The sequence below is a fragment of the Amycolatopsis sp. NPDC031561 genome (assembly GCF_055580625.1).
In genome coordinates, this window is the sequence record NZ_JBVILA010000010.1 from 106295 (window position 1) to 162160 (window position 55866).

Annotated in this window: 52 protein-coding genes and 1 pseudogene (2 of these 53 only partly in view); 19 read left to right on the forward strand and 34 right to left on the reverse strand. The window is 69.2% G+C overall.

The window, feature by feature from the left end; genetic code table 11:
• Both cobT and ACZ5IK_RS21580 read right to left on the reverse strand, forming a co-directional pair.
• Nucleotides 1-986, reverse strand: partial view of a nicotinate-nucleotide--dimethylbenzimidazole phosphoribosyltransferase gene (gene cobT / locus ACZ5IK_RS21575; protein WP_465489271.1) — the 5' portion only. Its footprint begins 28 nt before the window's first position; only the first 986 of its 1014 coding nucleotides appear in the window; its start codon is at nucleotides 984-986; its stop codon lies beyond the left edge, outside the window.
• Nucleotides 987-995: 9 nt separating this feature from the next.
• Nucleotides 996-1601, reverse strand: coding sequence for a bifunctional adenosylcobinamide kinase/adenosylcobinamide-phosphate guanylyltransferase (locus ACZ5IK_RS21580; RefSeq protein ID WP_101605747.1), 606 nt, complete (start codon nucleotides 1599-1601; stop codon nucleotides 996-998).
• Between the two features lie 36 nt (nucleotides 1602-1637).
• Here ACZ5IK_RS21580 and ACZ5IK_RS21585 point away from each other — a divergent pair, with 36 nt between their 5' ends.
• Both ACZ5IK_RS21585 and ACZ5IK_RS21590 read left to right on the forward strand, forming a co-directional pair.
• A complete protein-coding gene (locus tag ACZ5IK_RS21585) occupies nucleotides 1638-2570 on the forward strand; it encodes a cobalamin biosynthesis protein (protein WP_465489272.1) in 933 nt (310 codons plus the stop codon).
• Entirely contained in the window at nucleotides 2567-4024 is a 1458-nt protein-coding gene (locus ACZ5IK_RS21590; protein WP_465489273.1) for a cobyric acid synthase, read from the forward strand. Before ACZ5IK_RS21585 ends, ACZ5IK_RS21590 begins: the two co-directional genes overlap by 4 nt.
• Before the next feature lie 33 nt (nucleotides 4025-4057).
• Here the strand turns inward: ACZ5IK_RS21590 and ACZ5IK_RS21595 are convergent.
• Nucleotides 4058-4729, reverse strand: a pseudogene (locus ACZ5IK_RS21595) (TetR/AcrR family transcriptional regulator); the annotation flags it as partial.
• On the opposite strand from ACZ5IK_RS21595, the gene ACZ5IK_RS21600 reads away from it, so the two are divergent.
• The gene (locus ACZ5IK_RS21600; RefSeq protein WP_465489274.1) at nucleotides 4680-5489 is read left to right on the forward strand and encodes an SDR family NAD(P)-dependent oxidoreductase; all 810 of its coding nucleotides are present in this window, start codon (nucleotides 4680-4682) and stop codon (nucleotides 5487-5489) included. The pseudogene ACZ5IK_RS21595 and the gene ACZ5IK_RS21600 overlap by 50 nt on opposite strands.
• Here ACZ5IK_RS21600 and ACZ5IK_RS21605 read toward each other — a convergent pair.
• On the reverse strand, nucleotides 5470-6258 hold the full coding sequence (locus tag ACZ5IK_RS21605) for a CbtA family protein (RefSeq protein ID WP_465489275.1): 789 nt from the start codon (nucleotides 6256-6258) through the stop codon (nucleotides 5470-5472). The two genes, ACZ5IK_RS21600 and ACZ5IK_RS21605, sit on opposite strands and share 20 nt — an antisense overlap.
• 14 nt (nucleotides 6259-6272) lie before the next feature.
• Nucleotides 6273-6479 (reverse strand): CbtB domain-containing protein, encoded by a 207-nt coding sequence (locus tag ACZ5IK_RS21610; RefSeq protein WP_101605752.1) that lies wholly within the window; start codon nucleotides 6477-6479, stop codon nucleotides 6273-6275.
• Nucleotides 6480-6765: 286 nt separating this feature from the next.
• Here ACZ5IK_RS21610 and ACZ5IK_RS21615 point away from each other — a divergent pair, with 286 nt between their 5' ends.
• Nucleotides 6766-7659, forward strand: coding sequence for an ROK family protein (locus tag ACZ5IK_RS21615; protein WP_101605753.1), 894 nt, complete (start codon nucleotides 6766-6768; stop codon nucleotides 7657-7659).
• On the opposite strand, the gene ACZ5IK_RS21620 is transcribed toward ACZ5IK_RS21615, so the two are convergent.
• The 4 genes from ACZ5IK_RS21620 to gltB form a co-directional block, all read right to left on the reverse strand.
• A complete protein-coding gene (locus tag ACZ5IK_RS21620; RefSeq protein WP_101605754.1) occupies nucleotides 7649-8434 on the reverse strand; it encodes a DeoR/GlpR family DNA-binding transcription regulator in 786 nt (261 codons plus the stop codon). The genes ACZ5IK_RS21615 and ACZ5IK_RS21620 overlap by 11 nt on opposite strands.
• A 297-nt stretch (nucleotides 8435-8731) precedes the next feature.
• Complete coding sequence (locus ACZ5IK_RS21625; protein ID WP_465489276.1) at nucleotides 8732-10144, reverse strand: Dyp-type peroxidase; 1413 nt, start codon at nucleotides 10142-10144, stop codon at nucleotides 8732-8734.
• A 250-nt stretch (nucleotides 10145-10394) separates the two neighbouring features.
• Complete coding sequence (locus ACZ5IK_RS21630) at nucleotides 10395-11846, reverse strand: glutamate synthase subunit beta (RefSeq protein WP_465489277.1); 1452 nt, start codon at nucleotides 11844-11846, stop codon at nucleotides 10395-10397.
• A complete protein-coding gene (gltB, locus tag ACZ5IK_RS21635; RefSeq protein WP_465489278.1) occupies nucleotides 11839-16380 on the reverse strand; it encodes a glutamate synthase large subunit in 4542 nt (1513 codons plus the stop codon). Before gltB ends, ACZ5IK_RS21630 begins: the two co-directional genes overlap by 8 nt.
• A 559-nt stretch (nucleotides 16381-16939) precedes the next feature.
• Here gltB and ACZ5IK_RS21640 point away from each other — a divergent pair.
• Nucleotides 16940-17614 (forward strand): YigZ family protein, encoded by a 675-nt coding sequence (locus ACZ5IK_RS21640; RefSeq protein ID WP_465489279.1) that lies wholly within the window; start codon nucleotides 16940-16942, stop codon nucleotides 17612-17614.
• Between the two features lie 209 nt (nucleotides 17615-17823).
• Here the strand turns inward: ACZ5IK_RS21640 and ACZ5IK_RS21645 are convergent, their stop codons facing one another.
• From ACZ5IK_RS21645 to ACZ5IK_RS21655, 3 genes are all read right to left on the reverse strand, one after another.
• Nucleotides 17824-18396 carry a GNAT family N-acetyltransferase gene (locus tag ACZ5IK_RS21645; protein ID WP_465489280.1) on the reverse strand — a complete coding sequence of 191 codons (573 nt, stop codon included), beginning with the start codon at nucleotides 18394-18396 and terminating at the stop codon, nucleotides 17824-17826.
• A 41-nt stretch (nucleotides 18397-18437) separates the two neighbouring features.
• Nucleotides 18438-18707, reverse strand: a complete 270-nt coding sequence (locus ACZ5IK_RS21650) for a hypothetical protein (protein WP_465489281.1) — start codon at nucleotides 18705-18707, stop codon at nucleotides 18438-18440.
• Nucleotides 18708-18838: 131 nt separating this feature from the next.
• Entirely contained in the window at nucleotides 18839-19318 is a 480-nt protein-coding gene (locus ACZ5IK_RS21655; RefSeq protein WP_076164758.1) for an Lrp/AsnC family transcriptional regulator, read from the reverse strand.
• Nucleotides 19319-19429: 111 nt separating this feature from the next.
• Here ACZ5IK_RS21655 and ACZ5IK_RS21660 point away from each other — a divergent pair, with 111 nt between their 5' ends.
• A complete protein-coding gene (locus ACZ5IK_RS21660) occupies nucleotides 19430-20488 on the forward strand; it encodes a Glu/Leu/Phe/Val dehydrogenase dimerization domain-containing protein (protein WP_465489282.1) in 1059 nt (352 codons plus the stop codon).
• Here the strand turns inward: ACZ5IK_RS21660 and ACZ5IK_RS21665 are convergent.
• From ACZ5IK_RS21665 to ACZ5IK_RS21695, 7 genes are all read right to left on the reverse strand, one after another.
• On the reverse strand, nucleotides 20430-21680 hold the full coding sequence (locus ACZ5IK_RS21665; RefSeq protein ID WP_465489283.1) for an ABC transporter substrate-binding protein: 1251 nt from the start codon (nucleotides 21678-21680) through the stop codon (nucleotides 20430-20432). The genes ACZ5IK_RS21660 and ACZ5IK_RS21665 overlap by 59 nt on opposite strands.
• Nucleotides 21677-22834 carry a branched-chain amino acid ABC transporter permease gene (locus ACZ5IK_RS21670; RefSeq protein ID WP_465489284.1) on the reverse strand — a complete coding sequence of 386 codons (1158 nt, stop codon included), beginning with the start codon at nucleotides 22832-22834 and terminating at the stop codon, nucleotides 21677-21679. Before ACZ5IK_RS21670 ends, ACZ5IK_RS21665 begins: the two co-directional genes overlap by 4 nt.
• Entirely contained in the window at nucleotides 22827-23705 is an 879-nt protein-coding gene (locus tag ACZ5IK_RS21675) for a branched-chain amino acid ABC transporter permease (protein WP_101605764.1), read from the reverse strand. Before ACZ5IK_RS21675 ends, ACZ5IK_RS21670 begins: the two co-directional genes overlap by 8 nt.
• Nucleotides 23702-24478 (reverse strand): ABC transporter ATP-binding protein, encoded by a 777-nt coding sequence (locus ACZ5IK_RS21680; RefSeq protein WP_410603965.1) that lies wholly within the window; start codon nucleotides 24476-24478, stop codon nucleotides 23702-23704. The genes ACZ5IK_RS21675 and ACZ5IK_RS21680 overlap by 4 nt, the downstream gene beginning before the upstream one ends.
• Entirely contained in the window at nucleotides 24475-25284 is an 810-nt protein-coding gene (locus ACZ5IK_RS21685) for an ABC transporter ATP-binding protein (protein ID WP_465489285.1), read from the reverse strand. Before ACZ5IK_RS21685 ends, ACZ5IK_RS21680 begins: the two co-directional genes overlap by 4 nt.
• A 180-nt stretch (nucleotides 25285-25464) precedes the next feature.
• Nucleotides 25465-26106 (reverse strand): response regulator, encoded by a 642-nt coding sequence (locus tag ACZ5IK_RS21690; RefSeq protein ID WP_174720380.1) that lies wholly within the window; start codon nucleotides 26104-26106, stop codon nucleotides 25465-25467.
• Complete coding sequence (locus ACZ5IK_RS21695) at nucleotides 26076-27245, reverse strand: GAF domain-containing sensor histidine kinase (RefSeq protein WP_465489286.1); 1170 nt, start codon at nucleotides 27243-27245, stop codon at nucleotides 26076-26078. Before ACZ5IK_RS21695 ends, ACZ5IK_RS21690 begins: the two co-directional genes overlap by 31 nt.
• Before the next feature lie 86 nt (nucleotides 27246-27331).
• Here ACZ5IK_RS21695 and ACZ5IK_RS21700 point away from each other — a divergent pair, with 86 nt between their 5' ends.
• The gene (locus tag ACZ5IK_RS21700) at nucleotides 27332-30106 is read left to right on the forward strand and encodes an FAD-binding and (Fe-S)-binding domain-containing protein (RefSeq protein WP_465489287.1); all 2775 of its coding nucleotides are present in this window, start codon (nucleotides 27332-27334) and stop codon (nucleotides 30104-30106) included.
• On the opposite strand, the gene ACZ5IK_RS21705 is transcribed toward ACZ5IK_RS21700, so the two are convergent.
• Nucleotides 30086-30631 (reverse strand): SRPBCC family protein, encoded by a 546-nt coding sequence (locus tag ACZ5IK_RS21705; protein WP_465489288.1) that lies wholly within the window; start codon nucleotides 30629-30631, stop codon nucleotides 30086-30088. The genes ACZ5IK_RS21700 and ACZ5IK_RS21705 overlap by 21 nt on opposite strands.
• A gap of 51 nt (nucleotides 30632-30682) precedes the next feature.
• Here ACZ5IK_RS21705 and ACZ5IK_RS21710 point away from each other — a divergent pair, with 51 nt between their 5' ends.
• Both ACZ5IK_RS21710 and ACZ5IK_RS21715 read left to right on the forward strand, forming a co-directional pair.
• Nucleotides 30683-31243: a TetR/AcrR family transcriptional regulator gene (locus ACZ5IK_RS21710; RefSeq protein WP_465489289.1), complete on the forward strand. Its 561-nt coding sequence runs from the start codon at nucleotides 30683-30685 to the stop codon at nucleotides 31241-31243.
• A gap of 76 nt (nucleotides 31244-31319) precedes the next feature.
• On the forward strand, nucleotides 31320-32522 hold the full coding sequence (locus ACZ5IK_RS21715; RefSeq protein WP_465489290.1) for a cytochrome P450: 1203 nt from the start codon (nucleotides 31320-31322) through the stop codon (nucleotides 32520-32522).
• Here the strand turns inward: ACZ5IK_RS21715 and ACZ5IK_RS21720 are convergent.
• The gene (locus tag ACZ5IK_RS21720) at nucleotides 32503-33417 is read right to left on the reverse strand and encodes a phosphotransferase family protein (protein WP_465489291.1); all 915 of its coding nucleotides are present in this window, start codon (nucleotides 33415-33417) and stop codon (nucleotides 32503-32505) included. The genes ACZ5IK_RS21715 and ACZ5IK_RS21720 overlap by 20 nt on opposite strands.
• A 41-nt stretch (nucleotides 33418-33458) precedes the next feature.
• The gene (locus ACZ5IK_RS21725; RefSeq protein ID WP_465489292.1) at nucleotides 33459-34025 is read right to left on the reverse strand and encodes a TetR/AcrR family transcriptional regulator; all 567 of its coding nucleotides are present in this window, start codon (nucleotides 34023-34025) and stop codon (nucleotides 33459-33461) included.
• A gap of 113 nt (nucleotides 34026-34138) precedes the next feature.
• Between ACZ5IK_RS21725 and ACZ5IK_RS21730 the strand changes: the two genes are divergently transcribed.
• The 4 genes from ACZ5IK_RS21730 to ACZ5IK_RS21745 all read left to right on the forward strand — a co-directional run bounded on the left by ACZ5IK_RS21730 (nucleotide 34139) and on the right by ACZ5IK_RS21745 (nucleotide 37794).
• Nucleotides 34139-35329: a cytochrome P450 gene (locus ACZ5IK_RS21730; RefSeq protein ID WP_465489293.1), complete on the forward strand. Its 1191-nt coding sequence runs from the start codon at nucleotides 34139-34141 to the stop codon at nucleotides 35327-35329.
• Nucleotides 35330-35331: 2 nt separating this feature from the next.
• Entirely contained in the window at nucleotides 35332-35547 is a 216-nt protein-coding gene (locus ACZ5IK_RS21735; RefSeq protein WP_410603972.1) for a ferredoxin, read from the forward strand.
• Between the two features lie 53 nt (nucleotides 35548-35600).
• Complete coding sequence (locus ACZ5IK_RS21740) at nucleotides 35601-36821, forward strand: GNAT family N-acetyltransferase (protein WP_465489294.1); 1221 nt, start codon at nucleotides 35601-35603, stop codon at nucleotides 36819-36821.
• A 67-nt stretch (nucleotides 36822-36888) separates the two neighbouring features.
• A complete protein-coding gene (locus ACZ5IK_RS21745) occupies nucleotides 36889-37794 on the forward strand; it encodes a nuclear transport factor 2 family protein (protein ID WP_465489295.1) in 906 nt (301 codons plus the stop codon).
• On the opposite strand, the gene mtnA is transcribed toward ACZ5IK_RS21745, so the two are convergent.
• The gene (gene mtnA, locus ACZ5IK_RS21750) at nucleotides 37766-38731 is read right to left on the reverse strand and encodes an S-methyl-5-thioribose-1-phosphate isomerase (protein ID WP_465489296.1); all 966 of its coding nucleotides are present in this window, start codon (nucleotides 38729-38731) and stop codon (nucleotides 37766-37768) included. The genes ACZ5IK_RS21745 and mtnA overlap by 29 nt on opposite strands.
• A 56-nt stretch (nucleotides 38732-38787) precedes the next feature.
• Between mtnA and ACZ5IK_RS21755 the strand changes: the two genes are divergently transcribed.
• Entirely contained in the window at nucleotides 38788-39186 is a 399-nt protein-coding gene (locus tag ACZ5IK_RS21755) for a RidA family protein (protein WP_465489297.1), read from the forward strand.
• 94 nt (nucleotides 39187-39280) lie between these two features.
• Here the strand turns inward: ACZ5IK_RS21755 and ACZ5IK_RS21760 are convergent, their stop codons facing one another.
• From ACZ5IK_RS21760 to ACZ5IK_RS21775, 4 genes are all read right to left on the reverse strand, one after another.
• On the reverse strand, nucleotides 39281-39745 hold the full coding sequence (locus tag ACZ5IK_RS21760; RefSeq protein ID WP_465489298.1) for a YfbM family protein: 465 nt from the start codon (nucleotides 39743-39745) through the stop codon (nucleotides 39281-39283).
• 3 nt (nucleotides 39746-39748) lie between these two features.
• A complete protein-coding gene (locus tag ACZ5IK_RS21765) occupies nucleotides 39749-40543 on the reverse strand; it encodes a PIG-L family deacetylase (protein WP_101605779.1) in 795 nt (264 codons plus the stop codon).
• Between the two features lie 404 nt (nucleotides 40544-40947).
• A complete protein-coding gene (locus tag ACZ5IK_RS21770) occupies nucleotides 40948-41640 on the reverse strand; it encodes a dienelactone hydrolase family protein (RefSeq protein WP_465489299.1) in 693 nt (230 codons plus the stop codon).
• Nucleotides 41637-42521 carry an arginase family protein gene (locus tag ACZ5IK_RS21775; protein WP_465489300.1) on the reverse strand — a complete coding sequence of 295 codons (885 nt, stop codon included), beginning with the start codon at nucleotides 42519-42521 and terminating at the stop codon, nucleotides 41637-41639. The genes ACZ5IK_RS21770 and ACZ5IK_RS21775 overlap by 4 nt, the downstream gene beginning before the upstream one ends.
• A gap of 74 nt (nucleotides 42522-42595) precedes the next feature.
• Here ACZ5IK_RS21775 and ACZ5IK_RS21780 point away from each other — a divergent pair, with 74 nt between their 5' ends.
• Nucleotides 42596-43948 carry a TrpB-like pyridoxal phosphate-dependent enzyme gene (locus tag ACZ5IK_RS21780; RefSeq protein ID WP_410664750.1) on the forward strand — a complete coding sequence of 451 codons (1353 nt, stop codon included), beginning with the start codon at nucleotides 42596-42598 and terminating at the stop codon, nucleotides 43946-43948.
• Between the two features lie 80 nt (nucleotides 43949-44028).
• Here ACZ5IK_RS21780 and ACZ5IK_RS21785 read toward each other — a convergent pair whose 3' ends face one another.
• From ACZ5IK_RS21785 to ACZ5IK_RS21795, 3 genes are all read right to left on the reverse strand, one after another.
• Nucleotides 44029-45243: a GGDEF domain-containing protein gene (locus ACZ5IK_RS21785; RefSeq protein WP_465489301.1), complete on the reverse strand. Its 1215-nt coding sequence runs from the start codon at nucleotides 45241-45243 to the stop codon at nucleotides 44029-44031.
• 139 nt (nucleotides 45244-45382) lie between these two features.
• Nucleotides 45383-46594: an MFS transporter gene (locus ACZ5IK_RS21790; protein ID WP_465489302.1), complete on the reverse strand. Its 1212-nt coding sequence runs from the start codon at nucleotides 46592-46594 to the stop codon at nucleotides 45383-45385.
• 81 nt (nucleotides 46595-46675) lie between these two features.
• Nucleotides 46676-48529, reverse strand: coding sequence for a VanW family protein (locus ACZ5IK_RS21795; protein WP_465489303.1), 1854 nt, complete (start codon nucleotides 48527-48529; stop codon nucleotides 46676-46678).
• Nucleotides 48530-48810: 281 nt separating this feature from the next.
• Here ACZ5IK_RS21795 and ACZ5IK_RS21800 point away from each other — a divergent pair, with 281 nt between their 5' ends.
• Entirely contained in the window at nucleotides 48811-49314 is a 504-nt protein-coding gene (locus ACZ5IK_RS21800; protein WP_465489385.1) for a metallophosphoesterase family protein, read from the forward strand.
• Between the two features lie 18 nt (nucleotides 49315-49332).
• Nucleotides 49333-50325 carry a PHP domain-containing protein gene (locus ACZ5IK_RS21805; protein WP_465489304.1) on the forward strand — a complete coding sequence of 331 codons (993 nt, stop codon included), beginning with the start codon at nucleotides 49333-49335 and terminating at the stop codon, nucleotides 50323-50325.
• 47 nt (nucleotides 50326-50372) lie between these two features.
• Here ACZ5IK_RS21805 and ACZ5IK_RS21810 read toward each other — a convergent pair whose 3' ends face one another.
• Together ACZ5IK_RS21810 and ACZ5IK_RS21815 are read right to left on the reverse strand one after the other, a co-directional pair.
• Entirely contained in the window at nucleotides 50373-51224 is an 852-nt protein-coding gene (locus ACZ5IK_RS21810) for a chitosanase (RefSeq protein ID WP_465489305.1), read from the reverse strand.
• A 107-nt stretch (nucleotides 51225-51331) separates the two neighbouring features.
• Complete coding sequence (locus ACZ5IK_RS21815) at nucleotides 51332-52288, reverse strand: ArsR/SmtB family transcription factor (protein ID WP_465489306.1); 957 nt, start codon at nucleotides 52286-52288, stop codon at nucleotides 51332-51334.
• A 159-nt stretch (nucleotides 52289-52447) separates the two neighbouring features.
• On the opposite strand from ACZ5IK_RS21815, the gene ACZ5IK_RS21820 reads away from it, so the two are divergent.
• Nucleotides 52448-52846, forward strand: coding sequence for a hypothetical protein (locus tag ACZ5IK_RS21820; protein ID WP_465489307.1), 399 nt, complete (start codon nucleotides 52448-52450; stop codon nucleotides 52844-52846).
• 7 nt (nucleotides 52847-52853) lie between these two features.
• On the opposite strand, the gene ACZ5IK_RS21825 is transcribed toward ACZ5IK_RS21820, so the two are convergent.
• Both ACZ5IK_RS21825 and ACZ5IK_RS21830 read right to left on the reverse strand, forming a co-directional pair.
• Complete coding sequence (locus ACZ5IK_RS21825; RefSeq protein WP_465489308.1) at nucleotides 52854-54029, reverse strand: saccharopine dehydrogenase family protein; 1176 nt, start codon at nucleotides 54027-54029, stop codon at nucleotides 52854-52856.
• A 19-nt stretch (nucleotides 54030-54048) separates the two neighbouring features.
• Nucleotides 54049-54690, reverse strand: a complete 642-nt coding sequence (locus ACZ5IK_RS21830) for a GOLPH3/VPS74 family protein (protein ID WP_465489309.1) — start codon at nucleotides 54688-54690, stop codon at nucleotides 54049-54051.
• A gap of 202 nt (nucleotides 54691-54892) precedes the next feature.
• Between ACZ5IK_RS21830 and ACZ5IK_RS21835 the strand changes: the two genes are divergently transcribed.
• Nucleotides 54893-55866, forward strand: partial view of an APC family permease gene (locus ACZ5IK_RS21835; protein WP_465489310.1) — the 5' portion only. Its footprint extends 499 nt past the window's final position; only the first 974 of its 1473 coding nucleotides appear in the window; it begins with the start codon at nucleotides 54893-54895; its stop codon lies off the right edge, out of view.

A 55866-nucleotide genomic window follows, 5' to 3' on the forward strand; every position in this document is an offset into this window, starting at 1 on the left:
TCCGCGAGGATCGCTCGCGCCGCCCGCAGCGTCGGTACCGCCTGCACGGCGCCGCTGCCCTCGCCGAGCCGCAGCCCGAGATCGAGGATCGGCTCCAGTCCGAGCGCTTTCAGCGCGTAGGCCTGCGACGGCTCGGTCGACCGGTGCCCGGCCTGCCACCACTGCTCGGCGCCCGGCGCGATCTCGCGGGCGACGAGCGCCGCGGCCCCGGAGAACACGCCGTCGAGCAGCACCGGCACCCCGCGAACCGCCGCCTGCACGAGAAAGCCCGCCGTCGCGGCGAGACAAGCGCTGCCGAGCACGGTCAGCAGCGCGAAGGGGTCTTTCACCGCATCGGCCCTGATCAACGCGGCCTCGACGACCGCGAGCTTCCGCGCGCGCCCGTCCTCGTCGATCCCGGTGCCCGTACCGACGACGTCTTCCGGGAGAAGGCCGAGCACCGAGGCGACGACGGCCGCGCAGATCGTCGTGTTGCCGATCCCCATGTCTCCCGGGATGAGCAGATCCGCGCCGCCGTCGATCTCCTCGTCCGCGATCGCCAGCCCGTGCTCGAACGCCGTCCGCGCTTCCCCCGCGGCGAGCGCGTCCTCGACGTCGATCGAGCCGGAACCCCGCCGCACCTTGTGCGCGGTGACCTCGGCGGGGACGTCCGCGCCGTCCCAATCCACGGCGATGTCCAGCACGCGCACCTTCGCCCCGGCGAGTCCGGCCAGCACACTGACGCCGCTCTTCCCGGCGAGGAACACCCGGACCATCGCCGCGGTGACCTCGCGCGGATACGCCGACATCCCGGAAACCCCGTGGTCCCCGGCGAACACGACCACCCGGACGTCGTCGAGCGGCCGCGGCGGCACGGTGCCGTGCGCGGCGCTGAGCCAGGCGGCCAGGTCTTCGAGCCGCCCGAGCGAACCCAGCGGCTTGACCAGGCCGTCCAGTCTGGTGCGCGCGGCGGCTTCGGCGGCGGCGTCCGGGGTGGGGATACGCATGGTTGCTCCCTAAGGCAGGTCCAGCATCCGTCCGGCGACGACCAGCACGGTCCGGTCGGAGACGGCGGACACCCGGTTGTTCAACGCGCCCAGCACATCACGGAACACGCGCCCGGACACCGTCGCGGGCACCACACCGCTGCCGACCTCGTTGCTGACCGCGATCACCGGCACGTCGGCCTGCGCCCACGCGGCCAGGAAGTCCTCCAGCCGGTCGTCGAGCCGCCGTTCCCAGCCCTTGCGCTGCTCCCAGGCGCCGACCTCGTCGAGCACGCGGGCGATCCAGGTGCCGAGGCAGTCGATGAGCAGCGGATGCGTCGCCGTCCGCAGCACCGTGGCCAGGTCGGTGGTCTCGATGGTCTTCCAAGTGCTCGGCCGCCGCGCGCGGTGCGCGGCCACGCGAGCGGCCCATTCAGGATCGTCGGCGCTCGGGGGCAGCCCGGGCGCGAGATAGGTCAGGTGCGGGTGACGGGACGCGAGCCGCTCGGCGTGGTGTGACTTCCCAGAGCGGACGCCGCCCAGGATCAGCACCTTGCCGTCGTCGCGCGAGTAGCGGCGAAGTGCCCGCGCGAGAGTCTCCAGAACCCTCGCGAGGCGATGCGTCAGCTTGGTCATACCCCGCATTCTCGTGCACGCGCTACCGTTCGCCACGTGCCACTCCGACAAGCCGCCACCGCAGCCGGACTCGTTACCGGTTACGTCGCCGACGCCGTGTTCGGAGATCCACGGCGAGGGCATCCGGTCGCCGGCTTCGGCCAGGCCGCGCAAGCCCTTGAACAGCGGGTTTGGGCCGATTCGAAGGTGCGGGGCGCGGCGTACACCGCCGCGTGCGCGGGGACCGTCACCGGATTGGGGGTCGCCGCCCAGATCTTGACCCGGAAGCGTCCTTTCACCCGGTTCGTCCTCACCGCGGCGTCCACTTGGGTGGTTCTCGGCGGTCAGGGGCTCGCCGCCGAGGGCACGCGGATGGCCGGCCTGCTCGACGAAGGCGACCTGCCCGGCGCGCGGCGGCGGCTCCCGCACCTGTGCGCCCGCGACGCCACCGGCCTCGACACCGGACAACTCGCGCGCGCGACCACCGAGTCCATCGCCGAGAACACCTCGGACGCCGTCGTCGCGCCGCTGCTGTGGGGCGCGGTCGCCGGGATTCCCGGCCTCCTGGGGTATCGCGCGCTCAACACCCTGGACGCGATGGTCGGCTACCGGTCGCCGAAGTACGCCAACTTCGGGTGGGCCTCGGCCAGGGCGGACGATCTGGCCAATCTGGTGCCCTCCCGCGTCGGCGCGGCGCTGACCGTGGCCTCGGCACCGTTGGCGGGTGGCTTCGCCAAACCCGCGTTCCGGATCTGGCGCCGCGACGGGAAGCACCATCCGAGCCCCAACGCGGGCCAGGTCGAGTCCGCTTTCGCCGGCGCGCTCGGCGTCCGGCTCGGCGGAACGAACAGCTACGGCGGCCGCACCGAACGCCGCGGCGTCCTCGGCGACGGCCGCGAGCCGGAACCGGTGGACGTGCGTCGCGCTGTCCGGCTCTCGCGAGCTGTCGGCCTCGCCGCGCTGGCCGTCGCGGTGGCGGTCACGCGGTGAGCGGCCTGCTCGTCGCGGGAACGACGTCGGACGCGGGCAAGAGCCTGGTCACCGCCGCGTTGTGCCGCTGGCTCGCGCGCCAGGGCGTGCGGGTCGCGCCGTTCAAGTCCCAGAACATGTCGAACAACTCGATGGTGTGCGCGGACGGCGCCGAGATCGGCCGCGCGCAATGGCTGCAGGCGCGGGCGGCCCGCGTCGAACCCGAGGCCGCGATGAACCCGGTCCTGCTGAAACCCGGGAGCGACCGCCGCAGTCACGTCGTCGCGCTCGGGAAACCGTTCGGCACGCTGGAGGCGGGGGAGTACGCGACCGGCCGGGCCGGGCTCGCCGAGATCGCCTTCGACACGTTCTCGTCGTTGCGGCGCCGCTTCGACGTCGTGCTGTGCGAAGGCGCGGGCAGTCCGGCCGAGATCAACCTGCGCGCGGGCGACTACGTCAACATGGGGCTGGCGCGGCGCTTCGGCCTGCCCGTCGTGGTCGTCGGCGACATCGATCGCGGCGGCGTCATGGCCGCGATGTTCGGCACCCTCGCTCTCTTGTCCGCCGAAGACCAAGCGCTGGTTTCGGGGTGGCTGGTCAACAAATTCCGTGGTGACGTGGGCCTGCTGCGGCCTGGTCTGGAGACGTTGGAGAAGCTCACCGGCCGCGAGGTCTTCGGCGTCCTGCCCTGGCTCGACCAGGTGTGGATCGACTCCGAGGACGCGCTGGCCGCCGCGGGCTGGGGCGCGACCGGTGGCTCGCTGCGCGTCGCGGTCGTGCGCTTTCCCCGCGCCTCCAACGCGACCGACGTCGACGCGCTCGCCGCCGAGCCCGGTGTCTCCGTCGCGCTGACGGCCGATCCGGATACCGTCCTTTCCGCCGATGTGGTGATCCTGCCGGGTTCCCGCGCGACCGTGGACGACCTGGCGTGGCTGCGTTCCCGCGGTTTGGCGGCCGCCGTACTGGCGCGGGCCGAAGCGGGCCGCCCGGTGCTGGGGATCTGCGGCGGCTATCAAATGCTGGCCGCCGAGATCGAGGACGACGTCGAGTCCGGCGCCGGACTCGTCCCCGGCCTCGGTCTGCTGCCGACGCGTGTCTCGTTCAGCGCCGACAAGGTGCTGGCACGCCCGACAGGTGCCTGGCGCGGCCAGCCCGTGGAGGCGTACGAAATCCACCACGGCGCCGTGACCGCCACCGGTCCCGCCGAGTCCTTTTTGGATGGATACCGGCAGGGGACGGTGTGGGGCACCATGTGGCACGGTGCCTTCGAGAACGACGGCTTCCGCCGCGCCTGGCTGGGTGAGGTGGCGGACTGGTCACCGGCCGCCGGGGCGCAGGGATTCGGTTCGCTGCGGGAGAGCATGCTCGACAGGCTCGCCGACGCCGTCGAGGACCACGTCGACACCGTGGGACTCCAGCGTCTTATCGAAACCGGCTGCCACGTCGACCTTCCCTTCGTGCCGCCTGGAGCCTGAGCCCGGCGTCAGCGCGCGCAGCACCAGCCGGACCACCGACTCGCCGAACTCCTCGGTGAGCGGCCCGGTCCGCAGCAGCCACCGGTAGTAGACCGCTCCGTAGTACAGGTCCACCGCGGCGTCGATGTCGCCGCCGTCGATCTGCCCGGCCTCGGCACCGGTCCGGAATCGTGCCCTTGTCGCCTCCAGCCATGGCTTCATCAGCCGTTCGTCGAGTTCCGCCGACAGTTTCACGTCACCCTGGATCGCGGTCAGCAGTGCGCGGTAGAACGCCTCGTAGCCCGTGTCCGCCAACGGGTCCACAGTGGACCGGAGCACCGTGCGCAGATCCGCTCCGAGATCACCGGTGTCCGGGAAGCTCAGCACGCCCGCTCCCTGGACCAAGGTCAGGTACGCGTCCAGCACCAGCGCGCCCTTGTCCGGCCACCACCGGTAGATCGTCTGTTTTCCCACTCCCGCCCTCGACGCGATCGCCTCCACCGCCAGCTTCGGGTAGCCGACTTCGCCGAGCAGTTCGGTGGCCGCCGTGAGGATCGCCTGCCTCGAACGTTCGCTGCGCCGAGTCGGATCCGGGGACTTGACGTTTCCAGCCATGCCGGTACTGTAGCACAACGAGACGAGACGGTTCGTCTCGCAAGGAGCGAAGGAGTCGGAAATGCGTACTTGGTTCATCACCGGGGTCAGCCGCGGGTTCGGTCGTCTCATCGCCGAGCACGCGGTCAAGGCGGGGGACAACGTCGTCGGCACGGCACGCCGGCCCGAGGAGCTGGACGAGCTGGTGGCCGCGAGCGAAGGCAGATTGGTGATCCTGCCTCTCGACGTCACGGACAGAGCCGCCGTCTTCGAGACGGTCGAGAAGGCGGCCAAAGCGTTCGGACGGATCGACGTCGTCGTCAACAACGCGGGCTTCGGCCTGATGGGCGCGGTCGAAGAGGTCGGCGAGGACGACGCGCGGGCCATCATGGAGACGAACTTCTTCGGCGCGCTGTGGGTCAGCCAGGCCGTGCTCCCCGTGCTGCGGAAACAGGGGGAGGGCCGGATCCTGCAGATGTCGAGCGTGAGCGGGCTTATGGCCGTGCCGACCATGGGGCTCTACAACGCGAGCAAGTTCGCCCTCGAAGGCCTCAGTGACGCGCTCGCGCAGGAGGTCGAAGGCTTCGGTATCCACGTGACCCTGGTCGAGCCGCGGATCTACGCCACCGACTTCATGGGCGCCAGTCTCAAGATGTCACCGATGCGCCCGGCCTACGATCCGGTGCGCGCGGCGCTGATGGCGAAGTACGCCGACGGTGTCCCCGGCGACCCGGTGAAGGTCGCCGAGGCCGTCCTCGAACTGGTGGCCAGTGACGCGCCGCCCCGCCGCCTGCTGCTCGGCGACGGGGACTTCGACGTCATCGTGGAACTGCACCGGGACCGCGTCGCGGAATGGCGCTCGTGGGAGCCGGTCAGCCGGGCTGCGGACTAGGGACTTCCTTGCGGGTCAACGCCTTCTCGGTCAAGGCGCCGAAGGCCAGGCCGAGCACCGTCCACAGCACCACCTGAGTGCCGACCGAGGCCAGCCGGAAGGTCCACAGGGTGGAACCGGGGAACTCGGCGGGGACCTCGTCGATCGACGGCAGCAGCGCCGCCGCCACCGCGATCAGCACGACGTACCCACCCGCGGCGATCAGGCCGCCACGCCAGGCGCCGAGCTTGTCGGCCAGTTTCCGGCCGAACGCCGCCGCGAGGATGCCGATCAGCAGCGAAAGCGCGACGAAGCCGAAGTACAGGGACGTCCGGCTCCCGATCGTGCCTGCCTGCCCGACGGCGGGGGGATTCGCCGGGTACTTCAAGAACGGCACCAGGAACACGACCACGAACGCGCCACCGGCGAGCAGGGCGGCGGTCACCCGCGGCCGCAGGGTGCCGAGCCGTCCGTAGACGAAGGCGAACGCGAGCGAGAACAGCCCGCCGACGGCGACGCCGTACAGGCCGACGCCGGTCAGCAGACCGACGGTGCTCTGCACGCCCCGCGTGACGAGCTCTTCCTCTTCGGCCGGAGCGGGCTCATGGGCGGCTGGGTCTTGAGCGGCTGGGTCATGAGTGCCGGCGTCGTGATGGGAGTGAGCCGCAGTGCCTTCGAGACCGATGGCGGTCTCGACCGAGGGCTCACCGAAGAAGTACGCGAAAAGGGTCGCCAGGACACCAGCGACCAGGCCCGCGAGCATGCCGCGGACCAGCAAGGACCTCATCATGGGGCGCGTGCCGCCTAGTGGCAGGGGAAGGCCAGCAGGTGCCGGCCGTCGTGGACGAACTCGTGGACGTACGAGTTCGCGAACACCGACACCGCACCCTGCTCGGCGCTGATGAAGTACAGCGTGATCAGCGAAAGGAGGATGACGAGCACCGCCCAGGGCAGGATCTCGCGGACGGGGATCCGGATCGGGACGGGTACTGCGGCTACCGCTTGGGACATGGCGGTGGGACCTCCTCGGGCTAGCGCGGCCTCTTCAGGGGTGACACGACGGCTCCGGGTCTGGCTTCCCCGAACCGGCTGGTTCGAGGTCACAGTGGCGCGACCGCGCGGAATCTCACCGCGTTCCGGGTGCCGTCGTCTGGCCGGTCGAGAGTAGGTCGCCGCGAAGCGTCCGGTCAATGTGACCGAACCCAATCGGCGCAGGCTTGTCACGGCGACCCGTTACGGCCGGAATCCCTGCCGCCCGCGGCGGGGGGCATGCCAAAATCCAGCCATGACACCTGCGGTGGCGGCACTCGATGTCGGCGGAACGTCCATCAAGGCGGCCTTGTACGACGCCGAGCTGAAAGACCTGGCCAGCTTGCGCGAGCCGACGGCGCGCGGAGCGGACGGAGAGGCACTCGCGGACCAGGTCGCGCGGATCGTGGAAACGCTGGGCGAGAAGGCGGGCACCGGTACGCCGGACGCCGTGGGCGTGGTCATCCCGGGCATCGTGGACGACGTCGAGCGCGTGGCCAGGTTCTCGGCGAACCTCGACTTCCGGAACGTCCCGTTCGGCGAGATGCTCGACAGCAGGCTGGGGCTGCCGTTCGCGTTCGGGCACGACGTCCGCGCGGGCGGGCTGGCGGAATTCCGCGTCGGCGCGGGCAAGGGCTGCACCGACGCCGCCTTCATCCCGGTCGGCACCGGGATCGCGGCCGCGCTCCAGCTCGACGGGAAGCTGTACGCCGCGGGCGGCCAAGGCGGCGAAATCGGCCATATCGACGTCGGTCACCGGCTGCCGTGCGGCTGCGGCGCGACGGGGTGCCTCGAGGCGATCTCCTCCGCGTCGGCCATCGCCCGCCGCTACAGCGAGCACACCGGGCGTCCCGCCGAAGGTGCCGAGCAGGTGGTCGACGCCGCCCGGCACGGCGACGAGGCCGCGATCTCCGTGGTCAACGACGCGCTCGAGGGGCTCGGCCACGGCATCAAGACCCTGGTCACCTTGCTGGCGCCCGAAGTCGTGGTCCTCGGCGGCGGCCTGTTCACCGCGGGCGACTACGTCCTCGAACCGGTGCGGGCCTGGTTGGCGGCGAACCTGCAGTTCCAGCGGATGCCCGAACTGCGGATCGCGCAGCTCGGCGACGAGGCCGGCAGGCTCGGCGCGGCCCTGCTCGCGCTGGACCGGCTCAAGCCTTGACCACCCGCACGCCTTCCTCTTCGAAGGCGTGCACTCGCTCGGGATCCGCGCGGCCGTCGGTGACGAGCACGTCGACGTCGGTGGTCGCGCAGATCTTCGCGAAGGCGTGACCACCGAGTTTCCCGCTGTCGGCGAGCACGACGACCTGCCGGGCGCGGGCCGCCATCAGCCTGTTCGTGCTCGCGTCGCCTTCGTGGTGCGCCTGCGCGCCGTGCACCGGGTCGAACGCGTCCACCCCGAGGAACACCAGATCCAGCGAGATCTGGTCGAGGAACAGGTGCGACAGCGGTCCGGACAGGTCGAACGACTGCTGCCGGGCGACCCCGCCGGTCACCACGATCTTGATGTTGGGCCGCACGGCGAGTTCGTGGGCGATGTTGAGCGCGTTCGTCACCACGGTGAGCAGCGGGCCGCCGCTGGGCTCGCCCATGTCCGGCCGGGTGGCGAGCGCGCGGCCCACTTCGGTGCTCGCCGTGCCGCCGTTGAGGCCGACCACCATGCCCGGGTCGACCATTTTCGCCGCGGCCGCGGAAATCCGTTGCTGCTCCGGGGCGTTGCGCGCGGCCTTGTGCCGTAACGGAAGGTCGTAGGCGACGTTGCTGGCGACGGCCCCGCCGCGGGTGCGGACCACGAGGTTGCGGCCCGCCAGATGATCGAGGTCCCGGCGGATCGTCGCGGGGGAGACCCCGAGTTCGCCCGCCGAGACTTCGACGTCGACTTTCTCCCGCTCTCCGACCATGTCCAATAAAGCCGTCAGCCGTTCATGCCGATTCATCCGAGCTCCCTCCCCGAAGCGCGGCATCGCTTACCGCACCGGACAAAGTACTACGCGTCGCGATACGTGCGGAGAGAAGCGGCAGGTTCGGGAAGCCAGGGAGAAACGGTAAGAGCGGGCGCCGGCCACCCCCAGTGTGACCGGCGCCCGTCCGATGGCCGGTACGCCCAGGACCGGCCCGCCTTGAACGCTAACGTCGCCGACTCCGGACTGATATCCGGTTTGCGTCCATTCCGGTGACGTTTACCGGATAATTCGCCACTCGATCACCGGAATCGGCCACGGTGCGTGAGAAAATCAGCCCTTCCCGCCCAGCCCCCGCAGGAATGCGAGTGACGGCATGAAGAAGTAGTCGCCACCCTTCAGCGTGACCGCTTGCGGGAACGGATCCGCGGTCACCGCCGGTGTACCCGCCCATTCCTGGGTGTAGGCGGACTCCGGGCGCGGGCCCTGACCGATGACCGGATCGAGGCCGGGCGGCTTGACCCCGTCGGGCGGCACCGGGAACCCCGGGTTGTTCGCCCAGATCGCTTGGGTGAACTCGAACTGGTCGCGCAGCTCCGCGTTGAACGCCATGAACAACAGTCCGACTCCGCCGCTCGGCCGGGCCGACGGCGGCAGGTCGGCGTTCGGGTCATCGGCTCGTTCGCCGTAGGGCACACCCCGCCGCACCATCAGATGCCGTCGCTCCTGAGGGGGTGGCTCCGCGCCGCCGCTACCCCGCGGATTCGTCTTCCGGATGTGCGCCTGGAAGGGGCATTTCGCGCCGGCGACGTCACTTTCGTAGTCGAAGTTGTTCGGTACCGGGCTTTCCACACCGTCTTCCCGTTGCGCGGTCAGCGGTGTGCCGTCCTCGAACCGGCCGACGACCATCGCGCCCGCGCGCTCCCGATCTTCTCCGGTGAGGCCCAATTGATCCGCCAGGGCCTCCTCGGCCTGCTTGAATCTCCGCACGTTCTGTTCCAATTTGCGGAAAACGAGGTAACTGCCGAAATGGACGGCGGGATCGGGAGCGGCGTGATCCGGGACGAGTACCCGGTCCAAGGGCGCCGACGGATCCCAAGTGGTGATGCCATCCGTTCCGGATTTCTCCGCGCGAATATCTTCGACCAGGAAAAGCGGCTGACTCCGGCCGTCGACGTACCCGAAATGTTCGATCCCCTCGCCGTGGGTATTCATCCTGCCGAGTCCGATTTCCTCGGCGACGACGGAAATGGTCGACGGAATCAGCGCGAGAACCTCGTTCCGGCGCAGGGTCATCGGAGCGTCGGCGGCGTCGGCGATGATGACGACGGCGTGGATCTCGTCGTGGTATCCGCTGTCGAAGGTGGAGCGAGGTGGGTCGCTCAGCCTCTCGCGTGTGTCCTGCGAGCGCATGCCGAGGCGGAAGGAATCATCTTGGGGCACATCGATTTTCAGGAACCGGTAGCCCGCCGCCGTCAGTCCGGCGCCGACGTAGGGCGACCCCTTCGCGCCCTCGGCCTTGAAGCGCTCGACCTCGGTCAGATGGGTCTTCGCGGACTTCATCAGCGGGACGAGTGCCGCGAGGAACTTTTTCGCGCTCGCGGACTCCGAAAAACGCAGGAAAAGGGCGGAAAAGTGATCGCGGGCGTGTGCTTTCAGGATGTTCGGCTGTAGCTGGTCGAGCATCTTCGCGGCTTCGCCGGTCGCGGCCTTCCATTCCAAAGGCACGCTCAAGTCAATCGTCATATCAAGGAATCCCCTCGTCGGGAAACCCGTCCGGCGGCCCCGGCAGGTCTTGCCGGTCCCCACCGCCGTGCGGGTCCTACCCTTGATATAACCGATACCGAAATCGCGCCGTCATCACCCGCAAGTACCCTCTTTTGGCGGTTTTATCACCCAGAAGAACCAACGACACGACTACACCCCGCATTTAGTCCTCTATCTTGCGATAGTTGCACGCGCAACCACCGCATCTAGAGGACTAAATGCGGGAGAGTCAGGAGAGGGGCCGGTCGGTGGGGGCGATCGGAGCGGGCAGGACGTCCCGTCCGGTGAGGAACGCGTCGACCCCGGCCGCGGCGGAGCGGCCTTCGGCGATCGCCCACACGATGAGCGACTGGCCGCGGCCCATGTCGCCCGCCACGAACACGTTGTCGACGCTGGTCTTGAACGCCTTGTCGCGGGCGACGTTGCCGCGCTGGTCCAGCTCGACGTCGAGCGCCTCCAGCAGGCCTTCCCGCTCCGGGCCGACGAAGCCCATCGCGAGCAGCACCAGCTGCGCGGGCAGTTCCTTCTCGGTGCCCTCGACCGGGACGAACTTGCCGCCCTCGTTGCGCACCTCGACCAGCTTCAGCGCGCGCACCCGGCCGTCGGCGTCGGCGGCGAACTCCTGGGTGTTGACCGAGTACAGCCGCTCGCCGCCCTCTTCGTGCGCGGACGAGACGCGGTAGATCATCGGGTACGTCGGCCACGGGTGCGCGTCGGCGCGCGAAAGCGGCGGCTTCGGCATGATCTCCAGCTGCGTCACCGACTTCGCGCCCTGGCGGTGCGAGGTCCCGACGCAGTCCGCGCCGGTGTCGCCGCCGCCGATGACGACGACGTCGAGGCCCTCGGCGCTGATCGGCGAGACGTCCAGCTCACCGGCCGCGACGCGGTTGGCGTGCGGCAGGAACTCCATCGCCTGGTAGATGCCCCGATGCTCGCGGCCCTCGATCGGCAGGTCCCGCCATGCCGTCGCGCCACCGGCGAGGACCACGGCGTCGTACGACGACTTCAGCTCCTCGACGGTGAGATCGACGCCGACGTTCACCGAGGTCCGGAACTCCGTGCCTTCGGCCCGCATCTGGTCGAGGCGGCGGTCGAGCCGGTGCTTCTCCATCTTGAATTCGGGGATGCCGTAGCGCAGCAGCCCGCCGATCTTGTCGGCCCGCTCGAAGACCACGACACTGTGGCCCGCGCGCGTGAGCTGCTGCGCCGCGGCGAGTCCCGACGGGCCGGACCCGACCACGGCCACCTTCTTGCCGGTGCGTGCCACCGGCTCCTGCGGCGTGACCCAGCCTTCCTCGAAGGCCCGGTCGATGATCGAGATCTCGACCCGCTTGATGGTGACGGGATCGTCGTTGATCCCGAGCACACACGCCGTCTCGCACGGCGCCGGGCAGAGGGTCCCGGTGAACTCCGGGAAATTGTTGGTCGCGTGCAGCCGCTCGGCCGCCTCGCGCCAGTCGTCGCGCCAGGTCAGGGTGTTCCACTCGGGAATGAGGTTCCCGAGCGGGCAGCCCTGATGACAGAACGGGATGCCGCAGTCCATGCAGCGTCCGGCCTGCTTCTGCAGTTTCGTCGTCGCGAAGTCCTCGTACACCTCGCGCCAGTCCATCAGGCGCAGGTCGACGGGACGGCTCTTCGGCGTCTCGCGAGTGGTGGTCAGAAAGCCCTTGGGGTCAGCCATGTGCGGCCTCCATGATCGCCTCGTTCACGTCGCGCCCATCGCGCTCGGCCTTCGCCTGCGCCGCGAGCACCCGCTTGTAGTCCTTCGGCATGACCTTGCCGAACCGGTCGACGGCGGCGTCCCAGTCGGCGAGCAGCGCACGCGCGACCGCGGACTCCGTTTCGTTGTAGTGCTTTTCGAGCGCCTCGCGCAGGAAGTCCACATCGGACGAATCCAGCGGGTCGATGTCGACCATCTCCGGGTTCGTCCGGTGCGCCGGCAGGTCGAGCACGTAGGCGATGCCACCCGACATCCCGGCCGCGAAGTTGCGGCCCACCCCGCCGAGCACGACCACCTTGCCGCCGGTCATGTACTCGCAACCGTGGTCGCCGACGCCCTCGACGACGGCCAGCGCGCCCGAGTTGCGCACGCAGAACCGCTCGCCGACCTTGCCGCGGATGAAGATCTCACCGCTGGTCGCGCCGTAACCGATCACGTTGCCCGCGATGATGTGCTCTTCGGCGTCGTACCGCGCCACCTCGGGCGGCCGCACGATGAGCCGTCCGCCGGAGAGGCCCTTGCCGACGTAGTCGTTGCCGTCGCCGTAGAGCCGCAGGGTGATGCCCTTGGGCACGAACGCGCCGAACGACTGGCCCGCGGTCCCGGTGAAGGTGACGTCGATCGTGTTGTCCGGCAGGCCTTCGCCGCCCCACCGCTTGGTGAGCTCGTGGCCGAGCATGGTGCCGACGGTCCGGTTCACGTTGCGGACCGGCAGTTCCAGCCGGACCTTGTCCCCGGACGACAGCGCGCCCTCGGCGAGCTGGATCAGCGTGTTGTCGAGCGCCTTCTCCAGCCCGTGGTCCTGCACCGTCTGCTGGTGCCGCCGTCCGGCCGGAGCCATGTCGGGCACGTGGAAGATCGGCGTCAGGTCCAGCCCGGCGGCCTTCCAGTGGTCGATCGCCTTGCGCTTGTCGAGCATCTCGGCGTGGCCGACGGCCTCGGCGATGGACCGGAAACCCAGCTCCGCCAGGTATTCCCGGACCTCCTGCGCGATGAACTCGAAGAAGTTCACGACGTACTCGGCCTTGCCGCTGAACTTCTCACGCAGCTTGGGGTTCTGCGTCGCGACGCCGACCGGGCAGGTGTCAAGGTGGCACACGCGCATCATGACGCAGCCCGAGACCACCAGCGGCGCGGTCGCGAAACCGAACTCCTCGGCACCGAGCAGCGCGGCGATGACGACGTCGCGGCCGGTCTTGAGCTGACCGTCGGTCTGCACCACGATCCGGTCGCGCAAACGGTTGACCAGCAACGTCTGCTGGGTCTCCGCGAGCCCGAGTTCCCACGGTCCGCCCGCGTGCTTGATGGACGACAGCGGGGAAGCGCCCGTGCCGCCGTCGTGCCCGGAGATCAGCACGACGTCGGCGTGCGCCTTGGAGACGCCCGCCGCGACCGTGCCGACACCGACCTCGGACACGAGCTTCACGTGGATGCGCGCGGCCGGGTTGGCGTTCTTGAGGTCGTGGATCAGCTGGGCGAGATCCTCGATCGAGTAGATGTCGTGGTGCGGCGGCGGCGAGATCAGCCCGACGCCGGGCGTGGAGTGCCGCGTCTTCGCGATCCACGGGTACACCTTCGCGCCGGGCAGCTGGCCGCCCTCGCCGGGCTTCGCGCCCTGCGCCATCTTGATCTGGATGTCGTCGGCGTTGACCAGGTACTCGCTGGTGACGCCGAACCGGCCACTCGCGACCTGCTTGACCGCGCTGCGGCGCTCGGGGTCGTAGAGCCGGTCCGGATCTTCGCCACCCTCACCGGTGTTCGACTTGCCGCCGAGCCGGTTCATCGCGATGGCCAGGGTTTCGTGCATTTCCGCGGAGATCGACCCGTAGGAGATCGCGCCGGTCGCGAACCGCTTGACGATCTCGGAGACCGGCTCGACCTCTTCGATCGGCACCGCGGGCCGCTGGCCGATCTTGAAGTCGAACAGCCCGCGCAGCGTGTACAGCTTCTGCGCCTGGTCGTCGACGGACTTCGTGTACTCCTTGAAGACCTCGTACTTCCCGGCGCGGGTGGAGTGCTGCAGCTTGAACACCGTCTGCGGGTTGAACAGGTGCGGCTCGCCTTCTCGGCGCCACTGGTAGTCCGCGCCGGTCTCCAGCTCGCGGTGGTTCGCGCGGAACCCGTCGCGCGGGAACGCCCGGCGGTGCCGTTCGGCGACCTCCAGCGCGAGCGTGTCGAAGCCGACCCCGCCGAGCCGGGAAGTGGTGCCGGTGAAGCAGTTCTGGACGACCTCGTCGCCGAGCCCGACCGCCTCGAAGATCTGCGCGCCGGTGTAGGAGGCCACTGTGGACACTCCCATTTTGGACATCGTCTTGCGAACGCCCTTGCCCAGCGCCTTGATCAGGTTCGCGGTGGCCTGCTTGGCGGTGGCACCGGCGATCAGCCCCTGGTCGGCCATCTCCTCGACGGTCGCCATCGCCAGGTACGGGTTCACCGCGGCGACGCCGTAGCCGATCAGCAGCGCGATGTGGTGCACCTCGCGCGCGTCGCCGGCCTCGACGATGAGGCCGACCTGCGTGCGGGTCTTCTCGCGCACCAGGTGGTGGTGCACCGCGCCGGTGAGCAGCAGCGACGGGATCCCCGCGTGGTCTTCGTCGATCCCGCGGTCGGAGAGCACGATCAACCGGGCGCCCTCGGCGATGGCCGCGGACACTTCGGCGCGGATCTCGTCGAGGCGCCGCACGAGCGCCTCACCGCCGCCGTTGACGTCGTAGGTGCCCTGCACGGTGACCGACTGGAACTCCGGCAGGTCGCCGTCGTCGTTGACGTGCACCAGCTTCGCGAACTCGTCGTTGTCCAGCACCGGGAACGGCAGCACGATCCGGCGGCACGACGACGCGTCGGCCTCCAGGAGGTTCGGTTCCGCGCCCAGCTGGGTGCCGAGCGAGGTGACCAGTTCCTCGCGGATCGCGTCCAGCGGAGGGTTGGTCACCTGGGCGAAGAGCTGGATGAAGTAGTCGAAGAGCAGCCGCGGGCGGCTGGACAGCGACGCGATGGGGGAGTCGTTGCCCATCGAACCGATCGGTTCCGCGCCGGTGCGGGCCATCGGTTCGAGCAGGACGTCGAGCTCTTCCTCGGTGTAGCCGAAAGCCTGCTGACGGCGCACGAGCGCGCCGTGCGGCGGGATCTCGCGCTCACGCTCGGGAAGCCCTGCGAGCGGCAGCAGGCCGTCCTCGACCCATTCGTCGTACGGGTGCTCGGTGGCGAGCTGGTTCTTGATCTCCTCGTCCTCGACGATCCGGCCGGCGGCCGTGTCCACGAGGAACATGCGGCCCGGCTCCAACCGTCCTTTCCGGACGATCGTGGACTGGTCCAGCTCCAGCACGCCGACCTCGCTGGCGAGGACGACGAGGCCGTCTTCGGTGACCCAGTACCGGGCGGGACGCAGGCCGTTGCGGTCGAGGACCGCGCCGATCTGGGTGCCGTCGGTGAAGGACACCAGCGCGGGGCCGTCCCACGGCTCCATCAGCGTCGAGTGGAACTCGTAGAACGCGCGGCGCGCGGGGTCCATCTCCTGATGGTTCTCCCAGGCCTCCGGGATCATCATCAGCACCGCGTGCGGCAGCGACCGGCCGCCGAGGTGGAGCAGCTCCAGCACCTCGTCGAAGGACGCCGAGTCGCTGGCGCCGCGTGTGATGACGGGGTGGATCCGCTTGAGGTCGCCCGGGATCAGCTTGGACTCGAGCAGCGCCTCACGCGCGTCCATCCAGTTCCGGTTGCCGCGCAGGGTGTTGATCTCGCCGTTGTGGGCGACGTACCGGTACGGGTGCGCCAGCGGCCACGACGGGAAGGTGTTGGTGGAGAAGCGGGAGTGCACCAGGCCGATGGCGCTGGTGACGCGCTCGTCGGTGAGGTCGGCGAAGAACTTCTCGACCTGCGGCTCGGTGAGCATTCCTTTGTAGACGATCGTCCGCGAGGACAGGCTCGGGAAGTAGACGTCGTCCTCGACGAGCTCGTGCTCGGCGCGCTTGCGCACCACGAACGCGGCGCGTTCCAGCGCCAGCCCGGACAGGGGCTCTTGCCGTCCGGCCAGGAACAGCTGGCTGAAATGCGGCATGGTCTCGGCCGCGCCGGTTCCGACGTGTTCAGTGTGGACGGGAAGATCCCGCCAGCCGAGCACGCGCAAGCCTTCTTCGGCGGCGACACGCTCGATGGTGGTCATCGCCAGGCCACGCGGTTTTTCGTCCTGGGGCAGGAAAGCCGTCCCGACGGCGTACGCGCCGGGCTCGGGCAGCTCGAACTCGACGACGGCGCGATAGAACTCGTCGGGGACCTGGATCAGGATCCCGGCGCCGTCACCGGTCTCCGGGTCGGCGCCGCGGGCCCCTCGATGCTCGAGGTTCCGCAGCGCGATCAGCGCTTTGGCGACGATGCCGTGATCGCGTTTACCGGAGAGGTCTGCGACGAAGGCGACACCGCAGGCGTCGTGTTCGAACTCCGGGTCATACAGGCCTTCGGGGGCCTTGCTGCCCTTGTAGCTGGCATGGTGGGTCACGGCTGGCCGCCTCCCAAGGCGTCGGCGCGACCGGCAGCACTCCGTTCGGGTGGTTCGGACGTGAACCAGTTAACGAAGTGGTCCGGGACCGCGATGGTCAGTCGAGAGGGAACGATCCTGCCCGCGAAACGGGGGCAGGCCTCGTAGAGCCGCACTGCACTGGGCGGCCGATGCGCTTGTGTGTCTCTTGTGTACTGCCGTGCGCCGGGTGCCGCCAGACCGTTGTGGTGGATGGCAGGCGGGGCGCACGTGTTACTCCCGGGTTCGCCGGTCTTATGACGATAGTGTGAAATCGCTGTTATCGACATACGTCGCTTGGTCGGGGTGGGAAATGCCACGCTGGCGTTGACTTCAAACATCATCTGCCCACTGGCTGGAATGACATGTCCACTGAGTGGAGCACCAGCGCGCTGACCTGCGTAAACGATCGCTCACGTCACTCTATGGTGTGACCTGGATCGCGCATTGGAGTGGGTTTCGCCGGTCTCGCGGTGACCAGGGGTGACCGTTGAATCGCCCGAACGGCAGAGCGGCCCGCCCGGTTTGAGAGGCTTGGCCGATGGCGGATCGTTATCTCACCGTGGCGGGCACCGGGGTCCACGAGATCGAAATCCGGCGTTCACGCTTCCTCTGCGCGCTCGCCCCGGTCACCTCGGAAGAGGCCGCCCGCGCGGTGATCGCGGCCAGGAAGAAGGCGGAGCCGGCGGCCCGGCACCACTGTCACGCGTTCGTGCTGGGCGCCGACGGCCGCGCCGGCTCGATGGATTCTCGGCGGGAAAGCGTGCCTCGAATCGAGCGCTCGAGTGACGACGGCGAGCCCGCGGGGACGGCGGGCATCCCGATGCTGGAGGTGCTCCGGCGCCGGGAGCTGACCGACACCGTCGCGGTGGTGACCCGCTACTTCGGCGGGGTGCTGCTCGGGGCCGGCGGCCTGATCCGTGCGTACGGGCAGGCCGTCTCGGAGGCCGTCGACGTCGTCGGTGTGCAGGAGTACCGGCGGCTGCGGCTGGTGGAGGTCGTCGTCGACTACGACCGGGCCGGACGGCTGGAGAACGACATCCGCTCGTCGCCGTACCTGCTGCACGCGACGCGGTTCGAGGACGTCGCGCACTTCGACGTCGGGCACGCGCCGGACCAGGGGGACACCTTCCACGCCTGGCTCGCCGACCTCACCGGGGGTGAGGCCCTCACCGAGGACGCCGGGGAGACCTGGCTCCCCACCGGCCGCGTTTAGTCCTCTGGATGCGGTCTGGACGAGCGGGTTGCCGTGAGCGGAAGGTGGCTTTGCCCGCGTGCGATGAGGGAAAGGGGTCCTTCGCCGCATGGCATGAGGGGAAAGGGCCCCGCGGGGTGGGCGGTCGCTGTCGTGAGTGAGGTCCTGAAGGGAACCCTTGAGACGTTCAGCGTCGCAAAGGCGGCCTTCGGGACGCCATCCGGCCGCGTTTAGTCCTCTAGATGCTGCCGGGCCTGCCACTCCTCCAGCGTGATGGCGTACTCGACCTCGCCCTCCTCGGTGCCGGGGATCGGGTCGTCGAAGGTCTCGTGATAGGTCCGGACGTGCCGCATCCCGATCTTCTCCATTACCCGCCGCGAGCCCAGGTTCACCGCCATGGTCGCCGCCCAGATCCGCCGCGCCCCGAATTCGGTGAAGCCCTTCTCCAGGAGCGCGAGCGAGCCTTCGGTCGCATATCCCTTGCCCCAGGAAGATCGGTTCAGCCGGTAACCCAGTTCGGGGTCGTCGGTGTGATGACCGCGCAGTGGGCGGAAATGGAACCATCCCAGGAAAGCCCCGCCGGATTTCTCGATCGCCGCCCAGAATCCGTAACCGGGGAAACGCTCGTAGTAACCGAGAAAGGCGGGAAGGTCGAGAGTTTCGATCTCCGCCCGGTCGGCGGGTTTGCCCCCATTGAGGTACTGCATGACTTCGGGGTCGTCGTAGAGCGCGAACAGGTCGTCGGCGTCGGCGCCGGTGAACTGCCGCAGCAGGAGCCGCTCGGTCTCCAGGAAGACACGCATCGGCACAGCGTGGCGGCCCGGGGGGCACCTGGGCAACCTGTTTACGCGGCCACCTCGGGGCTGACGAGGCCTCCCAGCGCCACCGCTCCAGCCTCGGTGAGCAGGGCGGGAACGCGCTCGCCCCAGCTGCCGCCCCGGGAGGGCGCCACCAGGCCGAGATGGGCGAGGCGGTGCGCGGTGTGCTGGTCGCAGCAGGCGAGACCGTCGACGAACAGGTCCGGCTCGCAGCTGCAGCTGATCTCGGCGTGGCCCTCGGCCACCGCTCTCAGGGTGGCCCGCTCACGATGGTTCAGCTCTGTCCGAACGTCCATGGCGTGCCTCCTTTCTGTTCCGCTGTGAACAGTCAAACCCATACCCCCGACAGTTTCCGTCTTCTCCGGTGCGAAGTCTTGGATTTCGGGCGTACTCAAGGGTGGTGTGTCGGGTATTCCAGGGTGAAGACCTAGGGGTTGTCACCTGGTATTCGCAGCGGAAGCGATTCCAGCTCGGTCTTGCGCAGATGCCGGAAAATGATCGAACTCCGGAAACCGACGATCTCCTTGCGCTTCGACAAGCGATCCACCAGGAATGAGTGGAGCTGTTCGACGTCCTGTGCGGCGACGTGGATCAGGAAATCGTCGCTGCCCGCGGTGACGAAGACCGAAAGGACCTCCGGCAATTCCGCGACCGAGCGCTGGAAGGAGTCGATCACCTCCCGGCTCAGCGGCCGCACCTGCGCCGACACCATCGCCTGCACGCCGCGGTTGAGGCTCCGCAGGTCGATGTCCGCGTGATAGCCGCGGATGACGCCGCGTTCCCGCAGCAGCCGCGTGCGTTCGAGGCAGGTCGACGGCGCGACGCCGACCTTGCGGGCGATGTCGCGGTTCGACTGCCGCGCATCCGCCTGGAGTTCCCGGATGATCGCCGAATCAAGTTCGTCCACGCCTGCCCCTTTCCTCGGCATGCCGAATAACGTTCGGCAAAGCCTCTATACGTCTGATGATCAGCCTAACTTCGGCGCAAGTAGTCGACTAAACGCGCAGGAGGAAGTGGGATGTCCGTACAAGAGCTGGTCGTCCGGCGGGGGCGCCGGTCCGGGGTGACGACGATGGTCGCCGTGCATTCGCGAGTGCTCGGCCCGGCCGTCGGAGGCTGCCGGTTCAAGGTCTATCCGGAGCTGGGCGACGCGATCGACGACGTCCTGAGGCTGTCCGCGGCGATGACCCGCAAATGCGCCGTCGCGGGCCTGGACTTCGGCGGCGGCAAGAGCGTCGTCGCACTCGAACGGGTGCCGTCGCCGGAGCAACGGCGCGACATCCTGCTCGACCACGCCGACCTCATCGCGTCACTCGACGGGGCGTATCTCGCCGGTCCGGACGTCGGCACCGGCCCGGACGACATGCTCGTGCTGCGCGAGCGGACCCCGCACGCGTTCTGCGTGCCCGAAGAGCACGGCGGCACCGGCTCGTCCAGTGGTCCGACCGCGGTCGGGGTGCTAGCCGCACTGAGGGCAGGGGCGAAGACCGTCTTCGGCGATACCTCGATGCGAGGGCGCAAAGTGGTCATCAGCGGCTACGGCTCGGTCGGCGCGCATCTGGCCGCCGCACTGGTCGCGGAGGGCGCCGAGGTCACCGTGTCCGATGTGGACGAACAGCGGCTACTGGCCGCCGCGGGACTGGGGCTGCGCCGCGTCGCGCCGGACCAGGTGCTCGGTATCGAGGCCGACGTCCTGATCCCCGCAGCCGTCGGCGGGGTGTTCGGCCCCGCCGCCGAGGTCCGCGCGCCGCTCGTCGTCGGCCCGGCCAACAACCAGCTCACCGGCGACGCGGTGGCGGACGACCTCGCCGCCAGGGGTGTCCTGTGGATCCCGGATTTCGTCGCGAGTGCCGGGGGAGTCGTCTACACGCTCGGCAGGGAGAAGGAGAAGCTCACGCACGACGAGGCGCTCGCCCGCGTCGAGACCCTGGAGGAGACCACGCGAAGGATCCTCGACGCCGCTTCGGCCAACGGCACGACACCGTTGGCCGAAGCGAACGCACTGGCCGAAGCGAGACTCACTTCTGGTGCGGAGCCACGTACTCCTTCGCCTCGGGAGCCTCGAACAGCGGCTTGACGTAGCGGACCCCGCCCTCGGCCGACGCGTCCGGTGTCGCCGCGTACACCTGACGTGTCGCCGGGGTGCCCGCCTTCGAGAAGTCCAGCGCCGCCACCAGGTCCTCCGTGCTCGCCGACGTCGTCTGCTTCAGCGCCGCGGCGATGCCGTCCCGGGTGAGGTCCTTGTTCTCGCAGGCTTTCTTGAGCACCGCGCCCCACACTTCGCCGACCGCGTAGCCGTAGGGGATCCCGCCGTTCGGGGTCTCCTTGTACGCCGCCTTGTACTTCGCCGCGACGTCCTTGGCCTTGGGGAGGTCGGCGGAGAACGGGACACTGCTGGCGACGATCGTCAGTTTGTCCAGCGCGTTCGCCGCCGGGCTCTTCAACAGCACGGGATCGAACACCGGGTTGTTGCCGAGCACGGGCACGTTCAGCCCGAGCGCCTTGTTCGCAGCGAGCGCGGAACCGGTCTGGGCCGGCGTGGTGGTCAGGACGATCGCCTTGACGCCGTCACCCTTGAGCCCGGTGACGATGTTGGTCAGATCGTTGTCGGTGGAGGTGATCTTGACTTCCTTGACGGTCAGATTGTGCTTCTTGGCGTAGAACTGCGAGCCGCGCAGCCCGTTCTTGCCGTACTCGCCGTCGATGTAGACGTGCCCGATCGTGTCGCCGTCTTTCACCAGGCCTTGTTCCTGGAAATAGGAAAGACCGTCGATGATCTCCAGGTCGTACGTCGTCCCGACGATCATCACGTACGGGTTGTCGAGCAGTTCCGAAGACCACGACGCGGGTGCGGCGACGGTCTTGTCCGAGGCGATGTTCTGTTTCAGCGCGGCCACCACCGGTGAGCCGAGCAACTGCACGAACCCGAGCACCTTCGGCTCGATCTGCGGGTACAGCGTCTTCGCCGTGTCCGCCTTGTAGCCGTGGTCGACGGTCTCCAGTTTGACCTGGCGCCCGCACGCCCCGCCCGCGGCGTTGAAGTCCTTGGCCCACAGCTCGTTCCCCTGCGTGATGCCGAGCCCGAGGTTCTTGAAGACCCCGGTCTTGTCGGTCATCACGCCGAGGGTGATCTCCGAGGCCGTCACTCCTTTGCCCGCTTTGACGCCCGAACCGTCCGCCCCCGAGGACCCCGAGTCGCCCGCTTTCGTACTGCACGCCGAGAGGACGAGGATCGCCGCCAGCGCGACGGCCGGATACATGCGTTTCATTTTCCTTGCTCCTCCGGGAGATGAGGTTTCTTCGAGGGGGTGATGCGGCGGCCGATCGCGGCGAGCCCGCCTGGTTCGAAAAGCACCACGAGGATGATCGCGGCGCCGTAGACGAACGAGCTGACCAGGATCGGGGTCAGTGCGCCGTCCCCGGTTCCGGAGAACCAGCCGAGATCGGCGGAGTACAGCGAAAGCACCTGCGGCAGCCCGTTGACGATCAGCGCGCCCACCAGCGCGCCGGGCACCGAGCCGAGTCCCCCGATGATCACCATCGCCAGGAAGGCGATGGAGATGTTGATGCCGTACGTGCCGAATTCGCTTTCGTCGGGTTTGAGGATGTCGAACCACAGCACGGTCATCGCGCCCGCGAGACCCGCGTACGCCGAAGAGACCGCGAACGCGCCCGCCTTGGCCCTCGTGACGTTGACACCCATCACGGAAGCGGCGGCTTCGTTGTCCCGCACCGCCCGCCACGACCGGCCGATCCGGCTGGAGACCGCCGCCCGGGCGATCACGTACGCGAGCACCGTCAGCAGCAGGAACAGGTACCAGGTCCGTTCCGCCTGCCGGATCGGCACGCCCATCAGCGCGATTTCGGGGCCGTCGTTGGTGAACGGGAAGCCGAACAGGGAGAACGGCTGGGGCGTGCGCCCGGTCGACGTCCCGCCGGTCAGCGTCTCGGCCGACTGTCCCAAGTAGAGCCCCAGGAACACCAGCGACAGCGACGCGACGCCGAGGTAGATCCCGCGCAGCCGTCCGGAAACCGGGGCGAAGGCCAAGCCCAGCAACGCGGCGATGGCCACCGCGCCGGCCAGCGACAGGCCGGGGTCGAGGCCGAGCCCGAACACGCGCTCGTCTTCGGCCGGTCCGGAAAGGACGGTGTACCCGGTCGCGCCCGCCAGCAGGAAGAACGCGTGCGCCAGCGACAACTGCCCGGCCTGCCCGACCAGCAGGGTCAACCCGATCGCGCCGACCCCGCCGATCATCATGTACTGCCCGGCCTTCAGCCAGGCGGCGTCGAGATACAGCGGGATCGCCAGGAGGACGACGAGCAGCGCGATCCACAACAGGGCCTTGATCAGCCGGGTCCGATCGCGTTTCGCGGGCGGTGCCGGCGGAGCCGGGGCGGGGGATTTCACAGCGGTGTCAGACACGTGTGCTCTCCCTTGTCCCGAACAGCCCCGACGGCCGCACCACCAGGACCACGAGCATCACCAGGAAGACCGCGCTCTTGGAGAAGTCGAACGACACGTACTGCGCCGAAAGCGCCTCGACGAGGCCGACGACCAGCCCGCCCACCACCGCGCCCGCGGTCGAGTCCAGCCCGCCGAGGATGGCCGCGGGGAACGCCGCGAGCGCGATGGAGTGCGTGCCGCGGGACAGGCCCGCGCCCGAGAAGTCCTGGGTGGCGATGAACAGCACCGCGACCCCGGCGAGCACGCCTGCCACCACCCACGCGGTCGCCGTCACCCGGGAACTGCGGATCCCCATCAGCGCGGCGGCCTCGCGGTTCTCGGCCTGCGCCCGCATCGCGACACCCCAGTTCGAGTACTTGAACGCGAGGGTGAACGCGGTGATCAGCACGGCCGCGACGAGCAGCGCGACCAGATGCGTGCGGAACAGGGTGATCCCGCCGATCTGGAACGGCTGCGCGTCCCAGGCGTCGCCGAGGAACGGCAAGGTGACGCCGAGCCGTCGCACGATCTCCTCGGTGATGATCACGTCGACGCCGATGGTCAGCAGCGCCAGGCTGTTCGCGTCCGCGTGCCGCGAGCGGGACAGCAGTAACCGTTCCAGCAGGAGGGCGAGCAGCCCGGCCGAGACGATGCCGACCAGGGAAGCACCCGCCCAGCCGAGCGATTCGCGGGTCACGACGACCAGGTAGCCGCCGAAGAGCACAAGTGAGCCGTGCGCGAAGTTGACCACCTCGGTCGCTTTGAAGATGATCACGAAACCCAGCGCCAGCAACGCGAACACCGCGCCCTTGCCGAGTCCGTTCACCACGAGTTGCAGGAAAGTGTTCACGCCGTGGCCTCCGTGCCGAGGTATGCCCTGATCACGTCCGGATCCGACTGGACCTCGGCGGGGGTGCCGTCGGCGATCCGCCTGCCGAAGTCCAGGACGGTGACCCGGTCCGCGATGCCCATCACCAGCCCCATGTCGTGCTCCACGAGCAGGATCGAGATGCCGAGCGCGTCGCGGACGTCGCGGATCGTCCCGGCCAGCTCGGCGGTCTCGGTCGCGTTCATCCCGGCCGCGGGTTCGTCGAGCAGCAGCAGGACCGGTTCGACGGCGAGCGCGCGGGCGAGGTCGACGCGTTTCACCGCTCCGTACGGCAGCGCCCCGACCGGGAGGTCGACGAGCGCGCCGATCCCGAGGAAGTCGCAGATCTCCTTGGCCCGCGCGGAATGCCGCCGTTCGGCCCGGGTCGTCCACGGCAGCCGGAGACCGCAGGCGAGGAATCCGCCCTTGGTCAGGGCGTGCCGTCCGAGCATGACGTTGTCGAGCACGGTCGAGCCGGGGGAGAGGGCGGCGTTCTGGAACGACCGGCCGACGCCGAGCCCGGCCAGCCGATGCGGCGCGAGTCCGGAAAGGACGGTGTCACCGAGCCGGACGCTGCCCGCGTTCGCCCGGTAGAGGCCGCTGATCACGTTGAAGCAACTGGACTTCCCGGCACCGTTCGGGCCGATGAGCGCGTGCAGTGAACCGGAGGCGACGGTGAAGGAGACGTCGTCCAGCGCCCGGATCCCGCCGAAGCGCAGGGTCACGTTCGTGACGTGCAACTCGGGCGGCGTCATCCGGCCCACCTCGACAGGCTCCGGCCCGCGAGATGCTCGCGGGCGTCCGCGGCCTCGGCTTCGGCGGTGGCCTGCGATTCGGCGTGGCCGCCGAGGTAGAGCCGCTGGACGTCCTCGCTCGCGGTGAGTTCGGCCGTCGTCCCGGCCAGCGCGACCCGGCCCACTTCGAGGACGATCGCGTGGTCGGCCACGCGCAACGCCATCACCGCGTTCTGCTCGACCAGCACCACGGCGGTGCCCTGATCGTGGATCTCGCGGATGATGGCGCCGATCCGCTCGACGATCTTCGGCGCGAGGCCGAGCGACGGTTCGTCGAGCAGCAGCAGTCGCGGGCCGGACATCAGCGCGCGGCCGATCGCGAGCATCTGCTGCTCACCGCCGGAAAGCAGGCCCGCGCGTTGTTTGGCCCGTTCGGACAGGACCGGGAAGAGTTCGTCGACGCGTTTCCTCGCGGCCGCGCGCTGCCCGGGGGAGCGGGCGCCGATCCCGCCCGCGCGGAGGTTCTCCTCGACGGTCATCCGCGCGAAGACCTGACGGCCTTCGGGGACCCCGACGACGCCGAGCCCGACGATGCGGGCCGGATCGAGCCTGGTCAGCGACTTGCCGTCGTACCGGACCTCGCCGGCGGAAATCGAGCCACGGTGCATGCGGAGGGTGCCGGAGATGGTCCGCAGCAGGGTCGATTTCCCGGCGCCGTTGCTGCCCAGGACGGCCAGTACTCCATCAGGTGAAACATCGAGGTCGACCCCGTGCAGTGCGGCCACCGATCGGCCGTACCGCACCTGAAGATCACGGACACTCAGCAAGCCGCCTCCTCCGTCCGTGTGACGCGAGTCACGATCGGTGGCGGTCATCCTGCGTGGGCACCCTGCCGCGCGTTACCCCCACCTGGAGACCCACACGGCTACAAAACGGACACAACGCAATTCGTCCTCTAGTTGCGGTAGTTGGTAGCGCGAACTACCGCAACTAGAGGACGAAACGCGTCAGAGGAGGCCGGCTTCGGAGGCCTTGCCGATGGCTTCGACGCGGTTGCGGGCGCCGAGTTTGTGCAGCGCGGACTGCAGGTACGTCTTCACCGTGTTCCGCGCCAGCCCGGTCGATTCCGCGATCTCCGGATTCGTCTGTCCCTGCGCGGCCAGCCGCAGGACCTCGTACTCGCGCCGCGTCAGGCCGCTGCGGGCCAGCGCGTCGGACCGCTGGCCGTCGTCGGGGAAGATGCGCGGATCGACGACCCGATCACCCTTCAGCACCTGCCGCAACGCGGCCACCAGATCAGTCCCGGCGACGTCCTTGAGCAGGCAGCCGTGCGCCCCGGAGTCCAGCGCGGCCCGCACGCCCTGATGGTCGCCGTGCGCGGTGAACACCACGATCCGCCCGGCCGGGTGCACGCGCCGGAGTTCGGCGATGACCTCGGGCGCGAGCATGTCCGGCAGCCGCAGGTCCAGCAGGATCAACACCGGTTTCAGCTCGCCCGCCCGCTGGATCGCGGCCCGGCCGGTCTCGGCCGAACCGACCACGGTCATCGCCGGGTCGTAGCGCAGCAGCAGGCTCACCCCGTCGCGGACCACCGGATGGTCGTCCACGACGAGCACGGTCACCGGCGACGGCACGGTTCCGGCACCCAAGCGCGCAGTGTGCACCCGTCGTCCTCGTCGTGGACCAGGCTGACCCGGCCGCCGAGCCGCGCGGCGCGTTCCGCCAGCGCGCGCAGGCCCATCCCGGTCCCGGGTGCCGGTTCGTCACCACGATGACCGGTCCCGTCGTCGGCGACGACCACCTGCACGCCGTCTTCGCTGGGCAGCAGGCTGACCACGACCGACAGCGCGTCGGCGTGTTTCTCGACGTTGAGCAGGCCCTCCCGGACGGCCGCGACCAGCAGTCCGGTGCGTTCGGCGTCGAGCCTCGGTACCGGCGCGAGCTGGACGAACCGCGCCGGGACGCCGCAGCGGGCCTGGAACGAGCGGCAGTGCTCGGCCAGTTCCACCGGCAGCGCGCGTTCCGGACTCGACTCCGACAACGCCAGCAGCGACTCGCGCAGTGCCCGCGACGCGGCCGACACGTCGCCTTCCAGCCGCCGCAGCCGCGATTCGAGCGCCGGGTTGTCACTGATGTCCTCGTGCAGGTTCCGGACCTGGACACCGATGGAGAACAGCAGCGCCCCGACCGAATCGTGCAGCGCGCTCTGCATGCGGAGCCGCTCGGCGGACAACGCCGTTTCGCGGTCGGCCTCGGCGACCGACGCCAGTTTCAGCGCCCGGCCCGCCTCTCCGGCGATCTCTTCGAGGGACCGGATGGCGTCGTCGCCGAAGTCGCGCGGCTCGCGCATGGCGGCGTACGCGATGGCGACGGTCTCGGTCCCGCTGACGATCGGGACGGCGATCATCGCGGCGAGGCCCTCGCCACGGACCTGCGCGTCGAACTGGTGGGTGATGCTCGCCGAGCTGACGTAGTCGTTCACCCGCACCGGCCTGCCCAGCGCCAGCACGCGCCCGCCGATGCCCTGGCCGATCGGCACGGCGAGGTCCTGCAACGCGTCCGTGCGGGTGCCCGACATCCAGCGGATCACCGCCTGTTCTGGCCCGGCCAGCTCGGCGACGAAACCGGAATGAGTGCCGATCGACTCGCGGATCAGCCGGGCGGTGCCGTTGAGCGCCGCGACCCTGTCGAGGGTGGCGAGCAGCGCTTCGCGTTCGCGCAGAAGCCCGCCGAGCACCGCGCTGTGCTCGGCGGCGAGTTCCGTCGCGACCTGGCGTTTCGCCGTCACGCGCTCACGATCGCACACCGGACGTGGTTTCCGACACACCCGTCCGGAGAGGTTCGCCGATGCGTTCTCGCCCCCGGTTGTCTTGAATGGACTCCGTGGAGATCCTGGCCGACGCCGCGACACTGGCTCTGTACACGACCGACGCCTCCAACTACCGGCACGTGCCCCAGGGCGTGGTGCTGCCGCGGAGCGTCGACGAAGTGATCGCGGCCGTCGCCGCCTGCCGGCAGGCCGGGCTGCCGGTGATCGCCAGAGGCGGCGGAACCAGCGTCGCGGGCAACTCGTGCGGGCCGGGCGTCGTGATCGACCTGTCGCGTCACCTCAGCGGAGTCCTCGACCTCGATCCCGGGGCGCGGACGGCGCGAGTGGCGCCCGGGACCGTCCTCGACGACCTCCAAGCGCTCGCCGCGCCGCACGGGCTCCGCTTCGGCCCCGATCCGTCGACGCATTCGCGCTGCACGATCGGCGGGATGATCGGCAACAACGCCTGCGGTTCGCATTCGGTCGCCTACGGGCGCACGGTCGACGTCGTCCGTGAACTGGACGTGCTGCTCTACGACGGCACCCGGCTGACCGTCGGGCCCACCTCACCGTCCGAAGTGGACGAGCGAGCGGCCAGACCCGGTACGGAAGGCCGGGTCTTCTCGGAGTTGCGCGCGCTCGTCCAGGACAACCTGGCCTTGCTGCGCACCGAACTGTCCTCGTTCAGCAGGCGGGTGTCCGGGTACGGGCTGGAACACCTGTTGCCGGAGAACGGTTTCGACGTCGCCAAGGCGCTGGTCGGCAGCGAGGGCACCTGCGTCACCGTGCTGGGGGCGACGGTCTCCCTCGCCGAGGTGCCGAAACGCAAGGTCCTCGCGGTGCTCGGCTTCGAGTCCGACATCGCCGCGGCCGACGCGGTCCCGGCGATCCTGCCGTGGTCGCCGCTGACCGTGGAAGGGGTCGACGCGGACCTCGTCGCACTGCTGGAGCCTGGCCGCGCGGATGGACTCCCGCCGGGCGGTGCCTGGTTGTTCGTCGAGATGGAAGACCCGGACAAGGCGCGCGACCTGATCGCCGGACTGCGGAGCGCGTTGACCGGATCCGCGCTGCTGGACGACGCGGCCGCGCAGAAGCGGCTGTGGCGCATCCGGGAGGAGGGCGCCGGTCTCGCGACGCGGCTTGCCGGTGGCGAGGAAGCCTGGCCAGGCTGGGAAGACGCCGCCGTCCCGCCCGCGCGGTTGGGCGCCTACTTGCGCGAGTTCAAGGACCTCATGCGGAAGCACGGCCGCAAGAGCGTCGTCTACGGCCACTACGGCGAGGGCTGCCTGCATCTGCGGCTGGACTTCGATCTCCTTTCCCCGCAAGGGATCGCCGGGTTCCGGTCGTTCCTCGAAGAGGCGGCCGACCTGGTCGCCGCGCACGGCGGCTCGCTGTCCGGCGAACACGGCGACGGCCAGGCCCGCTCGGAACTGCTGTCCCGGATGTACAGCCCCGAGATCCTCGCGCTTTTCGCGCGGTTCAAGGGGATCTTCGATCCGGCGGGCAGGATGAACCCCGGCATCCTCGTCGATCCGAGGCCGGTCGACGCCGATCTCCGGGTCCGCCGGGCACCGCTCGAGCTGGAGGACGTCACCGCGCTCGCGTACCCGGAAGATGAGGGGAGCTTCGGGCAGGCGATGCGGCGTTGCGTCGGCGTCGGGAAATGCCGCAACACCACCGGAGCGGGTGTGATGTGCCCGAGCTATCGCGCCACCCGCGAGGAAAAGCACTCGACCCGCGGTCGCGCGCATCTGCTCGCCGAGATGGTCAACGGCGAGCTGATCACCGACGGCTGGCGTTCGGAAGAGGTCGCCGAGGCGCTGGATCTCTGCCTTTCGTGCAAGGGCTGTCTCTCCGATTGCCCGGTCGATGTCGACATGGCGACCTACAAGGCGGAATTCCTGCACCAGCACCACAAGGGGCGGCTGCGCCCGGCGTCGCACTACTCCATGGGCTGGCTCCCGGTGTGGCTGCGCGCGGCCTCGCTGGCGCCGCGGTTGGCGAACACGATGTCGCGCCGGTTCTCCGGCCTGCTGAAGAAATTCGGCGGGATCGCGCCGGAACGCGATCTGCCGACGTTCGCCCGGACGCCGTTCACGCGACGCCGCGACGACCTCAAACGCTGGGCGACCGGCCCACGGCGCGTGGTGCTGTGGCCCGACTCCTTCAACAACTACCTCACGCCGGACGTCCTCGACGCCGCGACCGAGGTGCTCACCGCGGCGGGCTACGACGTCGTCCTGCCCGATCGTGGCGTCTGCTGTGGCCTCACGTGGGTGTCCACCGGGCAGCTCGACGTGGCGAAGAACGTGCTGCGCCGCACGCTTTCCGTCCTCGAGCCGTACCTGCGGTCGGGGTATCAGGTGGCGGGGCTGGAGCCGAGTTGCACGGCTCTCTTCCGCGGTGACCTGGAGGCGCTCCTGCCCGGTGACCCGGTGGCGAAACTGCTCGCCGCGCAGACCCGCACCTTCGCCGAACTCGTCGAAGACTCACCGCTGGAATTCCGTTCGCTGGATGTCGAAGCGCTCAGCCAGGTCCACTGCCACCAGCACGCTGTGCTCGGCTTCGGCGCCGACGAGGCCGCGATGCGCGCGGCGGGTATCCACAATTCCACAATGGACTCCGGCTGCTGTGGACTGGCGGGCAACTTCGGCTTCGAACGCGGCCACTACGACGTTTCCGTCGCCTGCGCCGAAGACCGCATGCTGCCCGCGATCCGCGCCGCGGCCGAGGGCACCGAAGTGGTCGCGGACGGGTTCAGCTGCCGGACGCAGATCGAGCAACTCGACGGGCGCAAGGCCGTGCACCTGGCGGAGCTGCTACGACGTGCGTTGCCCTAGTGCGTCGCGTTCGGCGTACTTCTTCAACGTCAGCAACTGTTTCCGCATCATGATCAGGTCGCCCCAGCCGAGCAGGAACTCCTTGAGGCGGCCGCGGAAACCCTGAGAGGTCACGGCGATGCGGCACAGCATCCGGCACGATCGGTCATCGATCGGCTCGACCGAGTAGGTGGCGGCCACCGGGCCGAACAGGTTCTCGGACTTGGCGAAAGTGCGGCCGGTGAGGCTGTGCCCCCGCTCCACCTCGGTCAGTTCGAACACGATCAGCGTGTCGCCGGGAGCGAGCTCGTCGGCGCCGGGAGTGAGGGTGCGCGGACTGCGCTTGCCCAGGTTGTCGAGCAGGTCGTAGCTGTAGGGCGCGACCGAGATCTGGCAGAGCCAGCGGTAGGCGAGCGCGGCGGGCGCGTGCACGGTGACGGCGCGGTCGAAGAGCGCGACGGGGCCGTCGAGCAGGGTGTCCGCCGGCTGCGCGCGGCGGCGTTCGTCCGGGGTCGCGCCCCAGTTCGCGGGTGATCCGAAAGGCATGGCCGCCTCCGTACGGTGCCGTATGTTTTTCCGTACGGTAGCGTATGCAAGGTGGCCGGGAAACGGAAGCTCGCCCGTGAAGATTGGGCCGACGCGGCGCTCGAAGCGCTGTGTGAGGGCGGGGTCGCCGCGATCGCCGTCGAGCCCATCGCCGCGAAGCTCGGGACGACGAAAGGCAGTTTCTACTGGCATTTCGCGAACCGGGACGCCCTGGTCGAAGCCGCCGTGCGCCGCTGGGTCGAGCAGGACACCGAGGCGCTGATCACTCTCCTGGACGGGATTTCGGATCCGGTGCGACGGCTGCGCGAACTCTTCGAGCTCGTCTTCGGGGCGAAGGACGAAGAACGGGCCGAGCTGGCCCTGCTCGCCCACGCCGGCGACCCGGTGATCGGCCCGCTGCTCGCCGAGGTCACCGCGAGGCGCGTCGAGTTCATCGTCCGGTGCTTCCGGGAGATGGACTGCCCCGAAGCCGAGGCACGGCATCGCGGCCTGCTCGCCTACACGGCTTTCATCGGGTTGATCCAGGCGCAGCGGGCGAGTGGCGGGACGCTGCTGTCCTCGGCCGAGCGACCGGATTACCTGGAGTTCCTGCGCGGGATTATCACGCGGTGAGAAGGATCTTCGGCTCTTCGGGCGGGTGATCGGCCGGAGACTTCCGGCGGTGCTTCGCGCCACTCATCATCGGCCCATGACAGCCACGTATCCCGCGGCCAAGAACCACGCCGCGACCCCGATGGGGGAGATTTACGCGGAGTATCCGCCGATGTCCCGGGTCGTCTTCCCCAGCGGTTGCGAAGGCTGGCTGGTGACCCGGTACGAAGACGTCCGCCTGATCTTTTCGGACACCCGGTTCTCCCGGAATCTGCTCGCGCCCGGCGCGCCGTGTCTCATCGAGCCGGGTGATTTCTCCACCGGTGACCACAGCATCCTGAACATGGACCCGCCGGATCACACGCGGCTGCGGAAGCTGTCGGCACCGGCCTTCACCGTCCGCCGGATCGCCGGGCTGCGGCCACGGATCCAGGAGATCGCCGACGGCCTCCTGCACGCGATGATCCAGCACGGTCCTCCGGTGGATCTCGTGGAGATGTTCGCCTTCCCCCTGCCCACCGCGGTCATGTGCGAGATCCTCGGCGTCCCGTTCGAAGGCAAGGAACGGTTCCGCCAGTGGTCGCGGGTGATCGTCACGCCGATGGCGTACACGCCGGCGGAAGTGGCACAGGCGCGGCGTGACGGTGCGGACGACATGACAGCCCTCGTCGCCGTCAAACGGGCGAAGCCGGGCGAGGACTTGCTGAGCGTTCTCGTGCACACTCGCGACGAGGACGGTGACCGGTTCACCGAGGCCGAGTTGATCGACCTGGCCACCCAGCTTTTGCTGGCCGGGCACGAGACCACGGTCAGCCTGATCGCGACCGGGATCGTGCTGCTGTCGCAGAATCCGGATCAGCTCGCCGCGCTGCGCTCGGATCCCGGCCTGACGGCGGGGGCCATCGAGGAGATCATGCGGTTCGACGGGCCGGCCGACGCGTCGCTGCTCCGGGTCGCGCTGGAGGACGTCGAACTGAGTGGCGGCCTGGTCCGGCGCGGTGAGGCCGTGCTGGCGCACACCGGCGCGGCGAACCGTGACGAGTCCGCTTTCCCCGGCGCTTCGCGGTTCGACATCCGTCGCCGGAACGCGCCGCAACTCGGCTTCGGACACGGACTGCACTTCTGCCTCGGCGCGGCACTCGCCCGGCTCGAAGGGGAGATCGCGTTCCGGACGCTGCTCGACGGCCTGCCCGGACTGGATCTCGCCGTGCCGCTCTCGGAAATCGCTTGGCGGCCGCCGCTTTCGCTCCGCGGTCCCGAGGCCGTGCCGGTGACCTGGACTACCACCAAGCGCGGCTGAGGCTCCCCAGCGTCGGTTCTTCCGGGGCCGGGAGAACCTTGAGGTACCACGTAAAATTGCTGTAGACGTGCAAAAGCGCGTACGCGAGGCAGCGGCGCGAGAACCCCTCGTCGGGTTCCGCGCCGTACCCGGCGAGCAAGCGCCGCAGGAAGTCCTTGTCACCGCCGGAAACGAACAGGCCGACGGCGACGAAGTCGTACTCGGCCGCGCCGCGCATCGCCGGTTCGAAATCGAAGAGCCCGGTCAGTCGCGGGCGTTCGCCGTCGTGGGCGACCATGACGTGGTCGCGCATGAACTCGGTGTGCAGCGGGACGACAGGAGGCGAGCCCAGCTCGACGGAATCGAGGAACGCCGGGATCTGCGCGATCCAGGCCTCGTCGAGGCCGGTCCGGCGGTGGTGCTCGACGGCGTTCGCGCGCTGACCGTCGACGAACGCGGCCCAGTCCGGCGGATCCAGCGCGTCCAACCGCGGGTCGCGCAGGGAATGCAAGGCGGACAGGGCCTCGCCGAGTTCGGGAGCGAGCCGGTGTTTGTCCTCTGTGGACAGTTTCGGCCAGGCGTCCTTGAGCGTTTCACCGCGCAGGCGTTCCATGAGCACGTAACCCCAGCCGTCCCGCTCGCCGACGTCGTGCACGGCGGGCGTCGGGATCGGCAGCTTCCCGTGCAGGACTTCGAGCATCGTCCGCTCGGTGGGGAGTTCGTCTAGGTGCACCGGCGGGAACAGTTTGAGGACCAGGTCTTCGCCGACGGCGTAGACTGGCAGCGAGCCCTCGGTGAACGGGACGGCTTCGCCCAGACCGAGCGATCCGGTCAGTGACGTCACAGCCGGAAGAAGGTCCTGCCTGGTCAAGCCGTCGAACTCGGCTTCGGTGCCGGCGGGCGGGAACGGGATCACGCGACCGACCGTAGAACAGCGGGCCGCGGATGGCGACGTGATTACCCGCTGCGCTCCAGCAGCGTCCGGGCCGCGCCGAGGACGAGGCGGCAGACGTCGTCGGGATCCGCGCTGGCCAGGGGTTCCTTGCCGGTGATCTCGCGGACCAGGCCGATCCCGAGCAGCCAGGCCAGGATGAGGTCGGCCCGCAGATCCGCGTCGTCGGCGTCGGTCAGCGTGGCGAGCACCTTCGCGTACTCCTCGCCGAGCTGCCGCCGGACGGCGCCCGCCGCGCTGTCGTGCCCCGTCGAGCGCAGGTAGGCGTCGAGGGTGCGATCGCGGCCGGTGTCGGACTCCAGCATGCTGCGCAACACCGTCCCGAGCAGTTCGTCCGGCGGTGTGGTGGCGATCTGCTCGCGTCCGCCGCGCGCCAGGACCTCTTCGAAGAGCGCGTCCTTCGACCCGAAGTAGCGGAACAGCAGCGCTTGATTGGCTCCGGCGAGCTTCGCGATGTCCCGCACGGTCGTCCGGTCGAAACCGCGCTCGGCGAACAGCGCCGCCGCCGCGTCGAGCAGGGCCGCCTTCGTCGCGGCCGCGTCGCGCTTGCGGACCTGCGGTTCTTCCGTCATCGGGCACAGGCTAGCCGGACGTCGCACGGTAGGCGCATTGACGCTCACCGTGATCGTGGTTAGCGTTGTAAGCAGTTGCTTACAAACCGCCGAGCCGGGGGGTTTCCGGACAAATGACCACCACAGACGCCGAATTCATCGCCTACCCGTTCAACCAGGACACAGGACTCGAACTCGACGAGGCCTACGCCACCGCCCGCGCCGCCGAGGGCATGCTCCGCGTCCGCCTCCCGCACGGTGAGCCGACGTGGCTCGCCACCCGGTACGCGGACGCGCGGTTCGTCCTCGGTGACCGGCGGTTTTCCCGCGCGATGGCCACGGACAAGGACGAGCCGCGGATGGCGCCGGGCAGGCGCCCCGGCGGCATCCTGGCCATGGACCCGCCCGACCACACCCGGCTGCGCACGCTGGTCGCGAAGGCGTTCACCATGCGCCGCGTCGAACTGCTGCGGCCGCGCGTCGCGGACCTCGCGGCGGGCCTGATCGAGGACATGAAGGCCAAGGGACAGCCCGCTGACCTGGTCGAGGACTACGCGCTGCCGATCCCGGTCGCGGTGATCTGCGAACTGCTCGGCGTCCCCGTCGAGGACCGGCCGAAGTTCCGCGTGTGGAGCGACGCCGCGCTGTCGACCAGCCCGTTGACCACCGAAGAGATGATGGCCAACCAGGAAGAACTGCGGGCGTACATGCACGTGCTCGTCGAAGAGCACCGCGCCCGGCCCCAGGACGACCTGATGACCGCGCTGATCGAAGCGCGCGACGTCCGCGACAGGCTGAGCGAGCTGGAACTGGTCGACATGTGCATCGGCATCCTGATCGCCGGGCACGAGACCACCGCCAGCCAGATCCCCAACTTCGTCTACGCGCTGCTCGAGCAGCCGGAGCAGCTCGCCCGGCTGCGCGCGGACCTGGATCTGATCCCGGCCGCGGTCGAGGAACTGCTGCGGTTCGTCCCCCTGGGTGCCGGAGCCGGGTTCGCCCGCTACGCCACCGAAGACGTCCAAGTGGGTGACGTGCTGGTGAAGGAAGGCGAGCCGGTGATGGTCGCGATCGGTGCCGCCAACCGGGACGCGCTCCAGTTCAGCTCGGCGGAAACCCTCGAGTTCGGCAGGGAAGCCAACCCTCACCTCGGTTTCGGGCACGGCGTGCACCACTGTCTCGGTGCCCCGTTGGCCAGGCTGGAACTGCAGGAGGCGTTGAAGGCATTACTGCGAGATTTCCCCGGACTGCGCCTCGACGGCGATATCGTGTGGAAGACGCAGATGCTGGTGCGGGGACCCCGCTCCATGCCGATCGGATGGTGAGCATGAGCTGGAAAGTCGAGGTCGATGGCGGTACGTGCATCGGCTCGGGGATGTGCGCCGCCTTGGTGCCGGAGGTCTTCGAACTCGAAGGCGCGACGGCCAAGGCGGTCACGGGAGAGGTGAACCCGGACGAGATGGTCCTGGACGCGGCGGATTCCTGCCCCGCGATGGCCATCGAAGTGCTGGAAAAGGGCGAGGTGATCGGGCCGCGGCCCTGATGTTCGCTCGTTAATGCGTGGCGGTCGTCGGTGAACAGGCGTAGGACGACTGGGTGAGTGATGACGATTTGACCATCCGAACCCTGACCACCGACGATCTGCCCGCCTTCTCGGAACTGCTCGCGGGCGCCTTTCTCACCAATCCCACTGAGGGATTGAAACACCGCGAAGAGCTGGTGTTCGAGCCGGAGCGTACGCACGGTGTGTTCGACGGTGACGACCTCGTCGGAGCGGGTGAACTGCTCACTCGCAAGATCACCGTTCCCGGTGCCCGCCAGACGCCGCTGGCCGCGGTGACGTCGGTCGGTGTCGCCCCGGGGCACCGCAGGCGGGGTGTGCTCACCCGGATCATGCGGACGCAGTTGCACGGTCTGCACGAGGAGGGCGCCGAACCGATCGCCGCGCTGTGGGCGTCCGAGGCGGTCATCTACTCCCGGTTCGGTTACGGCCTCGCGGCGCAGTTCTACCGCGCGAAGGTACGCGCGAAGTCCGTGTTCCGGCCCGGCGTCGAACTCGAAGCCGAGCGGGTGCGCGAAATCGGGCGCGAGCAAGCGATCCCGCTGATCAGGGCGATCTACGAAAAGGAAGCGCCGCAGCGGGTCGGCGCGCTCGACAGGCCCGATTCGACCTGGGAGTTCGTTCTCGACGACCCCGAGTACCGGCGCCCCGGCGCGACCGCGCTGAAGTTCGCCGTCCTGCCGGACGGCTACGTGATCTACCGGGTGAAGAACGACTGGAACGAAGAAGGCCCGCAAGGCACGTTGACCGTGCAGGAACTGGTCGCGACCACGCCGGAGGCTTACGCGACGCTGTACCGCTTCCTGCTCGACTACGACCTGGTCGTCACGGTGGAGGCCTTCGCCGCCCTCGACGAACCGCTCATCCACCTGCTCGCCGACCCCCGCAAGATGACCCGATCCGCCGGTGACTCGCTGTGGGTCCGGCTGGTCGACGTCGATCGCGCCCTGGTCACCCGCCGCTACCGCGCTCCGGTGGATCTGGTGTTCGGTGTGCACGACGCGTTCTGCCCGTGGAACACCGGGAACTGGCGGTTCACCGCCGATGCCGAGGGGAACGCCGAGGTCACCCGAGTGGCGGACGCCCCGGATCTCGAACTGGACGTGATCGACCTCGGCGCGATCTTCCTCGGCGGGACGCGGCCGAGCACGCTGGCCGCTGCCGGGCGGATCAAGGAGCGGACCGCCGGGGCGGTTTCGCGGGCCACTGCGGCGTTCGCCACCGACCGTGAGCCGTCCTGTCTCGAATCCTTCTAGCGCGGCATTACCTGGCGGGTAATCGACTCGGCACGGCCTCGCTTGCCAGAGTGACCGAGTGCGAAGAATGAAGAGACTTTTTGGTGCGGCGGCCCTTTTGCTCGGCGCGACACTGGTGGAAAGCGGGACGGCGATGGCGGGAACGAGCGCGGGCTGTGGCGTCCTGGACCAGCTGGGAGACAGGGTCGAAGGCGCGGTTTCGCCGAGTGCCTGCGCCTTCATCACCCAGCAGACCGAATTCGGGGCGATGCGGTCGGACACGCCAGGAGAGCGGGAAGCCCGTGTCCGGTCGTACGGCAGGATCTTCGCCGCCGACGGCACCCTGGCGGAATCGGGAAGTGCCCCGCCTGTGCGCGGCAGGACGAATATCGAGGGCAACCTGCGGACCCTGCTGGGAGCCTTCCCGACCTTCCGGTTCACGCCGGTGAAGATCGTGGTCAGCGGCGAGACCGTGTTCTACGAAGCGGCCAACGAAGCGGTGATCCGCGGCGAGACGGTGCGGTACCCGGCCGTGTACCGCGTGGTGCTCAAGGACGGCGAGGTCGTCCAGGGTCGCCGCTACCACGATCGGACGGAATGGTTCCGCCCCATCGAAAAAGGCGCCCTCCGTGAACTGTTCGCCGGTGTCGCCGACGACTGTCCTCGAAAAGGACCGGCCTTCACCGGACCGGGGCTGACGGCGTCGGTGACGGACCCGGCCTGCCACGCCGCCTACCTCGGCAGGCTGGCGGGAGCGATGACCGACGTCCGCCTGAAGCCCGATCAGGTGGCGGCCGGTCCGCGCACGAGGTTCCAGGAGTACCGCGGAACCGTGCGGGCGAAGGGGCGGACGATCGACTTCGGGATGATCGTCGGCACCGGTCCCGGCCTGGTCCGCTACTACTTCGACACGCTGCCGCTGAATTACGACGACGCGGAGACGGCCGCCTTGTTCACCGAGCTGCTCACGGGCGCAGCACGCCCTGCTCGGTGACCACCGCGGTGACCAGCCCGAACGGCGTCACGTCGAAGGCCGGGTTGAACACCTCGGCGCCTTCGGGGGCGACCTTCGTGCCGCCGAAGCTCAGGACCTCGCCGGGATCGCGTTCCTCGATCACGATCCCGGCGCCGTCCGGCATCGCGGTGTCCACAGTGGATGAAGGGGCGACGACCACGAACGGGATCCCGTGGTGTTTCGCCGCGATCGCCAGCCCGTAGGTGCCGATCTTGTTGGCGACGTCGCCGTTGGCGGCGATCCGGTCGGCGCCGACGAGGACGCAGTCGACCAGGCCGCGGCTCATCGCGGCGGCGGCCGCGCCGTCGGGCTGGATCCGGTACGGGACACCGGCTTCGGCCAGTTCCCAGGCCGTCAGGCGGGCACCCTGCAACAGCGGCCGGGTCTCGTCGACCAGCACGGAGTCGACCAGGCCGCGAGCGTGCAGGTGCCAGACGACGCCGAGCGCGCTGCCCCAGGCGACCGTCGCGAGGTGGCCGGCGTTGCAATGGCTGAGCAACCGCAACGGCCGTCGCCCGCAGTGTTCGAGCACCACCGCGGCCGCCAGCCGGGAGGCCTCGTGATTGATCCGCTCGTCCTCGTCGAGGATCGCCAGCGCTTCGGTGAGGACGGCTTCCGGCCCTTCCGGGAGCTTCGCGAGCGCGCGGGAGACGCCCCAGCTCAGGTTGACCGCGGTCGGGCGGGCCTGGGAGACGCGCTCCGCCGCGGCCTCGACGTCACCGCCCGCGCGGGTCGCGAGCACCACACCGAGAGCCCCGGCCGCGCCGAGCGCCGGTGCCCCGCGGACCGCGAGCCGCTGGACGGCGTCGACGAGTTCGCCGACCGTGCGCAGTTCGAGCACGCGGTATTCGCCGGGAAGCGCGGTCTGGTCGATGATGGTGACCGCGTCGCCGGTCCAGTCGATCGTCCTGCGCATGGCTCCCCCGTGAAATCCGGTTGTCCGGCCGCGGCCGTCTCGATGAGGATGCGGCCGTGACCATTCAACGCCACCATCCGCCCGGTCTGCACCCCACGCCCACCTACCACCACGTGACCATCGTCGAAGGCCGCCGGGACGTCCACCTCGCCGGCCAGTGCCCGCTCACCGAAGACGGCAAGGTCGTCGAGGGCGACGTGCTCGCCCAGGTCGACCAGGTCGTCGCGAACACCGCCGCCGCGCTCGCCTTCGCCAAGGCGACCCCGGCCGACGTCGTGCGCACGGTGATCTACGTGGTGACGCCGGACGCCGACGTGCTTTCGGCCGTGTGGGACAGGTTCATCGAGTCGGAGATCGGGAAGGCTTTCACGACCGCGAGCACCCTGCTCGGCGTCGCGCAGCTCGGGTACCCCGGCCAGCTCGTCGAACTCGACGTCACCGCCGCCACGGCCTGAGCGTCTCCTCAAGGGGGTCGTGAGTGGCGATTCGGGTTAGAACACGAAGCGCCACTCACGACCCCTGCTCACCGGGACCTGGGAAACGGCGTCGTCAGGTGACGATCGTGACGACCGGATCCCCGGCCTTCGCGGCGCCGGCGAAGAAGGTCACGAGCTCGTCGTAGTAGCCCCGCACGTAGTCCAGCGCGTCGGGCTCGTCCCAGATCGACGGGTAGATGCCGTTGGCCTCGAGAGCCGAGAGCTCGACACCCCGCGAAAGCTGCTCGAACCCGGTCCGCGACAGCTCCGCGCCGACCTTCCCCACTTCTTCGGCCGTGAAGTACCGCGCCGGTCCGTCGCCGCCCTCTTCCCCCAGCAGCGTTCCGCCCAGTACGAAGTCGATCTCGATCCCGGCTCGCTCGGCCAGGAACCACAACGCGTGCCACGCCTTGTCGATGTCCACGGCCCGCTCGGTGTCCCTGGTCTTCTCCGCGTAGTCCCAGTACCGATCGGGCTCCTCGATCAGCTCCCGCAGTTCATCGGACGTGACGCGAAAGTACGCACCGCACATACCCATCGGTCAGAGACCCGCCATCAGATCGGTCTCGGTGATACCCGGCCCCTGGCCCGCGCGGATGAACCACTCGATGCCGAACGCCTGCGCGAAACCCTCGTCGGGCATCGCGAGGAAGAACGAGTCCTCACTGATCTGACTGGCGTGCGCGCGCATCGCGGCCCGCTTCTGGGGCAGGTACTCGTGGACGTCGACCCTCGCGGTCAGTACCGCTTCCGGCTTGCCGAACTCCGCACCGTCGTCGAAATCGGGGAGATCTTCGGCCTTCAACTGTCCGGTCCGCACCGCCTCCTCCATCCCGCGGCGCATCTCGTCACTGTTGCTCGTCGCCTCGTAGACCCGCGGCGTGCCCGCCAGCTCGGCCGCGCGCATGCCGACGCGGTGCACCTGGATGTGGTCCGGATGCCCGTAGCCGCCGTTGTCGTCGTACACGGTCAGGACGTCGGCCTGCTCCTCGCGCAGGATCTCGGCCAGCCGCTGCGCGGCCTCCTCGACGTCGGCCTGCCAGAACGTGCCGGGCACGTCGTTGCGCGGCTCGCCCATCATTCCGGAGTCGGTGTACCCCAGGAACTCCACGCGCTTGGCCCCCAGCACCTCGGCCGAAGCGTGCGTCTCCTGCACGCGGCGCTGCCACAGCTCCTCTCCGTCGTCGAGGAACCCGTCCGGCACCTCGCCGACCTCCCCCCTGGTCGCGACGACGAGCACAACACGGTGGCCTTCCTCGAAGGCCTTGCGCATGACGCCACCCGCGACGATGCACTCGTCGTCGGGGTGGGCGTGAAAACTCACCAATGTGGCCATGGTGGGGAAACTACCTGGGGGCACCGACATATTCCTCGTGAGTGGCGAGGACGGTTCTGGCGGACCCGTATTTGGCTGCCCTCTGGATCCTCATGTCGTCTCGGTGAGGTTGTTCTGGATGCCGATGTAGGCGAGTGGGGAAGATTTGGGACGGTGAACGTCCTAAATCTTCCCCACTCGGCTGCCGTCCGCAGGGGGTTGTGGGGTGACACGGTCTTGATCAACGGAGGATCGGGGACGTTGAGTGTCCCCGATCCTCCGTTGATCAAGCTCCGAGACCGGACCGACCCCCATCGACGATGAAGGATTTGGGACACTCAACGTCCCGATTCCTTCATCGTCGACACCTGGCACGCGCGTGAGCCGCCACCCCGATACCGGTCCGCTCTAACCGTCCTCACCACTCACGAGGCAGGGAAGGTGCGCCCCAGGAACTCCAGCGTCAGCGCCCAGGCCGCCGCGGCCGGCTCCGGCTGGTGGAACATCGGTGCGACATGGTTGTGGAACGCGTGCCCGGCGCCCTCGTGGACGTGGATCTCCGCACCGTCGTGAGAAGCGACCGCGTCGGCCAGACGACGCACCCCTTCGATGGCGATGTACGGATCCGCCCCGCCGAACTGGAACTGAACGGGGCAACTGATCTTGTCCAGCAAGGGAAGCTGATCCGGCACCCGCGATCCGTAGTACGAAACGGCGACGTCCGGGTCGCCCTCGGCGGCGGCCGCGTAGGCCATCGAGCCACCGAGGCAGAAGCCGAAGACGCCCGCGCGGCCGTCGGTTTCGGGCAGGGAGCGCAGCGCCGCCAGGGTCGCGAGGACGTCGGTGACAGCGCGTGCCGGGTCGAGCTTGCCGGCGACCTCCATCGACGCCGAGACGCCCGCTTCGTCGTGGGTGGCCGACCACCCGGGGGCGATCCGCCAGAACAGTTCGGGTACGGCGACGACGTAGCCGAGCGCGGCCAGGTCGGCGGCGACCGACTTGAGGTAGTCGTCGAGACCGAAGATCTCCTGGATCAGCACCAGGCCCGGGCCGGAGCCGGATTCGGGCAGCCAGAGCGGGGCGTCGAACGAGCCGTCGGCGACGGTCACCTCGGTCATCGGGTTCCTTCCAGTGCGCGCACGAGACAGTCCGCCACCAGGGCGGCCTGGGTGCCGTCGGGGTCGAGGTCGGGATCGAAGATGGTCAGCTCCAGCCCGGCGGCGCCGGGGATCGCGAGCAGACCGCGAAGAAGTTCGACGAGCCTGTCCGGGCTGAGCCCGCCGGGATCGGGACTGTCCACAGCGGACACGAACTCCGGGTCGAGGGTGTCGATGTCGATGTGGATCCAGAAACCGTCCAGCGGCGCGAAAATCTCGCGTGCGGCGGTCAGCGCGCCATCGGTGCCGGACGACATGATCTCTTGGCTGGTCACGATGCGAAGCCCGGCTTCCCGCGCCTCGGCGGACTCTTCCGCGCGAACGCCGAGCACGAGGACGTCTTCGTCGCGGACGTAGGGCGAAAGGCCGTCCACATCGGCCAGTTCCGGAGCGCCGCGGCCGGTCACGACGGCGAGCGCTTCACCGCCAACGTTGGCGACGAAGTCGGAGTTGCCGAGGTGCCGGAAGTCGTCGTGACCGTCGAAGTAGACGATGCCGAAGCGTCCTTCGCGACGCAGGGTCAGCATCGCGGCGAGCGCGATCGAGCAGTCGCCTCCGAGGACGACCGGGAAGCCGCCGTCCTCGCGGATCTTCGCGAGGCGACCGGCGAGGGCTGACGTGTAGTCCGCGACACCGGCCGCGTTCCGGACGCCGCCGTCCGGCGACCAGCCGGGCAGATACCGCGGCGGAGTGACGACGCCGCCGTCTGTCGCGCCCAATCGAGTGAGCAGGCCGTGATCACGCAGCGCGCCCGGCGCCTTGTAGCAGCCCGGGACCACTCCTTCGGCGGGCGGACGCAGTCCGAGATTCGACGGTGCGTCGAGCAGTACGAGATTCCCCATGCCCACACCGTAGTAGCGATCCCTGGTGCCGCGCCGTCCGTCCCTTTAGGTTGAAGGGATACGGAGGAGGCTCAATGGCGGAGCGGACGAAGTACATCCTCGACGAAGCAGACCTGCCGACCCGGTGGTACAACGTCATCCCGGATCTGCCGGAGCCGCCACCGCCGCCCCTGCATCCGGGCACGCGCGAGCCGATCGGCCCGGACGATCTCGCGCCGCTGTTCCCGCAGGCGCTCATCGCCCAAGAGGTCACGACCGAACGGTACGTCGACATCCCGGAGGAGGTCCTGGACGTCTACCGGCTCTGGCGTCCTTCGCCGCTGTTCCGCGCGAGGCGGCTGGAGAAGGCGCTCGGTACTCCCGCCCGCATCTACTACAAGTACGAAGGCGTCAGCCCGGTCGGCTCGCACAAGCCCAACACCGCCGTGCCGCAGGCGTTCTACAACGCGGCGGAAGGCGTCACCAGGCTGACCACGGAAACCGGCGCCGGGCAGTGGGGGAGCGCGCTCGCGTTCGCCTGCGCCACCTTCGGGCTCGAATGCGAGGTGTGGCAGGTCCGCGCTTCGTACGACCAGAAGCCGTATCGCAAGCTGATGATGGAGACGTTCGGCGCCACGGTGCACCCCAGCCCGTCGACGCTGACCGAATCCGGCCGCGCGATCCTGGCCGCCGATCCCGCGTCGACCGGGAGCCTCGGCATCGCGATCAGCGAGGCCGTCGAGCAGGCGGCGCAGGCGGAGGACACCCGCTACGCCCTCGGCAGCGTGCTCAACCATGTGCTGCTGCACCAGACGATCATCGGCGAAGAGGCGCTCAAGCAGTTCGAACTGGCCGGGGACACCCCGGACGTGCTCGTCGGCTGCACCGGCGGCGGCTCCAACTTCGGCGGGCTCGCCTTCCCGTTCCTGCGCGAGAAACTCGCCGGGCGGATGGACCCGGTGATCCGCGCGGTCGAACCGGCGGCCTGCCCCACGCTCACCCGGGGGAAGTACGCGTACGACTTCGGGGACACCGCCGGGTTGACGCCGTTGCTGAAGATGCACACCCTCGGTCACGACTTCATCCCCGACCCCATCCACGCCGGCGGCCTGCGTTACCACGGGATGTCACCGCTGATCTCGCACATCTACGAACTCGGGCTCATCGACGCGATCGCCATCGGGCAGGAGGACTGCTTCGCCGCGGGTGTCCAGTTCGCCCGCACGGAGGGCATCATCCCGGCACCCGAGCCGACGCACGCGCTCGCCGCTTGTATCCAGGAAGCGTTGCGGTGCAAGGAAACCGGCGAGGAGAAGGTGATCCTGACCGCGCTGTGCGGCCACGCGCACCTCGACCTCCCGGCGTACGGCGCGTACCTGGCGGGCGACATCGTCGACAACGCGCTGCCCGACTCCGTCCTCGAGAAGTCCCTCGCCGGCCTCCCCTGACCGCAATTAGTCCTCTAGTTGCGGTACTTGCACACGCATCTACCGCAACCAGAGGACGAATTGCCCATGGGAGAGGGGCGTCAGCCGGTGACTTGGTAGCCGGAGGTTCGGTTCCGCCCGGTGTTCTTGGCCTCGTAGAGCGCCCGGTCCGCGACGGCGATCACCGCGTCGAGGTCGGTCACGCCGGGCCGGTCGGCCAGCCCGATCGACACGGTCACGTGCTCCGGCAGGTCATCGGCCCGGCCCGCGATGCTCGACCGGATCCGCTCCGCGATCGCGTGGGCGTGCACGGCGGGCGTACCGGGCAGCAGGACGACGAACTCCTCGCCGCCGAACCGCCCGACCAGATCCGTGCCGCGCACCTCGGTGCGCAGCGTTTCCGCGATGGCGGCGAGATAGCGGTCGCCGACCAGGTGGCCGTGCCGGTCGTTGATCAGCTTGAACCGGTCGACGTCGAGCATCAGCAGGCTGGTGTGCCGCCCCGCGCGCCGCGCGCGGTCGAGTTCGTCGGACGCGGCCTCGCGCCACGCCTTGGCGTTGAGCAGCCCGGTCTTGGCGTCGCTGCGTGCCTGCCGTTTCAGCTGCCGCAGCAGCACGCCGCGGTGCAGCACCAGCGTGATCCCGACGACCAGCAGCAGCATCACCGGCCAGTCCCGCAGCGCCCACGCGACGATGATGCCGAGCGCGATCGTCGCCGTCTCGAGCGCGTACTCGAACGGCTTCGCCAGCGCCTCGCTCAGCCTTTCGTGCGGAGTGCCGTAGTAGACCGCGATCGTCATCAGCACGGTGTTGACCAGCAGGAACACCCCGCCCGCCGCGACCACCAGCCCGAACGAGCGGAGGTCGCGGGGGAGGACGTCGAACGGGACCGCGTACCGGGTGAGGAAGGCGTTGGCCGCGAAGCCCGAGAGCACGGTCGCCGACGTCGAGAACGTCCGCCGGAACAGCGGGTTCGGCTGGCCCCGGAACCAGCGGTAGAAGAACGACACCGCGATGACCAGCGCGGCGAGCCCGGGATGCACCAGCAGCACGGCGGCGAAGGTCCAGACACTGTCGAGCGAGATGTGCGGCGTGCCCGCGAACCGTTCCCGTACTCGCTCCACCGGCCGCGACAATTCCGTGTACAGCACGACGCTGGCGATGAGGATCGCGAAGGGGACGGCGTCACCCGGGGTGAACGGGACGAGGAGAAAAGTCCAGGCGGATCCGGCGATCGCCGCGACGTCCACCAGGAGGACGAAGCCGATCAAACCTCGATTGGGCAACCGCCACAGCGCCCAATTCGTTAGCGCCACGGTGACGAACGTAATCGGTTGGATACTAGGTGTCACTACGCTGTATGGGTAGGCGTGGGTGCACCACGCGTGACCGGGATCGGGACTCGGAGGGGGTGAGCTCCATGCGCGGGCAGAACTGGTGAATACCCGGTTCCGGTCAAAGGGGGTGAAGCGGGGCCACGTGGCGCCATGCCCGGGTGGCCGGAACAGCCACTACGAGACCGGCGAGTGCGATGACCGAGACCGTCGTCGCGGGTGAACCGAGTACGCCGACGAGCAGGCCGCCGGCGATCAGCCCGATTCCCTGCACGGCGATGAGTCCCGACCCGGCGAGGCCGAACGCCTGGCCTCGTTCGGTGTCGGGGACCAACCGCATGAACGTGGTGCTCGCGGTGACCTGGTAGGCCGCGCACATCCCGGACAGCACGAGCAGTCCGGCGGCGTAGGGGAGCGACGGCCGGAACCAGAACGCCGCGAGCGGCACGATCGCGCCCAGCGCCAGGATCCCGACCATCCGCAGCCGGACATCGGGGCGCACGAGGCGGCCCAGCACGAACACCCCGAGCACGATCCCCAGCGGATGCGCGGCGAGCAGCAGCCCCGCCGTCACCGCCCCGCCGCCGATCTCCGCGGCGTAGGGCACGGCGAGCCCTTCCGGCACGATCACGAACCCCGCGAGCCACGCCAGGCCGACCAGCGCGCGCAACCGGCGGTCGTGCCAGATCGTGCGGGCGCCCGCCGAAAGCCGCCGCAGGGTCGACGTCGCCGGTCCGGCGGCTCCCGTCGCGGGCCGGGCGCGGACACCGAGCCGCAGGACGATCGCCGAGATGCCGAACGTCACCGCGTCGAGCGCGAGTCCCCGGCCGGTCCCGACCGCGGCGATCACCGCGCCGCCCAGTGCGAAGCCGGCGAGCTGGCCGACCTGGTTGGTGATCTTCAGCAACGACTGGCCGAGCACGTAGGAGTCGCCGCTCAGCACCGACGGCAGGACGGCGGCCTGTGCGGCGGTGAACGGCGCGTTCGCCAGCTGCACCACCACCAGGACGGCGGCGAGCACGGGCAGCGGGATGCCGGGAATGGCGAGGACCGCGACCAGGAGCGCCCGGACGACGTCGGAGCAGACCATCACCGCGCGGCGCGGGAACCGGTCCGCGAGGCCGCCGAGCAGCGGTCCGCCGATCAGGTCGGGAAGGTAGGTGAGCGCGTAGGTCAGCGCGGGCCAGGTCGCCGACTGGGTCCGCTGGAACACCAGCACCGAGAGGGCGACCCTGGCCACCTGGTCGCCGAGGATCGACTGGAGCTCCGCGAACCAGATCGCCCGCAGTTCACCGACCGCGAGGATCTGCCGGAAGGTCGCCTTCGAGGTCACGAGGTGGCCACCCCCGTTCGGTCGGGTCGGCCACTCAGCGTACCTTCCCGGACGCGCTCGGTGAACACGTCCGGGGGGAAATTACTCCGTACCGCAGGTGATTTTCGGCTGCGGGTTGTAGTGCACGTTCCGGGTGTGGCGCCGGACCTCGCGGCCGCTCGCGGCGTCCTTGATGACCCGGGTGTCCGACGTGGTGAAGCCGGGCGCGCCGTTGCTGGGCTTGCAGTTCTCGGCGGGGCCGGGCTTCGTCGGCGGCTCGGACGGGTTGGTGCGGCCGCCCGGGATCGACTCCACGGTGTACTTCTTGGTGCCCCACAGCCGGATCGTGATGTCCGAGGGCGACCAGATGGTCTGGATCGCGACGCCGGTGTCACCGTCGTTGGTGAACTTCAGGTCGATGACGCTGCCGCCGCCGTGGTTCTGGAACACCGTCGCCTCGCGCGCGGCGGGGTAGCGGCTGATGTAGTAGCTGTGTTCCTTGTGCTCGGTGTCCTTCATGCCGGCGAAGTACGAGGCGTTGTACAGCGTGGTCGCGAACTGCGAGATCCCGCCGCCGACCTCGCGGCCGGGCGCGCCGTCCTTGATGACCCCGGCCTCGACGTAGCCCTGCGCCGCGCCGCGCGGCCCGGTGAACCCGTTGAGGCTGAAGGTCTCGTTCGGCTTCACGATGGCGCCGTTGACCTTCTGCGCCACGACCCGGATGTTCGTCCCCGAGTCCGCGGCGAACCCGCCGGTCTTGAACTCGCTGACGACCTCCTTGATGCCGAGCTGGTTCGCCTGCTCGGTGGTCACCTTGGCGGGGGTCTTCTTGTAGGTCACCGGCAGGTCGCGGGCACCGGTGCGCTTGAGCACGTCGAGCACCGGCTTCAGGCTCGGCTCCCAGTCGACGACGTTGGCGTCCTCGGAGGGCTGGACGGTCGGCTTGCCGCCTTCGAAGACGATCTGCGCGTCCTTGCCCTCCTTCTCGGTGGACTTCAGCTGCGGACCCGCGGCCTCGATGATCTTGTTGTTGTCGACCTTCGGGTTCAGCACGCCGCCGTCGACGGGCTCGAAGGTGAGCGCGCCCGCGATGGCGTCCGGCTTGACGGTCGCGTCCTTGCCCTCGCCCTTGATCACGATCGGCGCCGCCACGGCGGGCTTCGCGACCTGCTCGAGAGCGGCGTGGACGGCTTCCGGCGAGACCTTGACCGGGGTCTGGGTGACCGCGAGGGTGAGCGGCTCGCCGCTGGCCCAGCGGTCCAGGATCGTCTTCTTGGCAGCCTCGAGGTCGAGCTTCTGCCCGGTCTTCGGCTCGACGGCGACCGGCCTGGCCTCCTCGAAGCGGACGGTGCCCTCGACGGGGTCGCGGTCGATCTTGTCGCGCAGGTTCTCCAGCGCGGGAGTGAGCTTGGCGTCCTCGGTCTGCGTGACGACGCCGACCTCGGTGGTGGTGAAGAACGACGCGATCCGTGTGAACGGGTTCAGCGGCTGATCGCCCGCCTGGTCGAGGGTGGCGGGCCAGTCGAGGCGGAGGCCCGCCGCCGTCGGCGCCAGCGACTCCTCGGTGTCGCCCGCGACGACCTTCACCGGCCGGGTCAGCCGCGGCTCGATGCCACCCCTGAGTTCCTTCTCGGCGGCCGCGCGGTCCATCCCGCCGACGTCGACTCCGGCGACGGTGACGCCGCGGGGGACGCTGCCCTGGGAGACCAGCACGTCGAGGGCATACACGACGACCAGCAGGCCGAACACGCCGCCGCCGATGAGGGCGGCCTTGCGATAGCTGCGACGGCGTTTCGGTGGCGCGGGCTCCTGCGGCGTGGCAGACTCCGCGAACCCGGGCGTGACGACCGGGAGAATGTCCGTCTGCTCGGCATGGGACTCGGGCCAGCGCGGTTCCTGCGGCAACTCTCCACCCTCCACGGTCCGGCGAGCACGCCGGACGTCGTGATCGAACATCCGGGCCTTCCACGCGTTCCGGACGTACGTTCAAGATACGGGGCGCGTTTTGTGGGCTTGCAACTCGCCCGGTTGGGTGAGCGGTCACTCCGTCGGGTGGTCACTGGGCGTCAGTTTCCGGGTTTTCATCACTCTGGCGAGAAAGTCGAAGTCACAGCCCTGGTCTGCTTGCGTGATGTGTTCGGCCCGCAACTCGCCGTAACCCCGTTCGGGTCCAGTGTGGACGCTCCAATTCGGACAGTTCAGTCTGGCATCTCAGATATGATTACCCGATGTCATCGATGCGCCTGCTGCTCATCGCCGACACGCATCTTCCGCCGCGGGCGAAGGTGTTGCCGGATCAGGTCTGGCGCGAGGTCGACGCGGCGGACGTCGTCGTCCACGCCGGCGACTGGGTCGAGGTCGCTCTGCTGGACGAACTCGAGGCCCGGAGCAAGCGGCTCATCGGGGTCTACGGCAACAACGACGGCGCGGAGCTGCGGGCGCGGCTTCCCGAGGTCGCGCGCGCCGAACTCGACGGCGTCCGCCTGGCGGTCGTCCACGAAACCGGCGGCAAGCAGGGGCGCGAGCGTCGCTGTGACGAGCTCTTCCCGGACACCGACGTCCTCGTTTTCGGGCACAGTCACATCCCTTGGGACACGGTCACGCCGAAGGGGCTGCGGCTGCTGAACCCCGGCTCGCCGACCGATCGGCGCCGTCAGCCGTTCTGCACGTATCAGACCGCCGAGATCCGCGACGGCGAGCTGTGCGACGTCGCTCTGCATGAGCTGCCTCTTCGCCGCTGACGGGGTAGACAGGTAGCCATGGAACCGGCGCAGGCGTTGAGGGAGATCGCGTTCCGGCTGGAGCGCGCGGGCGAGCCGACCTACCGGGTGCGGGCCTTCCGGCAGGCGGCCGCGGTGATCGCCAAGGTCAAGCCGGACGACCTGCGCAAACGTGCCGAGGCCGGGACGCTGACCGCGTTGCCGAATATCGGCAAGGCGACCGCGGCCGTCGTCGAAGACGTCCTCGCCGGGCGTCGTCCCGCGTACTTCGAGAAGCTCGGCGAGCCGAAGCTGCCCGACGGCGGTCCGATGCGGGCTGCGTTGCGCGGCGACTGCCACACCCATTCGGACTGGTCCGACGGCGGGAGCCCGATCGAGGAGATGGCCGAGGCCGCCCGCGCGCTCGGGCACGAATGGATGGTGCTGACGGATCACTCGCCGCGGTTGACCGTCGCCAACGGCCTCTCGCCCGAACGGCTGCGGCGGCAGATGGACGTCGTCGCGGAACTGAACGAGACGATGGCGCCGTTCCGGATCCTGCACGGCATCGAGGTCGACATCCATCTCGACGGCACGCTGGACCAAGAGGAAGACCTGCTGGAGCAACTGGACTTCGTCGTCGCGAGCGTGCATTCGAAACTGCGGATGCCCGCGAAGGAGATGACGCCGCGGATGCTCGCGGCCGTGCGGCATCCGCGGGTGCGGGTGCTGGGGCACTGCACCGGGCGGCTGGTGATGGGGGCGCGCGGGAAGCGGCCCGAATCGGAGTTCGACGCGGAGGCGGTGTTCACCGCGTGCCGGGACAACGGGGTCGCCGTCGAGATCAACTCGCGTCCCGAGCGCCGGGATCCGCCGACGCGGCTGCTGAACCTGGCCGTGGACCTGGGCTGCGAGTTCGCGATCGACAGTGACGCTCACGCGCCGGGCCAGCTGGACTGGCTGGTCTACGGCTGCGCGCGGGCCACCGAGCTGGGGATCGAGCCGGACCGGGTGATCAACACGCGGACCGCCGAGGACCTGCTGGCCTCGTGAGTGGCAAGGGCGGTTCTAACCGTCCTTGCCACTCACGAGGTGGAGCGTCAGTTGATCTCGAACGGGTCCCCGTAGACCTTCCACTTCAGCGGGGTGTGCAGGTCGAGGTTGCCCGCGTCGAGCCACACCAGCTGCGCGGTGTCGATCCGCGAGGTGTCCGCGTGCGCCTCTTCCTGCTTCATGACCACGCGCCGCGCGTCGAGGAACGCCCTGAGATACGCCGTTTCGTCGCCGCCCTGGGACGGCGGCCGGGCCGACTGGAGCGCGGTGGAGCGGATGCCGCCGAAGCTGTCCTGGCTGGTCCCCGGGCCGTGCATCACGATGGCGTCGTAATAGATGAACTGGCCCAGCGCGCCCAGACCGTCCGATTTCGCCTGATTCACCGACGGGTCGAAATAGACGCGGTCGCGTTCGCCGTTCTGCGCGGATTGGAAGTCGGAGCGCGCGGCGGCCTCCCGCCACGCGTTTTCGAAACCGCTGCCGAGGCCTTCGTGCGAATCGCTGCCGTCGACTTCGCGTAGTGCGGGGAGGTATTCCGCCAACGGGTTGTCGGGAACCGAATTCGTGTACCGCTCAACGAGATCGAGCATGTCGCCGGTGCCGGAACAGAACCCGATGATGCCGGCGGTGTACCCGCGTCCGTCGCCGATGTCCTCGATGTACTGATACTGCGCTTTCCATTCCAGTGAAGAGTTTTCCGCGCTGGAGACGATCTGCATCGCGATCTCCTTCTTCTCCGGCGAAGCGAGGTCGCCACCGGAGGCGAAGATCGACGACGTCGCCGGAGCGGGCTCGGCGGAGGCGAACGAGGAGATCGCGACCGGGCCGGAAACGGCGAGAGCGAGGACGGAGACCGCGCCGAGAGCGCGGCGCATCGCGGGCCGCAGGGCGTTACTCATGAAAGGTGTCCCTTTCCACAGAGAATTGTCATTTTCTGTCAGGGTGTTGCTGCGGCGTGCCGACACGATAACCACGGGTGACAGTTTCCGGCAAGGGGGTCGGGTGGTTAAAGATTCTTGCGCAGCAAAGCCGACCCCAGCGGGGTGAGGTGGTGCCGCACCGTGTTGCCGTGGCGCACGCTGAGCACGAGACCCGCTTCACGCAGCACGGTGGAGTGCTGACTCGCCGAGGACACGGAGATCCCGGCGCGGCGCGCGAGATCGCCGGTGCGCCCGCCGCCCGCGATCGTCTCCAGCACGGCGGCGCGGGTGTGCCCCAGCAGCGCGGACAGGGCGGAGCCCTGGTCATGGGGTGCCACGTCGGGAAGGTGTTGTTCGACGGGGTACACGAGCACCGGCACCTCGTCGTTCGCGACCAGGGTCACCCCGGTCCGCCAGCAGAAGAACGACGGGATGAGCAGCAGTCCCCGCCCGCCGAGGTGAAGGTCGTGGGATACCGGGTAGTCGACCTCGAGCACCGGCGCCTTCCACCGCATCGCGGAGGAGAGCCCGCGCAACAGCCCTTCGACGCCGTCGGAGAGAAGTACCTGTGCTTGCCTCGCCCGCTGACGCTCGAAGCACGCGAGGATGTCGTTCCACACCGGCTCGATCGCCGCACGGTGGTACGACCGGACCGCTCGCGCCAGCGCGCCGAGCGCGGCCGGGTTGGCATCGCCGAGGTCCCGCGCCCACGGCGTCGGTCGCCGGGATCGGGCCAGTGCCGCCAGATCCCGGCGCAACGCGAAGCGACGGGTGCCGCACAACAGTTCCAGCTGATCTTCGAGATCCTCGCCGGAAGGGGTGAGGAAATCGGGGAAGTACCCGCTGGGCGGGACCAAGGTCAGCAACGGGCCCGCCGCCTTCGGGAGCCGTCGGCGGACCGCGCACCGCCATTTCCGCACCGGCAGACCACCGTCACCACGCTGCAGCCGGTGCAGGCTCAGCGTCGTCTCCCACAGCGGATCCGGCCTCGCCGCGACCCTGACCCTGGCCAGATCCTCCCCGGAAAAATGTACGCGCAGCACAAGCTTCCCCCTCCCCGTCCCCCGAGGGAATTAATGCACGAACAGCGCGTCGTGGCGATGTTTCAGCCAGAACTAAAACTGCGACGGCCGCTTCGCCGGGCCTGACACGGTTCGTGGGGCAAGAGGAGCAAGACCACTGTTCGATCCGAGGGGATGATCATGAATTTCAAGAAGTTCGGCCTGGCCGCCACGGGTGCGGCGATGGCTTTCGGGTCGCTGTTCGCGGCCACGCCCGCCACGGCGGCACAGGATGCCGAGGCGGCGACCAAGAGTTGGCAGGTGAAGTGTCGGCAGGTGCAGTACAACGAATCGATCCCGGGAGGGTGGACCGAGTTCTGGGCCAGCTGCAGCGGGAACACCGTCACGATCACCGGCAAGGTGTACGACAGCGCGGCCGACAACCGCTGCATCGTGCTCAAGGTCTATTGGCCGAGCGAGAATCGCTGGGACTCCAGCCGGAAGGCCTGTCCCAAGAACACGAATCAGAAGATCACCTTCACCGGGCTCAAGGCGGCGAATGCGTGGGCGCACCTGTCCTCGGTCGCGGCGGGTAGCTGACCCTCGGTCACGCGTGAGGCAGGATCGTGAAGCGCAGGCCGGCGTCGCTCAGCCTGTCGATCAGCGCCTGCCCCATCGCGCTCGCCGTGGTCACCTGCCCGGCCGTCATGGGCAGCTCGTCCAGCGCCAGGCACAGGGCGGACTCGCCGAGCATCTTCGCGGTCTCGCCGTAGCCCGGATCGCCACCGGACACCTCGGTCACGACGCGCTCACCGCCACTCTCGGCATAGAACCGCACGGAGAACCACGACCGGGCCCGCCTGGCCTCGTCGGGCCCGCCGCCGGGCTTCAGCAGCTTCGACAGCGCCCGCCGCGCGGGCGGGATCTGGGCGGCGCCGAAGACGAGACCCATTCCGGCGGCACCGGCGGCCACCATCGGAAGCCGTTTGACCGCCGCGTAATGCCGGTAGGTGAAGTCGGGGCCGTACGCGGGGAGCGCGGCGGCGGAGCGTTCGACGATCATCGGGTCGATGGTCGGCAGCGGTACCGCCCAGAAACCGTCGGGGCTGCGATGCGGGGTGCCGAGCGGGGCACGCGCCCGGCGGCCCTCCGGTCGCGGTTCGGCCGCGGCGCGGTCCCGGGCGGCACGGAAACTCGAAGGCAGGCGGGAGAACGCGGTCAGCGCGGAAAGGAACGTGCCGCCCGACGGGAGCGCGCCCGCGCGCACGTAGCCGTCGATCCGGATCGGTTTCCCTTGGGGCAGATGGGAAACCGTGAAGAGGGCGCCGAGGTCGTGCGGGATGGAATCGAAACCGCACGCGTGCACAAGCCGTGCGCCCGTCTCGGCCGCGCGGGCGTGGTGGGCGACGTACATCCTGTCGACGAACTCGGGCTCGCCGCACAGATCGGCGTAGTCGGTCCCGGCATCGGCGCACGCGGCGACCAGCGGCTCTCCGTAATGGACATACGGGCCGACCGTGGTGGCGACGACCTTCGTGGACTCCGCGACCTTCCGCAGCGAGTCCACATCGGAGACGTCGGCCCGCAGCAGTGGTAAGGCGCCGAAGTCCGCGTTGAGCGAGAAAAGCTTTTCCCGCAACGCTTCCAGCTTGCCGGGATCGCGTCCGGCCAAGGCGAGGCGCAGGCCGGGTGGCGCGGTGCGCGCGAGGTACTCCGCTGTCAGTCCACCGGTGAACCCGGTGGCGCCGAACAGCACGACGTCGTGATCACGGCCGGTGGGCATGGCGTCACCCTACCGCCGGTCACCGCCTGTCGCCGGTGTAGACGACCGCGGCCCCCACCGCGTCCACCCCCGAGATCAGCTCGGCGAGTGCCCTCGGGAGCTCCCGGTGCGTGGCCTCGGCCCAGGCCCGCAGGCCGGCGCGGTCGAGTTCCGGTTCGCAGAGATCGTCGAGACCGATGGTCCAGGCCAGCAGGGCCAGGCAGACCGAATGCGGATCCGGCCGGTCGGTACCGAGTACCGCGGCCCTCGCCTTGCTGCGCGCGGCCGTCGACATCAGTAGATCCCGCGGCGGGTACCGGTGATTTTTTCGCATGAGCACGCGGTCGGTCTCGCGGTTGATCACTCCCGCGGTGAGCAGATTGTTCGCGACCGTTTCCCCGAGATCCTGGCGGAGGTGGTCGACCCATTCCCGGACGGTGTGCCACTCGCGCTCGCCGAGGATTTCCGAGAACACCCGATCCAGTGCGGGATGGGCGAGGCCCCGCCGCGACAGTGGCCGGATTCGCTTGCGTTCCACGGTGATCCGCTCGGCGAGGAGGAGATCGCAGAGCGCGGAACCGGCCATTCCGATGCCGAGTCCCGTGCGGCGCAGCGCGGGTTTTCCGGTGAACTCGTCGTGGGCGAGGAAGAACAGGGAATCGACCAACGTCAGCCGACGCATGAATGGCACGCCCTCCGGCGTTGTAGTGCGGGACGGCCAAAGTAGCGGTAGGCGGTGGACCACTGCGACCCGAGGTCCGTTTTTAGCCTGAACGGACGTACCTAGCCGGGTTGACCGGCCCTAGGGTGGGATGGCTTTGACAAGATCAAGAACGCGGATCGAACGCGTTCGCAGCCAAACCGACGTCCGGGGGGACGGGTTCATGGGTACGCACAGACCGCGGCGCGGTCTCGGACATCGGCGGCTCGGAGCCGCCCAGATCGTCTTCTTCGTGGTGGCGGCGGCGGGTCCGCTGTTCGCCATCGCGGGCGGGGTCCCGACGAACTACGCGGTCACCGGCAGTGTCGGTGTCCCGCTGTCGTTTCTCCTGCTCGCTCCGATCCTGGGGCTGTTCGCGGTGGGGTACGCGGCGATGAGCCGCTACATCACCAACGCGGGCGCCTTCTACCCCTACGTCGCCAACGGGGTCGGCAAATCCACCGGCGCCGGGATCGCGTTCGTCACGCTGATCAGCTACAACGCCATCCAGATCAGCATCTACGGCCTCTTCGGCTGGTCGGTGTCGACCTGGCTCGGCACGCTCACCGGGTCACCGCCGCCGTGGTGGCTGTGCGCGCTGGTGATGGTGGCGGTCGTCGGCGCGCTCGGTGTCCTGCGGGTCGATCTCAACGCCAAGGTGCTCGGGGTGGCGTTGTGCCTCGAGGTCGCCGTCGTCGCGATCGTCGACATCGCGTTGTTCGCGAATCCCGCGGGCGGAAGCGTTTCCTGGGTGCCGCTGGAGCCGTCCAGCCTGTTCACCACCGGTGTGGGCGCGGTGTTCGCGTTCTCCGCCGCCGCGTTCATCGGTTTCGAGGGCGCGGCGACCTACGGCGAGGAGACGCGCGAACCCAGCCGCACGGTCGGCCGGGCGACGTTCGCCGCGATCGGCCTCACGGCGGTGCTCTACGTCGTTTCGTCGCTCGCGCTGGCCGTGGGTGCCGGACCCGACGTCATCGTGACCACCGCGGCCGCGCAGGGCCCGGATCTGCTGTTCAACCTGGCGGGCCGGCATCTCGGCGGCACGTTCTCCGACATCGCGTATACGCTTTTCGTGACCGGCCAATGCGCGGCGCTGCTGAGCTTCCACAACGCCGTCGCGCGGTACTTCTTCGCGCTGGGCCGGGAAGGGCTGCTGCC

Coding starts and splice junctions, on each gene's coding strand:
- ACZ5IK_RS21640 (WP_465489279.1), top strand. CDS start 16,940: ATGGCGGATCGTTATCTCACCGTGGCGGGCACCGGGGTCCACGAGATC.
- ACZ5IK_RS21770 (WP_465489299.1), bottom strand. CDS start 41,640: ATGACCGAGGTGACCGTCGCCGACGGCTCGTTCGACGCCCCGCTCTGG.
- ACZ5IK_RS21825 (WP_465489308.1), bottom strand. CDS start 54,029: ATGCCCACCGGCCGTGATCACGACGTCGTGCTGTTCGGCGCCACCGGG.
- ACZ5IK_RS21680 (WP_410603965.1), bottom strand. CDS start 24,478: ATGACGCCGCCCGAGTTGCACGTCACGAACGTGACCCTGCGCTTCGGC.
- ACZ5IK_RS21725 (WP_465489292.1), bottom strand. CDS start 34,025: ATGACGGAAGAACCGCAGGTCCGCAAGCGCGACGCGGCCGCGACGAAG.
- ACZ5IK_RS21780 (WP_410664750.1), top strand. CDS start 42,596: ATGGCGGAGCGGACGAAGTACATCCTCGACGAAGCAGACCTGCCGACC.
- ACZ5IK_RS21730 (WP_465489293.1), top strand. CDS start 34,139: ATGACCACCACAGACGCCGAATTCATCGCCTACCCGTTCAACCAGGAC.
- ACZ5IK_RS21620 (WP_101605754.1), bottom strand. CDS start 8,434: ATGAATCGGCATGAACGGCTGACGGCTTTATTGGACATGGTCGGAGAG.
- ACZ5IK_RS21665 (WP_465489283.1), bottom strand. CDS start 21,680: ATGAAACGCATGTATCCGGCCGTCGCGCTGGCGGCGATCCTCGTCCTC.
- ACZ5IK_RS21820 (WP_465489307.1), top strand. CDS start 52,448: ATGAATTTCAAGAAGTTCGGCCTGGCCGCCACGGGTGCGGCGATGGCT.
- ACZ5IK_RS21745 (WP_465489295.1), top strand. CDS start 36,889: ATGAAGAGACTTTTTGGTGCGGCGGCCCTTTTGCTCGGCGCGACACTG.
- ACZ5IK_RS21650 (WP_465489281.1), bottom strand. CDS start 18,707: ATGGACGTTCGGACAGAGCTGAACCATCGTGAGCGGGCCACCCTGAGA.
- ACZ5IK_RS21760 (WP_465489298.1), bottom strand. CDS start 39,745: ATGGGTATGTGCGGTGCGTACTTTCGCGTCACGTCCGATGAACTGCGG.
- ACZ5IK_RS21705 (WP_465489288.1), bottom strand. CDS start 30,631: ATGCCTTTCGGATCACCCGCGAACTGGGGCGCGACCCCGGACGAACGC.
- ACZ5IK_RS21805 (WP_465489304.1), top strand. CDS start 49,333: ATGGAACCGGCGCAGGCGTTGAGGGAGATCGCGTTCCGGCTGGAGCGC.
- mtnA (WP_465489296.1), bottom strand. CDS start 38,731: ATGCGCAGGACGATCGACTGGACCGGCGACGCGGTCACCATCATCGAC.
- ACZ5IK_RS21580 (WP_101605747.1), bottom strand. CDS start 1,601: ATGACCAAGCTGACGCATCGCCTCGCGAGGGTTCTGGAGACTCTCGCG.
- ACZ5IK_RS21630 (WP_465489277.1), bottom strand. CDS start 11,846: ATGGCTGACCCCAAGGGCTTTCTGACCACCACTCGCGAGACGCCGAAG.
- ACZ5IK_RS21735 (WP_410603972.1), top strand. CDS start 35,332: ATGAGCTGGAAAGTCGAGGTCGATGGCGGTACGTGCATCGGCTCGGGG.
- ACZ5IK_RS21795 (WP_465489303.1), bottom strand. CDS start 48,529: ATGTTCGATCACGACGTCCGGCGTGCTCGCCGGACCGTGGAGGGTGGA.
- ACZ5IK_RS21765 (WP_101605779.1), bottom strand. CDS start 40,543: ATGGCCACATTGGTGAGTTTTCACGCCCACCCCGACGACGAGTGCATC.
- ACZ5IK_RS21715 (WP_465489290.1), top strand. CDS start 31,320: ATGACAGCCACGTATCCCGCGGCCAAGAACCACGCCGCGACCCCGATG.
- ACZ5IK_RS21830 (WP_465489309.1), bottom strand. CDS start 54,690: ATGCGTCGGCTGACGTTGGTCGATTCCCTGTTCTTCCTCGCCCACGAC.
- ACZ5IK_RS21810 (WP_465489305.1), bottom strand. CDS start 51,224: ATGAGTAACGCCCTGCGGCCCGCGATGCGCCGCGCTCTCGGCGCGGTC.
- ACZ5IK_RS21605 (WP_465489275.1), bottom strand. CDS start 6,258: ATGATGAGGTCCTTGCTGGTCCGCGGCATGCTCGCGGGCCTGGTCGCT.
- ACZ5IK_RS21625 (WP_465489276.1), bottom strand. CDS start 10,144: ATGACGATTGACTTGAGCGTGCCTTTGGAATGGAAGGCCGCGACCGGC.
- ACZ5IK_RS21610 (WP_101605752.1), bottom strand. CDS start 6,479: ATGTCCCAAGCGGTAGCCGCAGTACCCGTCCCGATCCGGATCCCCGTC.
- ACZ5IK_RS21600 (WP_465489274.1), top strand. CDS start 4,680: ATGCGTACTTGGTTCATCACCGGGGTCAGCCGCGGGTTCGGTCGTCTC.
- ACZ5IK_RS21800 (WP_465489385.1), top strand. CDS start 48,811: ATGCGCCTGCTGCTCATCGCCGACACGCATCTTCCGCCGCGGGCGAAG.
- ACZ5IK_RS21700 (WP_465489287.1), top strand. CDS start 27,332: ATGGACTCCGTGGAGATCCTGGCCGACGCCGCGACACTGGCTCTGTAC.
- ACZ5IK_RS21660 (WP_465489282.1), top strand. CDS start 19,430: ATGTCCGTACAAGAGCTGGTCGTCCGGCGGGGGCGCCGGTCCGGGGTG.
- ACZ5IK_RS21775 (WP_465489300.1), bottom strand. CDS start 42,521: ATGGGGAATCTCGTACTGCTCGACGCACCGTCGAATCTCGGACTGCGT.
- ACZ5IK_RS21645 (WP_465489280.1), bottom strand. CDS start 18,396: ATGCGTGTCTTCCTGGAGACCGAGCGGCTCCTGCTGCGGCAGTTCACC.